Raw genomic sequence first — 46,653 nt, forward strand, 5'->3', positions numbered from 1 at the left:
CCTTGAATATCACCTCCGTGACGGGCGAAAGAATCGGAACGGTCTACCTTGTTTTCCAACATTCCCGTAACACGGTCGTTGTCGGGATTGCCATTCGCGAAGCGGTCGGGCATGATCAGATATAATACATCGAAAGCATCAAAACCTTTTGCACCGGCAGGACTGTCTTTGCGGTCTTTGATCTGATAAGGAATAACGGTCTGCTCACCGTCCTTCTTCAAAATGATATCGAATTGTTGCGGAGTCGTCTCCGTCAAATCCAAGTATACTAATAAGTAATTGGGATTTTCTAACCGGACAATTTCTTTGATACGGATATCCGAAGCCGACAGAGATATATTATCTGTGGAGATATCGTTACCGTATAATAAAATCTGCAACTCGGTATTCTGCATGCCGGACCACCAGAATGCCGGTTCTGTTTTCTGAACATTCAAAGCCGATATTCCGGGTAGATTGAAGGTCAGACATAATACAATCGTAATAATAATTTGTTTCATGGATGATTTGTTTGTTAACGGAAGCAAATGTAGAGGGTTAGTCAACCGAAAACTTTTACTAGAAAAAAAATCAAAACTCTTAAAAGCATCTTTCTGCTGATTAACAGACATATAGCTTCAAGCAAACAGGGCAAAAATCAAAACGGATTAGAAAGAATTATAGTACAATATAGGGAGTATATTCATTAATTATAGAGGTAATATCGCCCCCGATCAGCCCAAGAGCCCAAATCTCGTTTTAAACGAACGAAAACTCGCTTTAAACGAGGCTACAGTTCGTTTAAAACGAGTTTTTAGGGAATTCGGGATGGTGAGCAATAGAAATCACCTTCTCATATTCAGTCTTTTTAGATATTTATTTATCGTTATATTCTTCGTCAGTTACGGGTTCATACCATTGGGTAGCTCCCAAATGAACTTTCGTATTAACGGCTATATGAGTGAAGCCACTGTCAGGAGCCGCTCCATGCCAATGTATGACATCAGCCGGAATGGCAACGACATCACCGGGATGCAATACCTGTACAGGCTTCCCTTTTTCCTGATAGTAACCTTTACCTGCAGTGGCGATCAGAATCTGACCACCCGGATGCAAATGCCAACTGTTGCGGGCTTTCGGTTCAAATACTACGTCCGATACCACAACATCGAAAGTTTCACTGTCGGTCATCAACCGTTGAAGGTAAGCCGTACCGTTGAAATTAGTTCCTTCAATAACGTTGCCTTTAGGAAATATGGATACAGAAGTGTCCGGTTGAGTAGTTTCAACCTTATCTGACTGCTTTAGGTTGCAAGCAGCGAGTACTGCAACCGATAATAATAAAAACAGAATCTTTTTCATGTCGGATTTTTATTTGAGATATTGTTTGAAGAAACTGTCCAGTTTGGGCAGCGTGATTTTCAGATACTCCGGCTGGTCGTACAAATCCACGTGTGTAGCTCCCGGCACGACAAACAGTTCTTTCGGTTCAGCCGCTTTCTCATAAGCATCTTCAGAGAAATAGGCCGATACAGCATTCTCACCCACAATAAAAAGTATCGGGCGCGGTGAGATGGTTTCTATCTGCACAAAAGGAAAGAAGTTCATCATCGGTGCAAGACTCGTGTAGGAATAATAACCCGTGGAGTTTGGATGCTGTCCGCGCTCCGGATTGTCGTAGTAATCGAGGAAGTCGATCGCAAACTTTGGCGTCGAAGCATCGACCTTCTCGGGCAGGGCACGGATATCCTTACGTGCAGCACCACCATATTCAGCCGTGCGCTGAACGCCGATAGCATCGAGGATTGCCATACGTTGCTCATACGTTTGCGAATCTCCAACACCTCGACGGCGGGCACGCCCCATGTCGTACATGCTGATTGTGGCAAGTGCCTTGATGCGGTGATCGATCTGTGTGGCACTTACAGAATAGCAGCCACCCCCACAGATACCGATGACACCTATTTTATCGGCATCGACAGCCGAGTGGTTCGACAAGAAATCGACCGCTGCGCTGAAATCCTCAACCCGCACTTCCGGCGATTCGATATGACGCGGATAACCACCGCTCTCGCCATAGTGAGAGGCATCGAAAGCCAACGTTACATAACCGAGTTCCGCCAGCTTACGGGCATGAAGTCCCGATGTCTGCTCTTTTACACCACCAAAAGGATGACCGACGATGATGGCGGCATACTTCTTTGTTCCATCGTAACCTTCCGGCAAATAAAGGTCACCAGCAATATCTGTCAGAAAACGGTTGTGGAAAGTAACTTTCTGCACTTTCACTCCATTTCCCAATGAGCGGGACGGGGCAGCGGAATAAACAGACAGCCCCTTGCTTTGCAATAGTTCGTTCAGTACCAACCGTCCGGCATCAGCTTCACTATGACCGATGTTTTTCTCAACAATTCCAAGCAAACTACGCAACTCGTCGGAAGTGATACCGACATTCATTGCTATATTCATATGGCTGCGCAACATTGGCTCCACTCCTTTACCAAGTGAAGCGATTACAGCAACGGTAACCAGTTCACGCTCAGAATAGGTCAATACGTCCCGCTCAAAAAGGTCGGCAAAAAGATGTTCTTTGAGGAACACTTCGATTTCAGGAGCCAATACAGCATAGCCGGCTTTCGGTGCATCGGCTGGCACACCCGATATTTCGGCCAATATATCCCGTCCCCGTTCATATTTGCTACGGGTCTCGGTGATCGTTGACGCTTCACGCCCCCAATTTTCCTTGATACCTTCTGCCTTACGTTCATCGAGTACCTCGACGAGCGTTTGCAGTCCGCGCAATGCCCGCGGGAATCCGCAATAGGCGTAGGTATGTACCATTACTTCTTTGAGTTCATTGACAGTCATGCCGTCGTTCAGACCTGTAACGAGAGCCGGTTTCAATTGATTGAGGTCTCCCCTGCTCACAAGAGTGGCGATCTCTGCAATGTGTTGTCGTTTGTTGTTCATCGTTTGTTCCTCTTTAGAAGTTTGTGCGGCTGCATTTCCGTACCAAAACAGGATACAGAACAAGGCCATCATAAATTTTGATTCTATTTTCATAATCCTGAAGTTTTATTTACCTGTTTTATCTGATGCAAAATTAATTCGGTATTTCCATACCGACCGGTTATAAATTACAGATTAAAGGATAATTATTACGGATTTATCCTTGCAGCCCGATATGCAGGACAATAATCACAGCACTATACCGCCCGAGGATGTGATGCGTATAATTATTACAGATCGGAACAGACAACCCGAAGATATTTCTTACATTTGTAAAGGAACAATGAAACAAGCTATCATGGAGAAGATTATAAAACTAAATACAGTCAAAGACTACAATGACTTTTTGGGTATAGAAACTCCCCATCCCTTAGTAAGTGTGATCGATGCGTCGAAAATCAAACCGTTGCACCATACCCGTAAAAATATCGGATTCTATGTCATTTATCTAAAAGACATTAAGTGCGCCGACCTGATTAAATACGGTCGGAATTTTTACGATTTTCAAGAAGAGACACTGGTATTCGCCGCACCGGGACAAGTGATCGGAAACGATGATACGGGCGAAGAGTTCCAACCCAAAGGATGGTGGCTGACTTTTCAACCCGAATTATTACATAGTACGCCACTGGGACGCCACATACAGGACTATACATTCTTTTCCTATGCCGTCAATGAAGCACTGCACCTTTCAAAGCAGGAGCGACAGACCATTATTGATTGCATGATGAAGATCGACGAGGAAATCCAGGGAGCGACGGACAAGCACAGTAACCAGATTATCGCCTCAGCCATTGAGTTGTTGCTTAACTATTGCAGCCGGTTTTATGACCGCCAGTTCATGACCCGTAAAAAGGAAAACAAGGATACGCTCATTATTTTCGAAGCGTTACTGAACAACTATTTCACATCGGATAAGCCTCAATTATTGGGAACGCCGACAGTAGCTTACTGCGCAGATCAACTGCACTTATCAGCTAATTATTTCGGAGACCTGATCAAAAAAGAAACAGGTTCTTCCGCACAAGAATATATTTTGTCGAAAACAATGAATACAGCGAAAGAACTACTCACCGACCCGACTAAATCAATCAGTGACGTCGCTTATGCTTTGGGATATCAATATCCGCAATATTTCAGCAAGGCATTTAAGCGTGTTGTTGGATATTCACCGAATGAATACAGAACATTGTAAATGAAAAACACTCCTATGACTAAAACGATATCAGCCATTCTTCTGTTTCTGTTTTGTTTTCAGCTGTCTTATGCTTCTGAAAAAGACAAGACGAATCTAGCCCTGTTAAAAGAACTGGATCGCACGATTGCACAGAAACCGGTCTTCCAGCAGCAACGGGAACAGGAAGCCGATAGCATTAAAAGTCTGTTGAAGGCGACCTCTTCGCTGGAAAATAAATATGAGCTTTACGGAACTTTGTTCGGTATCTATCTGCATTTTCAGGCAGACTCGGCTCTGCATTGTCTGGAAAGAAGGGAGACTTTGATCGACTCACTCCGCAATTCGTCCTATAAGAACGATCTGCGGATAGCCCGGGCAGAGGTTCTCGGTATCATGGGTCTTTATAACGAAGTACCCGAACAACTGGAACAAATACAAAGAGAAGATTTAAGCGAAAGGTCATTACTTTATTATTACTATACCTGCCGCACCTTTTATGGCTGGATAGCCGACTACACCCGTACAAACGACCGTCATAAATATATCGCCCAGACAAACGCTTACCGCGACTCGATCCTGGCGGTTACCCCGGACGAAACCGACCATAATATCGTACTGGCAGACCAGCTGATCGTAAACGGCAATCCCGACGAAGCCATCCGCCTGATGAACGAAGAACTCGAAAAGGCCAAAGGAACAGAATCTGCTATATACATATTATATAACCTATCCCAGGCATACGCCCAAAAAGGAGATACGGAAAAACAAATCTATTACCTGGCACAAACAGCGATCGGTGACCTGAAAGCAGCCAAACGTGAATACATATCCCTGCAAAAACTGGCGTTACTGATGTTTGAAAAGGGAGATATCGAACGGGCATACAAATACCTGAGCTGTTCGATGGAAGATGCGGTTGCCTGCAACGCCCGTCTCCGCTCGGTGGAAGTGACCGAGTTTTTCCCGATCGTGGATAAAGTATATAAACTGAAAATACAAAAAGAGAAACAGATCACCCGTACCCTGCTGATCAGCATCAGCCTGATGGCATTCCTCTTATTGATCACGATTTTCTACCTTTACCGCCAGATGAAAAAGCTGTCGCTTATGCGTAAGAAAGTCAGTGCCGCCAACGAGCAGCTGCAGGAAATCAACAAGGAACTGAGCCAAGCTAGCAAAATAAAAGAAGAATACATCGCACTCTACCTGAACCAATGCGTCATCTATCTGGACAAACTGGATACGTATCGCCGTTCGCTCGCCAAACTGGCAATGGCCTCCAAACTGGATGATCTGTTCAAGACGATCAAGTCCGAACAGTTCATACGCGATGAACGGAAAAATTTCTATAATGAGTTCGACAAGTCATTTCTTCGGCTCTTCCCCCGCTTCACCGAATCTTTCAACGGTTTGATGACGGAAGAGGGAAAACTATATCCTAAATCCGGCGAAATCCTGTCGACCGAACTGCGCATCTTCGCCCTGATCCGGCTAGGAATAAACGACAGTAGCAATATCGCCCATTTCCTGGGATATTCGCTGGCTACGGTTTACTCCTACCGAAGCAAGGTAAGAAGCAAGGCACTGAATAAAGATGAGTTTGAACAACAGGTGGCAACCTTATAATCATTTTCCAAATAAAATCACTACATTTGCCTTCCGTTATTATAAGGAAGGAAATAAATAAATGATCGATCAACCTACCATAGACCGGATACTTGACACTGCAAACATTGTGGATGTTGTTTCAGAATTCGTTACCCTGCGTAAAAGAGGGATAAACTATGTAGGATTATGTCCTTTTCATACTGATAAAACACCCTCTTTCTACGTCTCTCCGGCCAAAAATATCTGCAAATGCTTCGCCTGTGGCGAAGGCGGCACGGCTGTTCACTTCATCATGAAGCATGAACAGCTGAACTATTTCGATGCCCTGCGCTATCTTGCCAAGAAATACAACATCGAGATACAGGAGCGGGAACTGACCGATAAAGAAAAGCAAAAACGCAGCGACCGCGAAAGTATGCTGATCGTCAACGGATGGGCACAACAATACTTTTCCACCCAGCTGTACGAACATGTAGAAGGGAAAACAGTCGGACTACGCTACTTTGCCGAACGTGGATTTCGCGAAGACACCATCCGCAAATTCCAACTCGGATACAGTCTCGACCAACGGGATGCCTTGTATAAAGAGGCAACAAAAAGCGGATATAAAAAAGAATTCCTTGAAAAAACAGGGTTAGTCATTGTTTACGATAACGGAGGGGTGAACGACCGTTTCCGTGGTCGTGTGATCTTCCCCGTACATACGTTGAGCGGTAAAGTGGTGGCTTTCGGTGGCCGCGTGCTCAAAAAAGACGAAAAGACAGCCAAATATGTCAACTCGCCGGAAAGTGAGATTTACCACAAGAGTAACGAACTATACGGTATCTATTTCGCCAAGCAGGCGATGGTGAAGGAAGACCGTTGCTTCCTGGTAGAAGGTTACACCGATGTGATCTCCATGCACCAGGCGGGTATAGAGAATGTGGTCGCTTCGTCCGGTACGGCTCTTACACAGGGACAGATACGGCTTATACATCGTTTCACCAATAATATTACCGTATTATATGACGGTGATGCCGCCGGTATCAAAGCCGCCCTACGCGGTATCGACCTGCTGCTAGAAGACGGAATGAACGTCAAAGTGGTTCTGCTGCCTAACGGTGAAGACCCTGACTCGTTCGCCCGTAAACACAATGCCAGCCAGTTTGCCGAATTTATCAAACAGAGCGAAACGGACTTTATCCGTTTCAAAACCCGCTTATTACTGGATGATGCAGGCAACGACCCGATCAAACGTTCATCGTTGATCACGGATATTATCCGCACGGTAGCCATCATCCCCGACAATATAGCCCGTTCCATCTATATTCGCGAATGCAGTGCGATGATGGAGATAGACGAACAGGTGTTGCTGAACGAGGTAAACAAAATTCGTTTAAATAAGGAAGAAAGGCAAAACAACCAGACACAGTCCACACCTCCGGTATCCAATACGATGAGTATGATACCGGAATATCCGGATATTCCCGGTTACCAGCCGATCGTAGAGGATAGCTTTTTGCCGCCATCGGACGGAGCAATGCCATCATTACCGGACGATATGCCCCCTCCTCCTCCGCCCATGGAAGAATATCCGGCGGGAGAGACAGGCCCCATGAATATGCCGCCACCCGATTTTCCGCCGGTACAACCGCCGGAAGCGGTTCGCGCCGCCCAGCCGAAACGTTCGCCTTATGAGGTGTACGAACTTACGCTGCTGAAATATATCGTGCGTTATGGCGAGAAAGTCTTGTTCGACTATGTGGATGAAGAAACAAACGAACATATCGTTATGCATGTAGCCGAATATATCCGTTACGACCTGGAACGTGACGATCTGACTTTCTATACCCCGATCTTCAAAAATATGCTCGACGAAGCTGCCGAGAGATGCAAGAACGAGGGATTTATCGCCAACCGTTACTTCCTGGCCCATCCGGACCCGAACGTCAGCCGTTTGGCAGCGAACCTGATCAGCGAAAAATATCAATTGAGCAAATATCACAGCAAGTATCGTGAACTGGAACAGGAAGAGGACAAACTGGATCAGCTGGTTATTCGTGAAATATATGCCATGAAGGATGCCTATATCATACGCCAGATCAAAGAGACCCAGCTAGGCATCAAGGAAGCACATCTGAAAGGGAATGAAGATCAGGTGTTCGAGTTGATGAGAAAGCTGACTCACCTGAACGAGATAAAGAATGTATTGAGTAAAGAATTGGGAGAACGTATCGTATTAAAAATGTAACAACAACTTATAGCCTATGAACTTTTTGGAAACGGAAGATGTGGTCAAACAGTATGCCAATCATCTTGCCTTGAACAAAGTCAGCATCCAGGTACCCGAAGGAAAGATATTCGGACTACTCGGACCTAATGGTGCCGGCAAAACCACACTAATCCGTATCATCAACCGTATCACGGCTCCCGACAGTGGGATCGTTCGTTTCAACGGACGTGAATCGCAGCCGGAGGATATATACCAGATCGGATACCTGCCGGAAGAACGTGGTCTTTATAAAAAAATGAAAGTCGGCGAACAGGCTATCTACCTGGCACAATTGAAAGGCTTATCCTACCAGGAGGCCCGTAAACGCCTAACGCAATGGTTCGAAAAGTTCGACATCATGCCCTGGTGGAACAAGAAACTGGAAGAGTTGTCGAAAGGGATGCAACAAAAAGTTCAATTCATCATTACCGTTATTCACGAACCGGCACTGCTTATATTCGACGAACCGTTCAGCGGTTTTGACCCGGTGAATGCGGAACGGCTGAAGCAGGAAATACTGGAACTGAAGGAGAAAGGACATACGATCATATTCTCCACCCATAATATGGCATCAGTGGAAGAAATATGCGATAATATAGCCCTGATAAATCGTTCACAGGTTGTTCTTTCCGGAAATGTAACGGAAGTAAGGAACCGTTTCCGGAACAATACATTTACTTTATGCATCACATCGGATAGATCCCTGCAAAACGATCAGACGGATATCTTTACTATACTTTCCGAAAAGGAACAAAGCGGGATACGTGAATTTCAGATCCATAAGGCAGAAGGTATCAGCAACTCTGCTCTACTGTCCACTTTATCGGGACAGGCAGAAATTATCTCGTTTACCGAAGAGTTACCATCCATGAACGACATATTTATTAACACCGTATCAGGTACAAACACGACACAGGCATGAATAAAATAGGACTTATAATCAAAAGAGAGTATCTGCGCCGGGTAAGTAAAAAGTCGTTTATCCTGCTTACACTATTAACCCCGTTTTTGTTTGCAGCACTGGTGTTCGTCCCGTTATGGTTGTCAACTATCAAAGGAGACGAGGTTCGTAATATCGCCATTATCGATACGACAGGGAAATATGCCCAACTATTTGAAAACAACGAAAGCTACCATTTCGTCCATAGCGACAAGACGTTAGACGACTATCGCCAGAACAGTGATAAGGAAATATTCGCCTTCCTAAGTATTACAGACGATCTGTTGAACAACCCCAAGGCGGCAACTCTCTACTCGGAGAAGCAGGTCCCCGTCGAACTGAGCCGGTTGGTTAACCAGACATTAAGTAAACAACTCGAAAGCGAAAAGCTTGCTTCCTTCAACATCCCCAATCTGAAAGAGATCATCCGGGAAAGTAAAATCAATTTTAATGTACAAACCATCAAATGGAGCGAAGACGGACAGGAAAGTACGTCGTCGGCCACCGTAGCATCCGTGATCGGAATGGTATTCACGTTCATTATTTATATGTTCATTATGATGTATGGTGCGATGGTCATGCAAGGGGTGATGGAGGAAAAAACCAACCGCATTATCGAGGTGATGATTTCTTCTGTGCGGCCGTTCGATCTGATGATGGGGAAAATTATCGGTATCGGTTTTGTCGGATTGACACAGGTATTCCTGTGGGGAATTATCACGACCGTACTGGTTAGCGTAGGAGGATTCATGTTCTCGGGAGGAGCTGATATGAGTGCCCTACAAGCCGGTCCCCAGATGGGAATGGTGGATACGAATGCATTGGCTTCTTCTTCCGGTAATGAGATTATGGGAATTATTAATTCTATCAATATCGCAGAGATAGGTATTTCCTTTATCATCTATTTTATTGGCGGTTATATGTTATATGCATCCATATTCGCGGCAATCGGTTCGGCTGTAGACAGCCAGGAAGATACGCAACAGTTTATGGCACCTGTTACAATCTTTATGATCTTTGCATTGTACGCCGGTATTTACAGCATGGAGAATCCGGACGGCCCGCTGGCTTTCTGGTGTTCGATGATACCGTTCACATCACCGATTGTCATGATGGTACGTATCCCGTTTGAAATACCTTTGTGGGAGAAGTTATTATCTGTTTCTTTACTATATGCTTCGGCTATCGGCATTGTCTGGTTATCAGCCAAGATATACCGGGTCGGTATCCTGATGTATGGAAAGAAACCGAGTATAAAGGAAATGGTAAAATGGATCAAGTATAAATAATATGACTTCAACAATATCGCTTATATTAAGTCGTCACGGAGAGACGGAAGAGAATAAACTGCGCATCATGCAGGGGCAGATGCCCGGCCATCTCTCCGAATTGGGAAAACAACAGGCGGAACAACTTGCCGACCTGTTGGAAAGAGAAGAGATCGACGTGATTGTCAGCAGCGACCTGGCCCGGAGTTACGATACAGCCCTGGCTGTTGCCCGTCGTAAAGGGCTGGAACCTGTACAGACTCCCCTACTCCGTGAAATGGACTGGGGTATCTATACCGGAAAGGTTGCCAACGAAATGGATTTCAAGAACCTGCCAGAAAGTGTAGAAAGCCTGGAGGCTTTATATAAAAGAGCCGGAGAGTTTCTGGAATTCCTGCAAACCGAATTTCCGGGCAAACGTATCCTGGCTATCGGGCATGGGGGATTTAACCGTGCCATCATCGTACGGATAGAAAAAAGGCAGCAAGAGGATATCCTGAAGCTGCCGATTATGAAAAACACAGCTTGCCTGCGCTTTTCGATATAAAACGGATTTTGTCTATACCTGTGGTTGTACGACACTGAACGTGCCGGATGCTTTGCTTACGAGTTTATCATCGCAATAAATCTCGCATTCACTGAAATGTACGTGCCGTCCTGGTTTGATCACTGTTCCTTTGGCAATCAACTCTTTCCCCCAGGCTGCCCGCAGGAAGGAGACTTTCAGTTCTGCCGTCAATACATCTTTATCCAACGGAGTCATTGTATAGGCGGCAAATCCGGCGATCGTATCGGCCAGGGCTGCCAATACACCTCCATGAATAACGCCGCTATACTGGCGTTGTTCATCGTGCAAGGGCATACGTGCCTCAACGATCCCATCTTCGACAGTAGTGAATTGTACCCCCAAATGGTTTACATAGGGATTGGTTTTCACTCTGTCGAGTAATCTTTCTTTTACTTCTGTATTCATTATCTTTACTCAATTAGTTGGTTTCTTTCTAACGGATCGTGATCTTACAATCGTCGAGATTGTCGATAATAGCCAAACTTTCCACATGGATACCTGATTCTCGCAATGCTTTTCCTCCATCCTGGAAAGCCTTTTCGATAATAAAGCCCATACCAGCAATCGTCGCACCAGCCTGTTGAGCCAGGTCGATCATTCCCATAGCTGCATTACCGAAAGCCAGGAAGTCGTCGATAAACAGGATATGGTCGTCTGCCGTCAGGAAATTATTACTGATACAAACAGAATAATCACGGTCTTTGGTAAAGGAATGGACTACCGTGCTCAGCATATTCTCCATCGTCTTCGGTTGCTTTTTCTTTACAAATACCACCGGCAGTTGCAGGATATAACCGACCATGATGGCCGGAGCGATACCGCTTGCTTCGATCGTAACGATCTTATTGATATGTTCTCCTTTAAATCGATTGATAAATTCTTCGGCAACCTTATACAGAAGCATCGGGTCCATCTGGTGATTTATAAAACTGTCCACCTTCAGGATACCTCCCGGATAACATCTGCCGTCTTGCAAAATACGCTGTTTAAGTAATTCCATTTGTTTTTATTGTGTTTTATCTTCTTTATCTTCCTTTACACGAATGAAAATGTTGGCTATTATAGCGGTCAGACCGCCAGTTGTAATACCGGATGCAAAAATACCTTTTATAGCCTCCGGAGCCGTTTTCAGGATATCAGGCATTAATTCCACTCCTAATCCGAGAGAAAGGCTGACAGCCAAAACCAGTGTAGCCTTCCGGTTAATCTCCTGCGAAGCGATGATACGGATACCCGCAGCGGCCACAGTACCGAACATCAACAGGGTTGCACCTCCCAAAACAGGATCAGGCATTAATGAGAACACCACACCCACAATCGGAAATAATCCCAGCAGGATCAACATTCCGGCTATATAATAACCGACATAACGGCTGGCAACGCCGGTAAGCTGGATAATTCCGTTATTCTGTGCAAAGATAGAGTTTGGAAATGAATTAAAGACACCGGCAACAAAAGAATTTACACCGTCGGCCAATACACCACCCGAAACACGTTTCAGATATCCCTCACCCTCAATGGATTTACCAGAAATCATAGAATTAGCAGTAACATCGCCGGTAGCTTCAATCGCAGTGATCAGGTAAACCAGACCAATAGCGATAAAAGAAGATATATTAAAATCCAATCCGTATTTAAATGGCACGGGGATATTAAATCCTGCCAGATTCTGAGAAGCGGCAGCACTCATATCTACCATTCCCAACGCAAAAGAAAGTCCGTAGCCGATACATAATCCCAGAACGATCGAACTCATGCGCAAGTATTTATTCTTACAACGGTTGAAGAATAATACACTCAACAAAACGGTTGCAGCAACTCCGATATTCTTCAAACTTCCGAACGTACCGTTGTCCATAGCTGCAAAACCACCTCCACAAGAAACCACACCGACCTTAATCAGACTCAATCCGATCAGCAAGACGACTATTCCCGAAACCAGCGGAGTTATGATAGTACGCATATACTTAAAAGTACGGCTGATAACCATTTCTACCGGGGCAGCAGCCATACAAACACCAAAGATCAATGGTAGACCACCTGCCAATCCCGCCGAAATGATCGGCCCGATAAACGAAAAACTGGTACCCTGTATACAGAGCAGCCCGGCTCCTACCGGGCCTATCCGTTTACATTGTACAAAGGTTGACACTCCGGAAGCGAAAAGGGCCATCGACACTAAAAATCCGGTTGTTTCAATATCCAGCTTTAATGCTCCGGCAATAATTAGAGGCGGTGTGATGATTGCGACGAAAATGGCCAGCAAATGTTGCAAGGCTGCAAACAAAGCCTCTTTCAAAGGAGGCCGGTCATCTATACCGTAAATCAGGTCTGTTTCTTTTACCGGAATGATAGTCTCTTCTAACTCTTCAGTGTTAATCTTCATATTTACTTTATATATGTATTACAGTTTTAAATCCTCGAGGGTTTCGCCTTTAGCATTCAATACTCGCAGCGTCATTTCCTTACCTTTCTTCTGTAAGACCATAACTGTTGCACCATCCATCCGGTAACCGCCACCTACAATGACCGGAAAGTTGTTTCCATTGGCAGCCCCTTTCGGATAATAAGCATGACGGTGAGTATGCGCATTGATACATACATTGAACGGTGCCTTGGCCAGTAAACCACCCCACAATTCCAGACAAGGATTGTAACGGTCTACATCTTTGCCGTAAATAGGCACATGATGAATCAGTACGCGCTTATCAGCTTGTTTAAATGGCTTGGATACCAGCTCTTCTTTCAGGAAACCGACCTGGGCGTCACGCAGGGCTGTAAAATCGTTCAGACCGTAATAAACCCAAAAGTCATCGGGCTTATCTTCACCGCAATCCAGCATCACGATACGTGTATCGCCCCAGTTAAACGCACCGTATGTCTTATCGCCGACATAATCGAACAATTTGCGCAAACCGATCGAATAAGCATTCCTGATCTCATGGTTACCACGCAGATAAAAGACAGGTACATCGGCAGCCCCGACTGTTTCATTCAGTTCGGAAAGGAAGTGTGTTGCTTCATCATGATTGGCCGGATCGTCGATACAATCGCCGTTAAAGATGACAAAATCATAATCAACGTCTTTCACCTGGCCATACAGCGCTTGTAATGTTTCAGAATGTTTGTGCAGGTCATTAAAGATTATGGCTGTAAAATCGGAAGTAGATGATTCCGGCAAAGTGAATGTATGGAAATCGGAAACAGCCGTTTCTCCGAAGATTTTCTTATAAGCCTGGTAAAGCATGATTTCCTGTGAACAAATACGATAATAATAAGTCTTGCCCGGTTCCAGGTCATTCAGTCTGATCTTATTCTGTAAATCGTTGCAGATCACCTGACCATCCACGATAGTACGCGCTTTCTTCAACTGATTCTTATCCGTACCATATTCGACCCAACTGTAAGTAGGAACAGTAGTCTGCCACATAACCGTAATTCCGTTTCCTACAGGATTCTGTAAATAAGGCTCCGTGCGGAAAATCTTGTCAGCCGGTTGCTTGAAAACGATATCTGTTACGATCGGACGATGATCAGAGGCAGCCGGTTCATCGACAACCCAAGTGGAAAGGCGTGTAAAAGCCGTAGTATCCTTTGCATAAGCTGCTATATAATCGATCGTTTCTGTCGGTTCATCAGCCGGAAAAGTCGGTTGTTTGGTATTTGTCAGGATCACAAAGTCTTTCTGTATGCCTTCTATGACTTCCGAATCCGGGTGAGCGTTAAAATCACCGGCAATAAAGAGCGGCTTACTGGCTTTTGCTGCTTCCTTGCGAAGAATATCCAATGAAGCCAGACGATCTTCCCCTGTCAGGGAAAGGTGGGTACAACAATAGATATATTTTTCAAACTCAACGATCAGCAAAGCACGTTCTTCTTCTCTTCCAGGAAGAGACATATAACGATGGCTAAGTGGTTTCTCCTTACTCAACATACCGATACCATATTTCCCTCCGTCATAATCAATGGCCGGGGCATATACCGGATACATTAGTGTCTTGTCTGCCAATACACGTAATACATCGGTCTGTCCGCTTCTCCCCGTCACACTGTCCACTTCCTGTACGGCGACGACATTCGGACGAACTCTATTGATTACGTCAGCCGTACGTTGGAAGTTAGAAACATCATCCATCCCTCTCCCGTTACGGATGTTATAACTCATTATTCGCAAGGTGTTATTTTCCCTTGCACTCTCCTGCGAATGAATACTACATAACGGCAACAACATAAAAAGTATTGCCATCAACCAAGTTCCGTGTTTCATGATATTCAAATTTAGTGGTTAATTATCCATAGCTTCTTTCAAATCCTGTTCAAACTGTGTAATATCCTCTCCTGTCGTATCCCAGGAAGTAACCAGACGCGCTTCATTGTTTTCTTCATTCCACATATAGAAGAAATAACGTTCCAGCAGTTTCTTCAAAGGTTCGGAAGGGATAGTAAAGAATATCTGATTCGTTTCTACCTTCTGTGTAAATTGTATCTGAGGATATTGCTTTAATGCTTCTGCCAATTTCGCAGCACTGATATTGGCTTTTATGGCGTTTTCAAGCCATAAGTTATTTTCCAGATAAGGAATGAACTGGGCAGACAAATAACGGAGTTTAGATGCAAGCTGGGCAGATTGTTTTCTGTAATATTGCAAATTTTCGGTTATTTCAGGACGGAACGAAATAACAGCTTCTCCCATCATCATACCATTTTTAGTACCTCCAAAACTCAGAATATCCACACCTGCATCTACTGTAACCTGCTTCATGGAGCAGTTCAGATAAGCACAGGCATTTGCCAGGCGGGCTCCGTCCATATGAAGGTACATATTGTGAGCATGCAACAGATCAGCTATTGCTTTTACTTCTTCTATCGTGTAAACAGTACCTAATTCAGAGACCTGTGAAATATATACCGCTTTAGGTTGCGAATGATGGCAAACGCCAAAGTTATGTAAACGGGGTCTGATCAATTCCGGGGTGAGCTTGCCGTCGCTTGTTGGAATAGTTACTACCGCACATCCGGTCATACGCGCCGGCGCACCGCATTCATCTACATTAATATGTGCAGTCTCTGCACACAATATACTGTTAAAAGGACGTGTAACAGCCTGTAAGGCCACCGAATTGGCTCCGGTTCCGTTAAAAACAAAGAAAGGGGAAGCCTCTTCACCAAATATACTTTTAATCTTTGCTACTGCGGCTGCTGTCCAAGGGTCATCACCATATCCTATTGCGTGATCCTCATTTGCCTTAATCACGGCTTCCATAATTAACGGATGGACGCCGGAGTTGTTATCACTTGCAAAACTTCTCATTATATTCTTGATTTTTGCGGCAAAAGTACGGATTTATTCATTAATATGTCATTTTTATAATCCATATATTAAAAAAAGAAGGAGCACTCTTTCGAACACTCCTTCTTTTTATTAACTTGTTTGTTAGAATATTAACCATTATCCAAGGCGAAAATCCTTCAAAACTTTCTGCAATTCCTGGCGGGCAAAGAATATACGGCTCTTTACTGTTCCCAGCGGTACATTCAATTTATCTGCGATCTCATTATATTTATAACCACTCAAAAACATTGAGAAAGGAACTTTAAGTTCATCGTTCAACCCATTGATAGCCTTGGTGATCTCTTGAATCTGATAGGCTCCGTCCGGAGAGTCAAATCCCGAATCATTTACGACGTCCAAATTATACAAATCGACACCTTGGTCTACTACTGTTTGCGTACGAACTATCTTATGATAATTATTAATGAAAATGTTACGCATGACGGTCAGGACCCATCCTTTGAAATTAATATTGTCAACGAACTTTTCCTGATTGTCTAAAACCTTCAGCGTTGTGTCTTGCATCAAATCTTGGGCGTCATCCCGATTTGCAGTGAGCATCAGTGCAAAATTCATCATGTTTTCTTGCATGCTCAGTAATTTTTTCTGAAATTGCAACGCATTCATACTATTACTTATTTATAAAAGGTTAATACCGGTTAAGTATTGCCTCTCACTATCGAGAGACAATACAAATATAGGAATTTTTTCTGAAATAAATAAGGCATTGAGGAATATTAATATTAAAAACCGTAACTTAATATATTTATAGTAAATGTCACTGAGAATGAACAGCATTTGCAAGTTCAAGACTTGTGAAATTATAAAATTTACAAGTTTCAAGTTACAATTTTCAACAATGTATAAAAAAATATAGATAATTAGACAAAATGATGAAAAATTCAGGAATCTTGTGCACGCTATTAATTCTACTGGTAACAACCTTTGTTTCAGCAGCTAAAGACGCGCCACTCATTTACCAGATTGATATAAAAAAAGAGATAGATAATACGACTCGTATATATCTTAGTAACGGATTGACAGAGGCAAACTCGCTGGGCGCCGACGCAGTCCTGATCCATATGAATACATATGGCGGATTACTCGAAGCGGCAGATTCAATGCGTACGGCAATACTGTACAATCCGGTTCCCGTTTATGTTTTTATCGATAACAACGCTGCCTCAGCCGGAGCACTCATTTCGATTGCCTGTGAAAAAATCTTTATGAGGAAAGGAGCCAATATCGGTGCAGCTACGGTAGTCAATCAAACCGGAGCCGCCATGCCCGACAAATATCAGTCGTATATGCGTTCCATGATACGTTCCACAGCGGAGGCTCATGGAAAAGACACGATTATCCAGGGAAAAGACACCACTTTCAAATGGAAAAGAGACCCTCTGATTGCAGAAGCAATGGTAGACGAACGGGTTGTCATCCCCAACCTGATCGATACAGGAAAAGTACTCACCTTCACCGCTGACGAAGCGCAACAGTGGGGTTATTGTGACGGGATAGCAGAAACTCCCGACGAAGTAATCACCAAATATCTGGGATATAACACCTATGAATTGAAGACATATAAACCATCCTGGTTCGACGATCTGAAAGGTTTCCTCATGAATCCGATGTTACAATCACTGCTTATCATTATTATTATAGGTGGAATTTATTTTGAAATGCAAACACCGGGATTAGGGTTTCCGTCGGCGGCAGCAATTATTGCTGCTATCTTATATTTTGCACCTTTGTATCTGGACGGATTGGCTCAAAACTGGGAAATATTGGTATTTATCATCGGATTGTTACTTATTGTTGCAGAGATATTTGTTATTCCCGGTTTTGGGATAGCCGGGATCAGTGGTATAATTTTCCTGGTTGCGGGCCTAACCCTTAGCCTACTCAATAATACGGATTTCAACTTTGAAGGCGTTTCTACCAAAGAAATCGGAGAAGCCTGCCTGACAGTATTGGTCGGACTCGGTCTCGGATTCGTTTTAATGATCTGGCTATCCAACAAAATCGGAGCAAAAGGTCTGATGCGGAAAGTTGCACTCCATAAAGATCTGGAAGAAGCGCACTCCTCTCCTTCCCTCACACCTCTTATCGGAAAAGAAGGAACAGCCTTTACAGTGCTCCGTCCTTCCGGCAAAGTAATCATTGACGACGAATTATACGATGGTGTATCCGATTCCGGCTTTATAGAAAAGGGTACAAGGGTCAAAGTCGTCCGTTTCGAGAATGCCCAGATATACGTAGAAACATTACATTTATAAAGGCAGATCTGCCCCCGGTATGCGTTGATACAGGATACGCTTGTCTATAACCACATACTGGAGGGCATCGATTGCCAGCAGATCACTCAGGATATTCTTGGCCGTGTAATAATTTACGCGGCCAATCCGGCAAAGCTGGCTTACATTAATATATGGGTGCTCGTCGAGGTAGACAAACAAACGTTCCACGGGCTTACTTATCTTCAGTAAAGTTCCATCCGGCTTATGCTTCTTTTCCCAGGACAGCATAAGGACTTCATTCGCCAGGATGTTTTCATCTGCTACACGGATATAGGCTTTATATTTATCTTCTTTATCAGGTGCCAGATGAGGTTTCTCTTCACTGGGTGCTATATAAACCTCCAGCACTGTTTTTCCGTTTATCTCCCAACGGGTAGCTTCAAAAGGAACTTCCGGACGGGTGTACATTTTCGAAGCGGCTTCTATCATATAATACTCTTCCTCACTACGGACACCGGAAATATTTCCGTTATCTTTCACTCCTATCAGCAACCGACCGCCATCGGTATTGGCAAAAGCAGACAAGGTACGGGCAATCTTTTTACTGTCGCTCACCTCGAACTTAAAGTCGAGTTGTTGATGCTCGCCCTGTTCTATCAATGCTTCTATCGGATGTTTCTTCTTCATTTTGGCATATTATTTGACCGACAAAATTAAAATAAATGTCTAACTTTGCCAACGGAAAAAGAATGAAAGCATGTCTCAGATTCCTTCATTAATTTCAGACCTGGCAGTAATATTGATTTCTGCGGGACTTGTTACTTTGCTTTTCAAGAGATTGAAGCAACCAGTCGTACTTGGCTACATTGTTGCCGGAATCCTGGCCGGACCAGCCATAAAAGAAATTCCCACCGTTACAGACATAGAAAGTATCCGTATTTGGGCAGATATAGGTGTTGTGTTCCTGCTTTTTGCGTTAGGACTCGACTTCAGTTTCAAAAAACTGATGAAAGTCGGGGGGACTGCTGTCATCGGAGCAATAACGGTCGTGATCGGAATGATGACATTCGGATATATCACAGGTCTTTCGTTGGGTTGGGGGCATATGAACAGCCTTTTTCTCGGTGGGATGCTTTCCATGTCGTCTACAACAATTATATTTAAGGCTTTCGATGATATGGGACTCCGCAACCAGCGGTTTGCAGGTGTAGTATTCGGAATTTTGGTAGTAGAAGATTTATTTGCCGTCCTGTTGATGGTACTGCTTTCCACTCTGGCCGTCAGCAAGCATGTCGAAGGTATGGAATTACTGGACAGCGTGATCAAACTCGGCGTTTTCCTGCTTTTCTGTTTCGTTGTGGGTATTTACCTGATTCCTTCTTTCCTGAGAAGGGCCAGAACATTCCTCAATGACGAAACATTACTGATCGTCAGCCTCGGTCTCTGCCTCGGAATGGTGATGATTGCTACTAAAGCCGGATTCTCTTCTGCATTAGGAGCCTTTGTAATGGGATCGATTCTGGCCGAAACGATCGATGCCGAACATATCGAACATATAGTGAAACCTGTAAAGGATCTTTTCGGAGCCATCTTCTTTGTTTCAGTGGGTATGCTGATAGATCCGGTATTACTTTGGGAATATAAAATACCGATCCTGATATTAACGATCGTTGTAATGGTTGGACAAATATTATTCGGCAGTTTCGGTGTCCTATTATCAGGGCAGACAATAAAAGTCGCTATCCAATCCGGTTTTTCACTGGCACAGATAGGTGAATTTGCTTTCATTATCGCCTCTCTGGGTCTGACTCTTGGAGTGACGGACAATTTCCTTTATCCGATCGTTGTTGCCGTTTCTGTTATAACGACCTTTTTCACTCCATATATGATACGAATGGCTGAACCTGCTTACAAAATAGCAGAACGTACCATTCCTGCCAGTTGGAAAAGTTTTCTGGAACGCTATTCCTCCGGTTCGAATACGATCCGGCAAAAAAGTACCTGGAATAAGCTATTAAAAGCGTTGATACGTATTGTCGGAACTTATACAGCCGTCACACTGGTTCTGATATTTATCTGGTTACAATTCATCGCCCCATTCATTATCAGCAAATTACCCGGCATACGAGGAGAAGTCATCTCATTGATCCTGATCCTCATACTGATCTCACCAATGTTACGGGCGATCATGATGAAAAAGAACCACTCCGTCGAATACGAGCAATTATGGCACGACAGCAAATACAACCGTGGCCCGCTGGTTTCCCTGATCGTATTACGCATCATATTATGCATAGGCCTTGTAATGCTTCCTGTTGCGCGCCTGCTGAATGCTGCTGCCGGAATAGCCTTTGCTATCGCCGCGACCGTAATAACCCTTGTTATTCTCTCCAAATGGCTTAAAAAGCAATCGATCCTGATGGAACGTCACTTTTTCACGAATCTGACAGCACGGGAAATGGAAAATGAACGCAACGCTCCCATCAAACAAAGGTTTGCAAGTCACTTGCTGGAACGTGATCTCCATCTGGCCGACTTCGAAGTCAAACAAAATTCACCCAGTATGGGAAAGACACTTAAAGAATTGAATTTCCGGCAAAAATGTAACGTAAACATCGTTACTATCATCCGGGGAGACCGACGTATCAATATCCCGGGTGGAAACGAACGGCTTTACCCTTTCGACAAATTGATCGTAGTCGGTGCAGACGACGAACTGAACCATTTCCGGCAATACATAGAAGAGCGTTATAAAGAATCTTTGAGTAACCGACAGGAAACAAAAGAGGTAAACATGGAGCAGTTCTTTATCAGCGAAGGTTCCGGACTGATCGGACGAACCATTCTCGAATCAGGAATACGTGACAATTCCGGCTGTCTGGTCATCGGTATCGAACGGGATGCCCATTCGATCAAAAATCCGCCTCCTACTACTGTATTTGAACAAAACGATATAGTATGGATTGTAGGTGAACACGAAAAAGTGGTACGTCTCAGCGAAGGAAAAACAGTAAAATAACGATTTAATAAACAAATAAATAACCGGAGTATGAAATTTATCGGAATAATACCGGCAAGATATGCCTCAACCCGCTTTCCTGGAAAGCCTTTGGCTGACATGGCCGGAAAGCCTATGATACAACGCGTCTATGAACAAGTAAAAGATGTTCTGGATGCAGTATGCGTTGCAACTGACGATGACCGCATTGAAGCGGCTGTAAAATCTTTCGGCGGAGAAGTTGTTATGACTTCCGATCAACACCGAAGCGGGACAGACCGTTGTTACGAAGCTTATACAAAAGTAGGTGAAGGTTACGACGTAATCGTTAATATCCAGGGAGATGAGCCTTTCATCCATCCGGAACAAATAGAAACATTGAAAGCTTGTTTTTCGGACACCAACACACAAATCGCCACCCTGGTGAAACCATTCCGGCCGGACGATGACTTCGAAACGACGCTATTCAATGCCAATTCACCGAAAGTCGTCCTGAATAAAAACAGTGAAGCCATGTACTTCAGCCGTTCGATTATCCCCTATATGAGAGGCAAGAACTACCAGGAATGGCTACCCAATCACACCTATTATAAACATATCGGATTATACGCCTACCGCGCCGATACATTAAAAGAAATTACCCGCCTGCCACAATCACCGCTCGAACTGGCCGAAAGCCTGGAACAGCTCCGGTGGCTTGAAAACGGATATAGAATAAAAGTCGGCATTACTTCACAGGAAACGATCGGTATCGACACACCGGAAGACATGGTGAAAGCCCTGGCTTTCCTTAGGGAACAGCATGGCTAAAAACAGAAGCTATCACAAATAACACCAGCAGTCCGGACATGATAGACACCGACCATACGTTGGCAGGCAAATGCCGGATTGCCTTGAACTGTGTAATAACCAATACGGAAGCAATTGCTATGGCCGGAAAGAAGGCCGGAAGCCATGGATTGGGATATTGATATGCATCAGCCTCCGAAAGGCCATATACACTTTTAAGAAATTCAGGTAAAACAATTCCTGTTATCAATAGTAAAGCCCAATACACCCATCTTTTTCCCCCTATCTCCGCTTCATACAGTAAAACCAGGATGACATAAATAAACAGCCTGCTACCAACCAGCGCATACACTATAAACAATAAGGCAAACCCAACCAGCATCGACAGCAATTTATTCTTAATAGCCATATAGCCACAAAACAATAATAAAACAATTACCAGCGATAAGATAGAAGCCAGGTGATACCTCTGACTGCAATAAGTTCCCCACTCCAGCACGACAGGCAGCAAAGCATATAAAAAAGCCATCTCCCCTACATGAAAACGCTTCAATATATAAGTGAAAGCCCACCACTCCAACAACAAGATAAGAGTAATCAACAAGGCGCCCCCACCGATAGGAACCATTAAAGATGAGAGTATTTTAGCCAAAGAACAAGCAAGCAATGCCGGTTTACCTTGACATTCGGACACAGCACCGAATAGCGATGATAAATCAACGACCTGCTCCTTTTCAAACAAATAATCCGAACCGAAAAACTGGAAAAAAATGATACATGATAATACAAAGACCCCAGTTACAACTCCTTGTAAAAGCTTTTCTTTCTTACTCATCTTATATGTTTTTTAGAAACGACAAAACAAGATTTTGCCGTCGATCCTCAAAAGTCGTCAACAATAACCTAACAACCACACGTTGACCAATAACCCAATATTGCAAATATATGAATATAAAACAACAAACCTCACGTCCAAGCATTCAAATTCAATAACCTGATCAAAATATGCAATCTTTTTATTAACATCTTCAACTTATAAGAAAAAAGGTGTGTCTGACCTCTCCGGGTCGACACACCTTTTCTTTTATACTAACAAAAAAGATTTTATCTCTTTTTCTGCTGTTGTTGTTTCTTTAATTGCTCCTGCTGAGCACGTTGCGCTTCTTCCAAACGTTTCATGAAACCTGATTTTTTCTGCGGTTTCTTCTTGTTTGCTTCCAGTTTAGCCAGCAACTTATCTTCATTGATCGTATAACGGAACACTAATGTCTGAACGATCGTGATCAATGTAGAGATGAAGTAATAATAAGTCAAACCCGACGCATATTGGTTAAAGAATACCAGGAACATCAGTGGCATCATATACATCATAGCCTTCATACCCGGCATTTGTTGCTGCCCGGTATTAGTCATTTCCATATTATACTTGGTATAGATAACGTTGGTGATCGTCATCAGTAAACAGAATAAACTGATATGGTTACCGAAATACGGAGTAATAATAGGAATGTATTTGTTCCAACTGAAGATCGCATCATAAGTCGACAGGTCATGCGCCCAAAGGAAACTCTGATGACGCAACTCGATAGCAGACGGGAAGAACATGAACAATGCAATCAATACCGGCATTTGCAATAACATCGGGATACAGCCTGCCATCGGACTTGCCCCGGCACGACTATATAATTCCATTGTTGCACGCTGGCGTTCCACCGCTTTATCCTGTCCCGGATATTTAGCATTCAGCTCTTCCACCTGCGGACGCAATACACGCATCTTTGCAGATGACATATAAGACTTATAGGTCAATGGGAATAAGATCAATTTCACGATTACCGTCATCAGGAAGATGATCAAGCCATAACTACTGATATATTTACCCAGGAAATCGAACATCGGAATAACGAAATACTGGTTCACCCAACGGAACACGCTTGCACCCAGCGGAACTAAACGCTCCAGATCCAACTGATCGTCCGTAGGAACACCTTTATCGAATGATTTCAACAAGGTATAACTGTTCGGTCCGAAGAAATAACGGAATGTCGTTGCTTCATTTCCTCTCAGGTCGAAAGGAACAGCTGTCGTTGTCTTAAATTCTTTTACGATACCGTCTGCCTCAACCATCTTCGAATCGAAAGTCGCACTTTCGAAACCTTCTCCAGAGATCATCACAGACGAAAAGAACTTATCCTTATAACCGATCCATTTCAGACGGCCCGATACCTTCTTGTCTTCACTTTTACTTTCGCTCAACTGCTCTACGCCATCGGCCAAGAATTTATAATACAAAGCAGTATATCTGTTTTCGTATTTGATTCCTTGTTCCTGCTGACGGATCTTCTGTTTCCAGACCATATCCAAAGCTGTTGTGCTTGGAGCCAATACGCCGTTCAGGCCAGAACCTTTAATGTCGAACTGAACCATATAGTCGTCCGGCTTAATCGTATAGATAAAGTCTAACGAACTACCCTCACCGGTATTCAGACGCATGATCAACTGATTCGGATCTTGTGTCTTAACCGGAGTGAAATACATTTCACCGGTATTCAATACACGGTTAGTAGCCGTCACCAACGTAAAATCGAGCGATGCATCTTTTCCTTCGAAAAGAACCAACGGCTTATCATCGTACGTTGTATAATCCTTCAGACGAGCATAAGAGATACGTCCCCCTTTATTGCTGACATGAAGTTCAATGAGGCTATTTTCCAAAACAGTAACATCGTCGGAACCTGTCATTGCGTCGGCAAATACTCCGAAATTACTTTTCAGCCGGGCCTCTCTCACAGAGTCCGGTAAATTATCGAAAGAGTTATCAGCTATGCTTTTGCTATCCTCTTTTTGCATATCAAGCTGTTTGCTCAGTTCAATCTGGGCGATTGAATCCTGATAACGGCGCTGCGCTTCCAACTGCTCAGGCGTCGGTTTGTTTAACCAGCTAAATGCAAATAAAACAATACCAATAAGCAGAAAACCTAATAATGTGTTTTTATCCATCTATAACGTTCTTATTTATTATCAATAGCGGCTTTTACAAAGCTGACAAAGAGCGGGTTCGGATTAACTACCGTACTGTTATATTCCGGGTGGAACTGAACACCTACGAACCATTTAAGTGCAGGTATCTCAACCACTTCAACCAATCCTGTTTCCGGATTTTCACCCGTGCACATCATACCGGCAGCTTCAAACTGTTCACGATACTGGCCGTTGAACTCGAAACGGTGACGATGACGTTCCTGGATATGTTCTTTGCCATAAGCTTTATAAGCTCTGGAATCTTTTTGCAAAATACAATCGTATGCCCCCAGACGCATAGAACCACCCATATTGGTAACGTTCTTCTGCTCTTCCATCAGGTCGATCACTTTATATTCTGTATTCGGCTCCATCTCGGTAGAGTTCGCATCTGCCAAGCCTAACACGTCACGTGCAAATTCAATAACCATACATTGCATACCCAGACAGATACCCAGGCAAGGCACATCGTGTTCGCGTGCATATTTCAATGCGGCAAACTTACCTTCAATACCCCGTTGCCCGAATCCCGGAGCGATCAGGATACCGTCCATATCCTTCAATTGTTCGGCAGCATTCGCTTCGTTCAGTTTTTCAGAATGGAACAAATGCAGATCCAGTTTGCGGTCATTATAAATTGCAGCTTGCAACAACGATTCATCGATCGACTTATAAGCATCCTGCAATTCTACATACTTACCCACCAAACCGATCTTTACTGTTTCGGTAGCATTGGTTTTCTTCTGTAAAAACTCGTGCCAGGGTTTCATTTCCGGAGTCGGACCTACTTCCAATCCCATTTTTTTCAGGATAGTTACATCCATATTCTGACGCTGGAGAACCAGAGGCACTTCATAGATTGTCGGTACATCGACAGACTGAACGACTGCATCTGCATCCACATTACAGAACAAAGCTACCTTACGTGTGATGTCATTACTCAATAAATGTTCGGTTCGCAATACCAGGACATCCGGCTGAATACCTAATTCCTGCAATTGCTTCACGGAATGTTGTGTCGGTTTTGTCTTAAACTCTTTTGCAGCTGCGATGTAAGGTACATAAGTAAGATGTACACACATACAGTTCTTACCCAACTCCCATTTCAACTGGCGTACACTTTCAATGAAAGGCAGTGATTCAATATCACCTACCGTACCACCGATTTCAGTAATGACAAAGTCAAATTTATATTTCGATCCCAACAGTTTTACATTGCGCTTGATCTCATCGGTAATATGAGGAACCACCTGTACTGTTTTACCCAGGTAATCTCCTTTACGCTCTTTATTTATTACACTCTGATAAATACGTCCGGTAGTAATGTTGTTCGACCGCGTGGTCGGCACATTCAGGAAACGTTCGTAGTGTCCCAAGTCCAGGTCCGCCTCATGTCCGTCTACGGTTACATAACATTCACCGTGCTCATAGGGATTCAATGTTCCCGGGTCGATATTAATGTAGGGGTCAAACTTTTGGATAGTAACCTTATAGCCTCTTGCCTGAAGGAGTTTACCCAATGATGCAGCAATAATTCCCTTACCTAATGAAGAGACTACGCCGCCCGTAACGAAGATGTACTTTGTATCTGCCACGATAGTAATATTTTAATTATCTTTAATTGCTCACTTGCATTTCGAAACCGCAAAGTTAGTCATTTTCGTTCAGACGACAAGGGTCTGGAAGTTTTTTCGACCTTAATTTAATACAAACCACCGCATAGGCATCCGGTAAATACTACATGCCTGAAAACAATTTCTCGCTTCCCATAAAACTAACAACCGGATTACAACTCAGTATTTATAAGTAGTAGGATATACATATAATAATCTGTACACCTTATAATATATATGTAGTACAGCTAATAGATAATAAGTAGTACATCTTATACTTAGTTGTATGCATAGAAAATAATAGTTTTAGGTGACAAAACATTTAGTTGAAAGGTATATAAAACTTAGTTGAAAGGCACTGGCATATAAAGTTCTGACTTACATAACATTTTGTTTAACTACCCGTTATAAAAACAGATGAGTTAAGATTGTTATATCATGTAAAAGATTAGCACATCTCATACTTTTTATCTAATTTCGCACTCTAGATACTTAAAGAGTGTAAATTATAAGGTATTATGGTTATCAAGAGGTACTTCATTCTGTTTTCTATATTTACATCACTGATAAGCCTGGCAGAAGCGCAGGAAAAGGTTGTTATTACCGGAACTAACGTCAATAATAATGTAACACAACGTGATGTACCGGATACTATCCCCATGATTGAAATAGAAGATCCGGACCTGGATAATATCATAAGTCTGCGAGGACAGTTCGAAAAGCAGAACCGGTCGTATTCCGCTCCGGTCGTACCCAATGAAAATCTACTTCGTTTCCTTAAAAAGGACGAAGTGGAAATATCCGATGAAGCGATGTACTGGGCCCGCCTGGTACGTGACGCCTCTACTATATTCGATAATAATATGACCTTTCGCGATACAGTGATCGTCAACCCTTTGTTCTTACCGATTGTGTTTAAAGGCGAACTATTACCGAAGGATCTTACATTCTATAAAGAAAACTTCTGGGTAAAGAATGAACAGTTACCTTTGCCGTTCACTCCCGATACTTTATTCAAGCAGGAAGAGTTGAAAAAAGAGATAGAAGACAAAGCATATAAATATGTACAATCGAACTATCCGGATTACTTCCGTTATTCGATGAGAGACCTGCCTCAGGATAAGGTTGTAGCCAAAGTAATCAAGAAAACGAATTACGAACCGGAACTAATCAAAATAGAAAGCGAAGCCAATTTTAGCGACGTGGATGCTCCGGTAAAATTCATTCCGGAAAGACGTTACTGGACATCGAATTTTGAAAGTACTATGCAATTTTCACAGAATTATATTTCTCCCAACTGGAACGCAGGAGGTGATCCGAATTTCAACATGAATACCCGTCAGTACTTCAAATACGACTATAATAAAGACAAAGTACAGGTAACAAATGAATTGGAATTCAAGCTTAATATGAACACATTGCCAGATAAAACAGATTCCATACATTCATATAAAATTAATGACCAGATACTCCGTCTTCACTCTTTGTTCGGTTACAAGGCTTTTAACAAATGGTATTATACAGTTGACATTAGCTTTAATACGCAAGTCGTGACTAATTATGCCCAAAACAGCAATACAAAGTTATCGGCATTTCTCGCCCCTATGACTTTCAATACCGGTATTGGTATGAAGTACGAGTTAGAAAAAACCATAACAAAAGCCAGACATCGTAATGTTAAACTGAATGTCAATGTTGCACCTTTCTCTTACAACTATATGTATAGTAGAGAAAAGGGGATAGATATGGATTTGAAACGACACGGTTTCAAAGAAAAGGATAATGCCAGCGAACTGCCTGATGATGTAAACAAATACAGAAACTCTCAAAGTCAGATCGGTTCGAAAATTGAATCTAATATGACATTCAATATCAATCGAAATGTAAGTTGGACTTCCCGTTTTTACTACTTCACGGACTACCATCGTATTACCGGTGAATTTGAAAACACATTCAATTTACAAATCAGTCGATTCTTTTCAACACGGATCAACTTGCATATACGCTATGATGACGGTGTTGCGAAAAACGAAGACTTCAACAGCTATTTACAGATCAACGAACTCTTGAGCTTTGGTTTTAATTACAAATGGTAAGTAAAGCTCAATTATTTCTGTAATAAACTTTGTTAATCGTGACATATTATCTAAATAATCCTTACTTTTGCCCTGGTTTTGCAATGTCGAGATTACAAACATGAGCGAAAGTATCAATCACAACGGTAGAATCGAAAAGATCGAAGGCGATACGATCTTTGTCAGGATCATTCAACAATCGGCCTGTTCCGGTTGCCACGCAAAGGGTATGTGCAGTGCATCCGATCAGAAAGAGAAGATCATTGAAGTGAATGATCCCAACTCCGGCAGATTCCACATAAACGAAGAAGTTACGCTATGCGGTCAGAGCTCACTCGGACTACAAGCGGTATTACTGGCCTTCATTCTTCCGTTGATCATTGTAGTCGCGGCCATTGTAGCAGGAAATTATTTGCAATGGGACGAAACAACCAGCGGGTTAACCGGTCTATTACTATTAGTTCCCTACTACTGCATACTATACTTTTTACGCGAAAAACTAAAAAGAAAATTCATATTTACCTTGAAAAAACTTAATTGATCAAATATCATGATTTTAATTGCCGTTATTTCATTAGGAGCCATTGGAGCCATCGGTGCAGTATTCCTCTACGCCGCCTCCAAGAAGTTCGAAGTATACGAAGATCCTCGTATCGCACAAGTTCAGGAAGCACTTCCCGGAGCCAACTGCGGAGGTTGCGGATATCCTGGTTGCGGTGGTTTTGCTACTGCCTGCGTAAAAGCTGATTCATTGGAAGGACTTTTGTGTCCGGTCGGTGGAGCCGAAACAATGGGTAAAGTAGCCTCCATCCTTGGTATGGAAGCTACAGCAGCCGAACCGATGGTAGCCGTTGTCCGTTGCAACGGAACCTGCGAAGCCCGTCCGCGTACCAACCGTTATGATGGCGTACAAAGTTGTACCATTGCATCTTCCCTGTATGGTGGCGAAACAAACTGTACATTTGGTTGCCTGGGCTTTGGTGATTGTGTGACAGTTTGTGCTTTCGATGCGATCCACATCAATCCGACTACCGGACTACCGGAAGTGGTAGAGGACAAATGTACTTCCTGCGGTGCCTGTGTCAAGGCTTGTCCGAAAAACATCATCGAACTGCGCAAGAAAGGTCCGAAATCACGCCGTATTTTCGTAAGCTGTGTGAATAAAGACAAGGGAGGCGTTGCCAAGAAAGCTTGTGCCAATGCATGTATCGGTTGTGGTAAATGTGTGAAAGAATGTCCGTTCGAGGCAATCACACTAGAAAACAATGTGGCTTACATCGACTACCGTAAATGCCGCCTGTGCCGCAAATGTGTAGCCGTATGTCCTACCGGAGCCATTCATGAACTGAACTTCCCGCCCCGTAAAGAAGCTACCCCAGTTGTGGACGCCGACAAAGTAAAGCCTGTAACGCCCAAAGCAGCACCGGCTCCGAAAGCCGAAGCTATGCCAGCAACAGCGCCCGAAACAAAAACAACAGAAGAAACAACTCAAAAATAAAAATCTAATAGTATGCTAAGGACATTTCGAATCGGCGGTATACATCCACCCGAAAATAAATTGTCTGCCGGAAAGAAAATCACCGGACTGGCTATACCCAAGCAGGTCATTATACCATTGAGCCAGCATATCGGAGCTCCAGCCCAGGCTGTGGTAAAGAAAGGTGATCAGGTCAAGGTAGGTACGCTCCTGGCGAAAGCCGGAGGTTTTGTATCGGCAAATATCCACTCGTCGGTATCCGGTAAAGTAAACAAAATAGACAATGCTCTCGACGCTAGCGGATACAAACGTCCCGCTATCTATATTGATGTGGAAGGTGACGAATGGGAAGAATCCATCGATCGCAGCGAGACACTCGTAAAAGAATGCCCGCTACCATCCAAAGAGATTGTTGACAAAATTGCTGCCGCCGGCATCGTTGGTCTGGGAGGTGCAACTTTCCCGACACAGGTAAAACTGATGCCTCCTCCCGGAAGCAAAGCAGAAATCATTATCATCAATGCCGTCGAATGCGAGCCTTATCTAACTTCCGACCATTCATTGATGATGGAAAAAGCAGAGCAGATCCTGGTTGGTGTTACACTGCTTATGAAAGCCGTAAACGTTACAAAGGCCGTGATCGGTATCGAAAACAACAAACCCGATGCCATTGCTCATTTAGGAAAACTCGCTGCCGCCTATAAAGGTATCGAGATCATGCCGCTGAAAGTACAATATCCGCAGGGAGGTGAAAAGCAATTGATCGATGCAGTGATCCGCCGACAGGTAAAGAGCGGGGCACTTCCCATCTCCGCCGGGGCAGTTGTACAGAACGTCGGTACGGCTTATGCAGTATATGAAGCGGTGATGAAAAACAAACCATTGTTCGAACGTGTCGTAACCGTCACAGGTAAAGCGGTTGCCAATCCATCCAACTTCCTGGTTCGTATGGGCACACCGATCAGTGCACTGATTGAAGCGGCCGGCGGTATCCCCGAAAACACAGGTAAAGTGATCGGCGGCGGTCCGATGATGGGTAAAGCGCTGATCAGTCCGGAAGTACCGGTAACCAAAGGTAGTTCAGGCGTACTGCTGCTGACTAAGGAAGAATCCGTACGCAAACCGGTGTATGATTGCATCCGCTGTGCCAAATGCGTAAATGTTTGTCCGATGGGCCTCAACCCAACCCTGCTGATGAATGCAACAGAATTCACCGAATGGGATCTGGCAGAAAAGAATTATATAACCGACTGTATCGAGTGCGGTTCTTGTAGTTATACTTGTCCGGCTAACCGTCCGTTACTGGATTATATCCGTTCAGGTAAAGGAAAAGTAATGGGTATTATACGGGCACGAAAGTCATAATAAAGAGCAATATGGAAAATAATTTAATAGTATCTCCTTCGCCCCATATCCACGGTGGCGACAGCATAAGTAAAAATATGTATGGTGTACTGATTGCCCTTGTTCCGGCTTTCCTGGTATCCCTCTACTATTTCGGACTGGGTGCATTGATCGTTACTGCAACATCAGTTATAGCCTGTGTCCTTTTTGAATATCTGATCCAGAAGTTCCTGATGAAAAAGGAACCGACCGTATGCGACGGTTCAGCCATCCTGACCGGTGTCTTGCTCGCATTCAACTTACCCTCCAACCTACCCGTATGGATCATCCTGATTGGTGCGCTGGCTGCGATCGGTATCGGTAAGATGTCGTTCGGCGGATTAGGAAACAACATCTTCAACCCGGCATTGGTCGGTCGTGTATTTCTGTTGATCTCTTTCCCGGCACAGATGACAACCTGGCCGGAAGTTGGTCAGTTGACAGCTTATACAGACGCAACAACGGGTGCAACCGTCTTGTCATTAATGAACGAAGGTGCTTTAGACAAGTTACCGACACTCGTTGATATGCTACTCGGGAAAATGGGTGGTAGCCTCGGTGAAGTAAGTGCGTTGGCATTGCTTCTGGGACTATGCTATATGTTATGGAAAAAGATCATTACCTGGCAGATTCCTGTTTCCATCCTGGTTACGGTATTTGTATTTACAGGTATTATGCATCTGGTCAATCCGGTTCAATACGCAAGCCCGTTCGTTCACCTGCTGTCGGGAGGTTTGATGTTGGGAGCTATCTTTATGGCAACCGACTATGTGACTTCCCCGATGAGCAAGAACGGAATGTTAGTGTACGGTGTCGGTATCGGTATCCTGACCACAGTAATCCGTTTGTTCGGCTCTTATCCGGAAGGTATGTCGTTTGCTATTCTTATTATGAATGCATTTACCCCGCTGATCAACAGTTATATCAAACCTAAACATTTTGGAGGGAAATAAGCATGGCAAAACTAAAATCAACATTACCCAATATGCTTTTGTCGCTTACCATCATTTGTGTGGCGGCCGGAGCGATATTAGCCGGAGTGAACATGTACACCACCGGTCCGATTGCCGCCTCCAAAGCGGCTGCGCTGGAAGCAGCGATCAAAGCTGTTACCCCTGAGTTCGACAACAAACCGTCGGAAGATGCCTATATGGCCGTTACTGGTGATGGCGATTCACTAAAGATCTACCCGGCTACCAAAGGCGGTGAATTCGTAGGTGCTGCCGTTGAAAGTAACACCAAGAAAGGATTCAGCGGCGAGATTAAAGTAATCGTCGGATTCGATAAAACTGGAAAACTGTTAAACTATTCAGTATTGCAGCATGCGGAAACTCCGGGTCTCGGTGCCAAGATGCAGGAATGGTTTAGTGCAGATAAGAACAAACAAAGTGTGCTGGGACGCGACCTGACAAGCGGACCGCTAAAAGTAACTAAAGACGGTGGAGACGTGGACGCTATCACAGCAGCAACCATCACCAGCCGCGCATTCCTGGACGCAGTGAACCGCGCTTACAGCGCATTCTCTGGTACTGACGGAGTAACCGGTGCAACTGCTAACACTAAAGAGGGAGGAAACGACAATGAGTAATCTGAAAATATTGATGAACGGTATCATCAAAGAGAACCCGACATTTGTTTTACTGCTGGGTATGTGTCCAACTCTTGGTACAACCTCTTCAGCACTGAACGGTATGAGTATGGGACTTGCAACCATGTTTGTATTGATCTGTTCCAACATGGCGATCTCCGCAATGAAGAATCTTATTCCGGATATGGTACGTATCCCCGGATATATCGTTATTATCGCGACATTCGTTACGGTAGTACAAATGTGTATGGAAGCTTTCGTTCCCGCATTGTATGCCAGCCTGGGACTATTCATTCCGTTGATTGTAGTAAACTGTATCGTATTAGGACGTGCAGAAGCTTTCGCCGCTAAAAATGGCGTCGTTTCTTCCGCATTCGACGGACTGGGTATCGGACTCGGTTTCACCCTGGCACTTACACTGCTAGGTGCCATACGTGAATTATTGGGTACAGGAAAATTATTCGGCCTGACTCTTATGCCTGAACAATTCGGTTCGCTGATCTTCGTACTGGCGCCGGGTGCTTTCATCGCACTGGGCTACCTGATTGCTATTGTAAACAAATTGCGTAAAGCCTGATATTAAAAAACGAAAGATATGGAATATATACTAATATTTATCGCAGCCGTATTCGTTAATAACGTTGTATTAGCGCAGTTCCTCGGAATCTGTCCTTTCTTGGGCGTTTCCAAGAAGGTGGAAACAGCGGCAGGTATGGGTGCAGCAGTAACATTCGTGCTTACAATTGCAACCATCGTTACCTTCCTGGTCCAGAAATATGTATTAGATAAATTCGGGCTTGGGTTCATGCAGACAATCAGTTTTATCCTGATCATTGCAGCCTTGGTACAGATGGTGGAAATTATTCTCAAAAAAGTTTCACCGGCCCTCTACCAGGCACTCGGCGTGTTCCTCCCGTTGATTACCACCAACTGTTGTATTTTAGGTGTGGCTATACTTGTCATACAAAAAGAATATAATTTATTGGAATCTGTTGTATATGCGATCTCCACAGCTATTGGATTTGCGCTAGCTTTAGTTATCTTTGCAGGGATTAGAGAACAGTTGGCATTGACCCACGTTCCCGAAGGTATGAAAGGTACCCCTATTGCGCTTATTACTGCCGGTTTACTGGCTATGGCGTTTATGGGATTCTCTGGAATCGTATAATTAATCTAAATAGAGACTAGCATGAAAAAGAAAATCTTAGTAGCAGGTGGAACCGGATATATTGGCTCTCACACTACAGTTGAGTTGCAGAATGCAGGCTACGATGTAGTGATCATCGACGACCTGTCAAATTCCAACATCGAAGTACTGGACGGTATTGAAAAGATCACCGGTATCCGCCCTGAATTCATCAAGCTGGATTTAAAAGATAAAGAAGGAACCCGCGAAGCATTGAAGGCTCACCCGGGTATCAACGGTATCATCCTGTTCGCTGCCAGCAAAGCAGTCGGCGAATCTGTTCAACAACCGTTGAAGTACTACCGCAACAACGTCGTTACGCTGGTCAACCTGTTGGAACTGATGCCTGAATTCAATATCGAAGGTATCGTGTTCTCTTCTTCCTGTACCGTTTACGGACAGCCGGATCCTGAAAACTTGCCTGTAACAGAAGATGCACCGATCAAACCGGCTACTTCTCCTTACGGTAATACAAAACAGATCAACGAAGAAATCATCCGCGATACAATTCACGCAAACGCTCCGTTCAAGAGCATTATCCTGCGTTACTTCAACCCGATCGGTGCTCACCCGAGTGCAGAAATCGGCGAATTACCTAACGGTGTTCCTCAGAACCTGATCCCGTATCTGACTCAGACTGCTATGGGTATCCGTAAGGAACTAAGTGTATTCGGTGACGATTACGATACTCCTGACGGTTCTTGTATCCGCGATTATATCAATGTTGTCGATCTGGCCAAAGCACACGTGATCGCTATGGATCGCATGCTGGGCGGCAAGACAGATGCAAATGTTGAATATTTCAACCTGGGAACCGGAAACGGTGTAACCGTACTGGAACTGATCAACACATTCGAAAAAGCTACCGGCGTAAAAGTTCCTCACAAGATCGTAGGCCGTCGCGAAGGTGATATCGAAAAGGTTTGGGCTAATCCGGAACGTGCTAACAAAGTATTGGGTTGGACTGCAAAAGAAACATTGGCTGATACATTGGCTTCTGCCTGGAAATGGCAAGAAAGACTGCGCGAACGCGGTATCCAATAAATAGCCGTTTAAATATATAAAAAGCCGGAAGAAGCATTACTGTTTCTTCCGGCTTTTTTGTATTCCTTATATTCTCCAGGAAATTACTGATTCAATATCTTATCGACTGCCTCACGCCAGTCCTCTCCATTCGCAGGTTGATAGGCTTGAAAGCCAAGATTACGGCCTACCTCCACGTTACTCTTCGCATCATCGACGAAAAGAGTTTCAGATGGGATAAGACCGCTATCCGCAATCATATAATCAAAGATTTTTCGATCAGGCTTAGTCACGCCCACCTCATAGGAAGTATACATCTTATCAAAATAATCCCCGATGGGACGTCCGGCAGCACTGAACTGATCGGTCCGGGCCCAACCTTCCTGAATGATCGGATTCGTATTACTTAAAAGATAAACATTGTAATGTTCGCGGAGTTTCAACAGATGGCCGAGCTTGTATTGAGGAACATCGACAATAAAACCTAGCCAGGCATGTTTTATCTCTTCATAAGATAAATCTTTTCCTGTGTGTTCACGCAATTTCTGGCAATACTCGTCGGCTGTGATCGTTCCGTTCTCTACTTCCAGGAAAATACCTTTTTGCTCGTAGGGATCAAGCAGTTGTGCTGCATCCACTACACCGATCTCTTCAAAACGACGGACTGCCTGATCATGGCTCAGATCGATCAGGACTCCTCCCAGATCGAATACAATGTTTTTAATCTTTGTCATAATTATGCATTTTTACTTCTATCTTGTCTTTACTGCCTAGCAAAGATAAGAATAATAAGTGTAAAACAACTACCATCAAAACACTAACCTTAATACCCAAGAGTAAACCGTTCTTTATGATGTTTCTCCTGTTCGAGTTCGTCGATCATAGCTACGGCATAATCTTCGACGGAGATAGCACTCTCGCCGCTTTCGTCGACGATCAATTCATCCTTGCCCAAACGAAATTTCCCAGTACGCTGACCGGGCGCCATATTCGCCGCAGAACTCAAGAAATGGCAGAACCTACATAGCCGGTTGCACCTCTGATTACTATTTTCTTCATGACTATATGTATGTTTGATTACTTTATATAGAACAACATACAATAGGCTTCTTGTTTTGTGAAATACCCTATTTCTGGAATACCTTGGTCGATTTGATCATGACGTCATGCACGGGACGGTCATTCTTATCGGTTTTCACCAGCGACATTTTCTCTACAATATCAAAACCATCAACCACTTCTCCGAAGATCGTCACCGAACTATCCAGATGGGGAACACCTCCTACCGTTTTATACACCTCTCGTTGTTCGGCCGGAATAACGTACGGTCCCAGTTCTGCTAAAGTATCTTCCACCATGATCAAAGCGCGATTGGTCAGTTCCGTTTCCATCGACTCGACAGCCAATGAGGGATCTTCTTTCTTCAGTTGATCCATAAATTTATAGTATAGCCAATTGCGGCGGATTTCATTAATACGTGCTTCTTTCTGATCCAGTTCGGCATCACTCAGCACTTTTCCCTGTACAAAGCAGAATTGAGTGCCAGCTGAAGCGCGTTCGGGATTCACATCATCTCCTTCTTTAGCGTCGATCAAGGCACCACGTTTATTGAAATGGTTCGGGAGTATCTCGGCAGGAACGGTATAACCTCCGTCGCCATCGCCATATAATACGCCAGGTTCATGAGCTTTACTTGTAGGATCGCCGCCCTGCACAACAAAATCTTTGATAATGCGATGGAACAACATTCCTTCATATTCGCCGGACTGGCACAGTTTGATAAAGTTATCCCGATGCAGCGGCGTATCGTCATACAACATAACGGTTACATCTCCCATCGTCGTTTTTACTGTCACATAGACGGGTTTAGAGGGATCGAGCGGTTTATCCGTACAGGATATAAGAGTAAACAAGATAAGTACAAAGGCTAATAGATGTTGTTTCATAATTAGTAGATGTTATATTATAGTTTAAAGTGAATCATTGTTTATAGCAAGAAGTAGCATCTTTTCCTTATTCTTCCGCTTTATACACCAACATCTGGCACCGCTTGCAATCGAACTGCAGGCGGAGCCGGGTGTCTTTATATAACAGATAGTACGGTTCCTTATACGGAGATTTCTGTTTTTGATAAGTCGGACACCATCCCATACTATACCGCAGGCAATGTTTGGTAAACATCAATGGAACATCCTTTTCAGGCTTCAATTCGAATGCTTCGGCAACACTCTCTACTCCATGTACCTTGTAAAAAGCGGTTGCCCGGCTGTTCGACACATTTCCCAGATAAGTTAATTGCCTTTCAGGGAACGGAATCTCTTTTGTTGGCTCTACCTTACGTGCCAGTTCCCGCTGATAACGGATAGCACGGTCAGCCTGTAACTTCTCCACTGCTTTACGACGCATATCCGCCAGTAAAGAGGAAGGGACAAACCAGTTCTCACTCATCTGTACGACAATCTCCGAGGCTTCGAACGGTGTATTACCTAATTTGGAAAGCTGGGTACGGATATTGTCTGCCTGGTCACGACGAGCTAATTCTTTAGTAAATGACTCAGTAAGCATGACGCGGGCACCTGTTTCATCTTCCATCACTAAGGTAAAGCCGAAAGAGTTATCCAAAAACTCTATCTTTACAGAAAGCTTACGCTCAGCAGACGGTTTTGCCAACTGCTTTTCAAATACCTGATCGAAATTACGATAAAGAGGTGTCTTCGGCTTTATGTCCGGCATATCCAGCGGAAAGACACGGTTGGCTTCTACCTTGTTCACACGGAAACCCTCCAGCTCACCCCTGCCATTAAAAAAGACCAGACCATCGCCATTATTCAACTGCTTCAGACCAGCCACTGTAAACGAGTTTCCTTTCAGCTCTTTTACTGTTCCAACCGGTTCCCCCAGCGACTTAGGCGTATTGAATGCTGTAATATCTTTGCTTCGTTCATGCAGGAAAAACGGAGTGAATCCCCTGTTAAAACTCTTCTCTGCCACCGGCTCAAACGTATACCTACTCGTTCCTGCCGATGCACGACAATATTCCGGACGACGCGCCAGAATCGCATCCAGCTTCTTCCGGTAATAAGCTGTTATATTCTTTACATAGGTGACATCTTTCAACCGCCCTTCTATCTTCAACGACGAAACACCCGCATCGAGCAATGCTTCCAGCTGATCGGAACGGTTCATATCTTTAAGAGACAACAAATGCTTATCATGCACGATCTCCGTTCCATTCGCATCTACCATTGAGTAGGGTAAACGGCAATATTGAGCACATTCCCCCCTATTGGCACTTCGACCGCTAAGCGCAGCGCTCAAATAACACTGACCGCTGTAACTGACACATAAAGCACCATGCACAAAGACCTCCAACGGCACAGTCGTCTGTTCGGATATCTGACGAATCTCGTTCAGTGACAATTCACGTGCCAGAACGACCTGTGTAAATCCGGCAGCCTCCAGGAACTTGACCTTCTCCGGCGTGCGGTTATCCGTCTGGGTACTGGCATGCAAAGGAATAGGCGGCAGGTTCAAACGGGTAATCCCCATATCCTGTACGATCAGAGCATCGGCTCCGGCCTGGTAAAGTTGCCGGATCAACTGTTCTGCTTCCGATAATTCATCTTCACGAAGTATAGTGTTTAATGCCACATAGATACGGGCATTATACAGATGTGCATAATCACAAAGGGCACGGATATCGTCCAAAGAATTTCCGGCAGCAGCACGCGCACCAAATTTGGGAGCACCGATATACACGGCATCGGCACCATGGTTGATAGCTTCGATGCCACATGTTAAATCCTTTGCCGGAGCCAGGAGTTCTATACGACGGGGTTTGATTGACATACTTTATTTCAGTTGACAGTTGACAAGTGACAACTATTTACAGACTTCCTAAGTTTTTGATATCTTCGATATTGAATGGGGTTTCCTGATAAACATAATAATTCAGCCAGTTCGTAAAGAGCAGGTTGGCATGACCACGCCAACGGACAACCGGGCCCTGAGCCGGATCATTATTACGATAATAGTTGTGAGGGACCGAAATAGGAAGCCCCTTATTCAAGTCGCGGATATATTCATCGCTCAATGTATAAGGCGAATATTCCGAATGTCCGGTAATATAGAATTCACGTCCTCCACGCGACATCGCCATATAAACGCCAGACTCTTCACTTTCGGAAAGTAATGTCAGTTCCGGTACCTTACGGATATCTTCACGGCGGATCTCCGTATGACGACTGTGAGGTACATAAAACTCATCATCGAATCCACGGAATATCTGTAAAGAAGGCTCCCGCAACGTATGACGGAAAACACCGAACATCTTCGCCGGCAAATCATATTTAGGAACACCATAGAAATGATACAACCCAGCCTGTGCCGCCCAGCATATATATAATGTAGAAGTCACATGCGTGCGTGCCCAGTCAAAGATCGTAGTCACTTCCTCCCAGTAACTCACATCTTCAAAAGGCATCTGCTCTACCGGCGCACCGGTAATGATCATTCCATCATAATAATCTTTCTCTATTTCGTCGAAGTCTTTATAAAACTCCTGCATATGTTCGATCGGGGTATTCTTTGGAGTATGGCCCTTTATCTTCATAAAGTCAAGCTCAACCTGTAAAGGTGTATTACTCAGCAAACGGATCAGATCGGTCTCCGTTGTTATCTTCAACGGCATCAGGTTTAATACCACCACACGTAGAGGGCGGATATCCTGTTCCGAAGCTCGTAAGGAATCCATCACAAAGATGTGTTCCTTTTTAAGAAGCTCAATAGCGGGTAAATTCTTTTGTAAATTTAATGGCATCGCGATTCCTGTCTTTATTGTTTTTAGAAATACAAAGATAGGAATAAGTTAGCAGTTGGCGATTCTCCAAATAAAAAAAGTAGTAACAGGTACTTTCCACAGAAAAACCTGTTACTACTTTATAAAGATAATATCTTCAAGAACTAATCTGTCACCTCATGAGAAAGAGTATATCCTCCCCCTAATGCTTTATAAAGATAGACTACCGCCAGTAGTTCATTCAGTACGGCATTATTCAAGCTGATCTGGGCATCCAGATATCCACGCTGTGCATCCAATACGTCGATATAATTGGTTACTCCATTGATATATTGCAGTTCTGCCAGCTTAACATATTTAGCAGACGCAGACTCCAATCTCTCCTGAGAGAAGCGAATCTCTTTTGCTTTGCGGATCGTGATAATAGCATCGTTTACCTCTTTAAAGGCACCGATCACACTCTTCTGATAACTGTAAACTTCCTGTTCGTAACGGGCTTTCGAGGCTTTTAGCTTTGCCTTGTTTTTTCCCATTGCGAAAAGCGGTTGAAGCAGGTCGCCCGCCAGGAACCAGGCCGGACTCTTCAACAGGTCGCCTAATTCTTCACTTTCAATACCGAAGTTTCCTGTCAGACTGATCTTCGGGAATAGGTCGGTATAGGCAACTCCTACCTTGGCATTGGCTTCACGCAGTTTCAATTCCGCTTGCCGCATATCGGGACGACGCTCCAATAAAGCAGATGGTAACCCTACCGGCAATGCATCGGGTAAACGTTGTTGGCCAAGAGATAATCCACGGGGAATATAGCCGGGATATTCTCCCAACAAAAGGGATATATCATTTTCCTTTATCCTGACCTGACGTTCCAACGAGGGAACAAGCGTTTCTGTACGGGCCAACTCTACCAATGCCTGGTTGTAAGATGTCTCAGATGTCAAACCACCTTCAAAGCGAAGTTTAGCCAAACGAACACCTTCACGGCGAGCCTCCAACGTCTGACGAACAATATTCAACTGCCGGTCGAGAGCACACAATTCATAATAAGCAGCGGCCACTTCTGCCACTAAAGTCAGTTGAAGGCTACGTTGGGCCTCTACCGATTGCAGGTAGGCAGCAATACCGGCTTCATTCGCCCAACGCAGGTTTCCCCATAAGTCGAGTTCCCATGAGAGGGTCAGCTTTGCCCCATATTCAGGATCGGGTTTCGGATTATCACCGCCATAGTTCAAACGCTCCTTCTGTCCGTAAATACGTGCTCCGATTTCAGGGAATTGTTCGGCAAAAGTGATACGTTTGGCAGCCATCATCTCTTTGATCTTGGCAGCTGCGATCTTCATATCTTTATTATTCTCCAAGGCCGTTGTGATCAACCGTTGCAAAGTTGTATCGGCATACAGACTTTCCCAAGGAATGTTCTCTACGGAAAGAGTATCCGATTCTCCTTCAAACCGGACCGGAAGATTCAAGTCCGGACGGGCATACTTTTCCCCTAACTTACAAGAAGAAAGCGAAACCAACGCAACCGTCACAACTGCAATAAAAAGAAACAGCTTTCTCTTCCGGAGAATTTTCTCCTTCGGAATAATCTGGCTAACCTTCTCCAGTTTCAATACCTTCTTTACTTTATAAATAAAGACAAAGAAGAACGGAACCAGCACAATTCCCACAGTAATAACCACCAGCATACCAAAGAATACTCCGGTTCCGAGACTATGACGAGAAGCCGAACCCGGCCCACTAGCCAACACCATTGGAAGCATTCCCAATACAAAAGCCAGGGAAGTCATCAAAATGGGACGGAAACGCATCTGAGCAGCATGAATGGCCGCTTTGATGACATCGACACCTGCATCCACCTGTACCTTGGCAAACTCTACGATCAGGATCGCATTCTTTGCCGCCAGACCAATCAAGGTAACAAGCCCAATCTGGAAATAGATATCGTTATGCAATCCGGTAGCCCAAATCCCCAGATAAGCTCCCAAGGCAGCAACCGGCAACGACAACAATACAGCAATTGGTACAATCCAACTTTCATACTGTGCTGCCAGGAAAAGGAAAACGAACAGGAAAACAAGTGCAAGTACCATACCAGTCTGTCCTCCGGCTTTCTTTTCCTGATAAGACAATCCACTCCATTCCACACCGATATTATCCGGCAGATGTTCGCGGGCGATCTGTTGCATAGCAGCCATCGCCTCTCCGGAACTGTATCCTGGTGCGGCCACGGCACTGATTGCAGCCGTAGAGAACATATTGAACTTCTTGATCGTACCAGGTCCGGTTGTATAGCTTGTCGTACCTAACGCAGTCAAAGGAACCATCGAACCATTCTGTGCTCTTACAAAGAATAATCCCAGACTTTCCGGAGTCGCACGGTAAGGCGCTTCTGCCTGAATATAGACCTTATATATACGATTAAACATATTGAAGTCATTCACATACACCGATCCCAGATAAGCTTTCATTGTCGAAAAGATATCGGTCAGCGGAATACCTAGGAATTTAGCTCGGTCGCGATCCACATCAAAATATAATTGGGGGATCTGCGGTTGCAGAGCAGAAGACACACCGGTCAGTTCCGGTGCCTTCGATGCATACAGCATAAAAGTATCGGTTGCACTTACCAGATTTTCCCAACTGGCTTCTCCACGGGCTTCCAGCTGCATTTCCAAGCCTCCGCTTTCTCCCAGTCCGGGAATAACAGGCGGACGGTTCAGATAAGCTAATATCTCTGGATAATATTCAAATTCCTTACGGGCTACTTCCATAACATCTTCAACCCCCATACCGGAAGACTTACGTTCTTCCCAGGGTTTCAGGATAACGGTAAGGGTAGAACGACTTTGTGACGTTCCCACACGAGTACTGCTACCTGTTACGTTTTGCACATAAGCCACAGCCGGTTGTTTCTCCAAAAACTCGATAGCACGGTCGGTCACCTTACGGGTACGCTCAAGGGTTGCTCCTTCGGGCATTACCAATTCCACTGTAAAAAAGCCCTGGTCTTCTTCTGGGATAAAACTGGTCGGAATGAAACGGTTCAGTACAAATATGAAAACAAGTACCATACCGAAACCTGCCAATATCCGTTTGGGATTCCCGATAGCCTTTGACAACAAATGGATATATTTATTATTTCCTTTATGTAACCAAATATTGATTTTACGGAACACGAAGTTCTTCTTTCCGGTTGTCGGACGCAAGATCAAGGCACACATTGCAGGGCTCAATGTCAAAGCTACTACCGTTGAAAGTAATACTGAAACGACAATCGTTATAGAGAACTGACGATATAACGCACCGGTAATTCCGCTCAGGAAACTTACAGGGACAAATACGGCAGCCAGTACCATTGAAGTTGCAATCAAAGCGCCGGTCAACTCATGCATTGCCTTATGGGTAGCTTCGCGGGGTGTCAGTTTTTCCTCATGCATTACACGCTCCACATTTTCCACTACTACAATAGCATCATCCACCACAATACCGATAGCCAGGATCAATCCCAACAAGGTCAGCATATTCAATGAAAATCCCATGATCAACATGAATCCGAAAGTACCGATCAAAGAAATAGGTACAGCAATAGTCGGAATCAAAGCGGCACGCCAGTTCTGCAACGACAGGAATACCACCAATACAACCAAGAACAAGGCTTCAAACAATGTCTTATAAACTTCATGGATAGATTGTGAAATATATTCCGTCATATCAAACGGGAATTTATATTCCAGCCCTTCCGGGAAGTTCTGGCTGATCTCTTTCATAGCTTCCTTCACGTTGGTAGCAACTTCCAGCGCATTAGCCCCCGGTAACATATAAATACCGAGGATAGCAGCATTCTCCCCATTTATTCCACTTTCAGTAGAATAGGAAGAGGCTTCCAATGAGATACGGGCAACATCACGCAAACGGACGATAGAACCGTCCTGGTTAGCACGAACGACAATATCCTCAAACTCCTTCACTGTCGAAAGACGGCCACGGGCCGTAATAGGTATAGTGACATCGACATCGATAACGGGTTGTTTTCCTAACTCACCGGCTGCCGATTCGCTGTTTTGTTCTTTCAAGGCATTCTGGATATCTTTTACCGTCAATCCCATATTGGCAAGACGATCGGGATATACCCATATCTGCATACCATAATAACGGCTACCGATATTCGATACACGTCCCACTCCCGGAATACGGCGAAGAACATCGAGCACATTGATCGTAGCAAAGTTACTCAGGTAAATTTCGTCAAAGCGAGGATCATCCGAACTCAAACTCAATGTCATCAACTGGCTGGCGGATTGCTTCTCCACCGTGATACCGTTTTGTACGACATCGGACGGAAGACGCGACTCTGCCAGTTTCACACGATTCTGTATTTCTACAGCAGCCAGGTCGGCATCTGCCGACACATCAAAAGTGACCGTAATAGTCAAACCTCCGGAATTACTACTGCTACTCTGCATATAGATCATACCCGGAGTACCGTTCAATTCCTGTTCGATCGGTGTAGCTACAGCCTGCGACACCGTTAAGGCACTGGCACCTGGATAAGAGGCACTAATCTTCACAACCGGTGGCGTGATTTGCGGATACTGATCCACCGGCAACAACATCAATCCGATAATCCCGACAATAACAATTAATAAAGAAAGTACAGTCGAGAATACGGGACGATCTATAAAGAATCCCGGTTTCATTCTCCTGCCTCCTCTCTATATGCTTCGACTGCTTTATCATCACCAGCCTGAACCGGACGAACCAACATACCGGGAACTAACTTATGATAACCTTCTACAACGACGGATTCATTTTCACCAAGACCACGCTCGATAACAATATTATTACCTATTTCCGGTCCTGTCTGTACAAAACGTTTCTCCGCAACATTATCACGACGAATAATGTAAATGAAAACACCACCTTGTTCAATAGAGATAGCTTTCCGGGGAACAACGATTGCACGTTCACGTACATCTAATAATAGTTTCACACGGGTAAACTGTCCTGGAAGTAATTTCTGATTCGGATTAGCTAATTCTGCACGTACACCGAAAGTTCCTGTTTGTGGATCAACGATCGGATCGGCGAAATCAACAATTCCTTTTACCGGATATTCTGAATTATCGGCAAGGGTTACAGTGACGGTCGGTTGCCAGGAACGGGTTGTATCCTGCTCACCAAATTTAATATTACGACGCTCAGCACGCAAATAATCCAGTGCTGTCATTTTAAAATCAACCAATACCGTATCGCTTTTTACAACAGCAGCCAGTTTTGAATTAACACCGGGACCAACTAAGGCACCGACATCGACAAAACGTTCACTGATATATCCGGCAATCGGGGAAGTTACAGTTGTATAACCGAGTTCCAGCTGTGCCTGGTCGAGGTCAGCTTTACTCATAGCTATATTAGCTTCTGAATCATCCAGAGAAGCCAATGCGTTATCGAGATCCAACTGACTGGCAGCATGTTGTTCATACAAGGGCTGCAAACGTTCCACATCTCTTTTGGCTTTTGCCGCCTGCGCTTCATTCTTCTTCAACTGTGCTCTTGCTTTTTCTACACGGGCCTTATAGAGTGCTGAATTGATTATAAACAAAGGCTCGTTCTGCTTTACCTGTTTACCTTCTACGAATAACATCTTTTCGAGGTAACCTTCTACACGGGCATGTATCTCTACATAACTCGCTGCACGGATACGTCCTACGTATTCACCAAATATTTGCACATCTTCTTTCTGAGGCTTGTCTACAATGACAAGGGGACGCAACGGTTCTTCTTTTTTACGACAACCTGTTGCCAGCATTAAAAGGGCGACTAATACGATACTTCCTTTTACTAATCTTTCTCCTACCATTACTAATATCTATAAATGACATTTAAATATTCTATTGTTCTATCTCTCTATTGTAAGAATGAAATAATCGTACCATTGTTCAATACAATCTGTTAAAAAACGCTATACTATTAAATATTAACGACATAAACCTATAACAAGATAGAGCTGCTTCTTTAATAAAAAATACTTTCGTGGAATTATTCCACAAGTAGTTGTTACTTAGTCCACAAAATTAATATAAATCAAAAACAAATAATGTATTTATGGATAGTCATAAAACAAAAAAAGGAACCAACCTTTCGATTGATTCCTTTCTACCTTTTCAGTCTTTCGACCTGACTAAAACGGCGGCTATCTACTCTCCCACTTTTACGCAGTACCATCGACGTGGTTGGGCTTAACTTCTCTGTTCGGAATGGGAAGAGGTGGATCCCCAACGCTATAACCACCTTAATTTCTTTTTAAGATGTTTGACCTTGGACAACGCTACT

Annotated in this window: 37 protein-coding genes, 1 rRNA gene and 1 pseudogene (1 of these 39 cut by a window edge); 18 read left to right on the forward strand and 21 right to left on the reverse strand. The window is 44.0% G+C overall.

The features are described from left to right. The 3 genes from BQ7394_RS16365 to BQ7394_RS16375 all read right to left on the reverse strand — a co-directional run. Positions 1–500: the start of a glycoside hydrolase family 13 protein gene (locus BQ7394_RS16365; protein ID WP_075558405.1), read on the reverse strand. It extends 1,345 nt beyond the left edge of the window; the window shows 500 of its 1,845 coding nt (coding positions 1–500); it begins with the start codon at positions 498–500; the stop codon falls past the left edge of the window. Between the two features lie 355 nt (positions 501–855). Continuing rightward, a complete protein-coding gene (locus BQ7394_RS16370) occupies positions 856–1,341 on the reverse strand; it encodes a cupin domain-containing protein (protein WP_075558406.1) in 486 nt (161 codons plus the stop codon). 9 nt (positions 1,342–1,350) lie between these two features. After that, positions 1,351–3,042 carry a carboxymuconolactone decarboxylase family protein gene (locus BQ7394_RS16375; protein WP_075558407.1) on the reverse strand — a complete coding sequence of 564 codons (1,692 nt, stop codon included), beginning with the start codon at positions 3,040–3,042 and terminating at the stop codon, positions 1,351–1,353. Between the two features lie 244 nt (positions 3,043–3,286). Here BQ7394_RS16375 and BQ7394_RS16380 point away from each other — a divergent pair, with 244 nt between their 5' ends. The 6 genes from BQ7394_RS16380 to BQ7394_RS16405 all read left to right on the forward strand — a co-directional run bounded on the left by BQ7394_RS16380 (position 3,287) and on the right by BQ7394_RS16405 (position 10,779). Further along, positions 3,287–4,183 carry a helix-turn-helix domain-containing protein gene (locus tag BQ7394_RS16380; RefSeq protein ID WP_075560079.1) on the forward strand — a complete coding sequence of 299 codons (897 nt, stop codon included), beginning with the start codon at positions 3,287–3,289 and terminating at the stop codon, positions 4,181–4,183. Between the two features lie 15 nt (positions 4,184–4,198). Further along, on the forward strand, positions 4,199–5,791 hold the full coding sequence (locus tag BQ7394_RS16385) for a DUF6377 domain-containing protein (protein ID WP_075560080.1): 1,593 nt from the start codon (positions 4,199–4,201) through the stop codon (positions 5,789–5,791). A gap of 61 nt (positions 5,792–5,852) precedes the next feature. Next, positions 5,853–8,003: a DNA primase gene (gene dnaG, locus BQ7394_RS16390; RefSeq protein WP_075558408.1), complete on the forward strand. Its 2,151-nt coding sequence runs from the start codon at positions 5,853–5,855 to the stop codon at positions 8,001–8,003. Positions 8,004–8,019: 16 nt separating this feature from the next. Continuing rightward, positions 8,020–8,946, forward strand: a complete 927-nt coding sequence (locus BQ7394_RS16395; protein WP_075558409.1) for an ABC transporter ATP-binding protein — start codon at positions 8,020–8,022, stop codon at positions 8,944–8,946. Next, the gene (locus BQ7394_RS16400; protein ID WP_075558410.1) at positions 8,943–10,253 is read left to right on the forward strand and encodes an ABC transporter permease; all 1,311 of its coding nucleotides are present in this window, start codon (positions 8,943–8,945) and stop codon (positions 10,251–10,253) included. Before BQ7394_RS16395 ends, BQ7394_RS16400 begins: the two co-directional genes overlap by 4 nt. A gap of 1 nt (position 10,254) precedes the next feature. After that, on the forward strand, positions 10,255–10,779 hold the full coding sequence (locus tag BQ7394_RS16405; protein WP_075558411.1) for a histidine phosphatase family protein: 525 nt from the start codon (positions 10,255–10,257) through the stop codon (positions 10,777–10,779). A 12-nt stretch (positions 10,780–10,791) separates the two neighbouring features. Here the strand turns inward: BQ7394_RS16405 and BQ7394_RS16410 are convergent, their stop codons facing one another. The 6 genes from BQ7394_RS16410 to BQ7394_RS16435 form a co-directional block, all read right to left on the reverse strand. Then, positions 10,792–11,205: a PaaI family thioesterase gene (locus BQ7394_RS16410; protein WP_075558412.1), complete on the reverse strand. Its 414-nt coding sequence runs from the start codon at positions 11,203–11,205 to the stop codon at positions 10,792–10,794. 28 nt (positions 11,206–11,233) lie between these two features. Next, entirely contained in the window at positions 11,234–11,800 is a 567-nt protein-coding gene (xpt, locus tag BQ7394_RS16415) for a xanthine phosphoribosyltransferase (protein ID WP_075558413.1), read from the reverse strand. A gap of 6 nt (positions 11,801–11,806) precedes the next feature. Then, complete coding sequence (locus BQ7394_RS16420) at positions 11,807–13,186, reverse strand: nucleobase:cation symporter-2 family protein (protein WP_075558414.1); 1,380 nt, start codon at positions 13,184–13,186, stop codon at positions 11,807–11,809. Between the two features lie 18 nt (positions 13,187–13,204). After that, the gene (locus BQ7394_RS16425; RefSeq protein WP_075558415.1) at positions 13,205–15,067 is read right to left on the reverse strand and encodes an endonuclease/exonuclease/phosphatase family protein; all 1,863 of its coding nucleotides are present in this window, start codon (positions 15,065–15,067) and stop codon (positions 13,205–13,207) included. An 18-nt stretch (positions 15,068–15,085) separates the two neighbouring features. Continuing rightward, the gene (locus tag BQ7394_RS16430) at positions 15,086–16,111 is read right to left on the reverse strand and encodes a threonine aldolase family protein (protein WP_075558416.1); all 1,026 of its coding nucleotides are present in this window, start codon (positions 16,109–16,111) and stop codon (positions 15,086–15,088) included. Between the two features lie 138 nt (positions 16,112–16,249). After that, positions 16,250–16,759, reverse strand: a complete 510-nt coding sequence (locus tag BQ7394_RS16435) for an RNA polymerase sigma factor (protein ID WP_028728578.1) — start codon at positions 16,757–16,759, stop codon at positions 16,250–16,252. A gap of 263 nt (positions 16,760–17,022) precedes the next feature. On the opposite strand from BQ7394_RS16435, the gene BQ7394_RS16440 reads away from it, so the two are divergent. Beyond that, positions 17,023–18,408 (forward strand): NfeD family protein, encoded by a 1,386-nt coding sequence (locus BQ7394_RS16440; RefSeq protein WP_075558417.1) that lies wholly within the window; start codon positions 17,023–17,025, stop codon positions 18,406–18,408. Here BQ7394_RS16440 and BQ7394_RS16445 read toward each other — a convergent pair. Next, the gene (locus BQ7394_RS16445) at positions 18,403–19,056 is read right to left on the reverse strand and encodes an AlbA family DNA-binding domain-containing protein (protein WP_075558418.1); all 654 of its coding nucleotides are present in this window, start codon (positions 19,054–19,056) and stop codon (positions 18,403–18,405) included. The genes BQ7394_RS16440 and BQ7394_RS16445 overlap by 6 nt on opposite strands. 70 nt (positions 19,057–19,126) lie before the next feature. Between BQ7394_RS16445 and BQ7394_RS16450 the strand changes: the two genes are divergently transcribed. Then, positions 19,127–21,388 carry a monovalent cation:proton antiporter family protein gene (locus BQ7394_RS16450; protein ID WP_075558419.1) on the forward strand — a complete coding sequence of 754 codons (2,262 nt, stop codon included), beginning with the start codon at positions 19,127–19,129 and terminating at the stop codon, positions 21,386–21,388. A 30-nt stretch (positions 21,389–21,418) separates the two neighbouring features. Beyond that, positions 21,419–22,177: a 3-deoxy-manno-octulosonate cytidylyltransferase gene (gene kdsB, locus BQ7394_RS16455; RefSeq protein WP_075558420.1), complete on the forward strand. Its 759-nt coding sequence runs from the start codon at positions 21,419–21,421 to the stop codon at positions 22,175–22,177. Here kdsB and BQ7394_RS16460 read toward each other — a convergent pair. The 3 genes from BQ7394_RS16460 to BQ7394_RS16470 all read right to left on the reverse strand — a co-directional run bounded on the left by BQ7394_RS16460 (position 22,158) and on the right by BQ7394_RS16470 (position 26,772). Then, positions 22,158–22,991 carry a DUF6057 family protein gene (locus tag BQ7394_RS16460; RefSeq protein WP_075558421.1) on the reverse strand — a complete coding sequence of 278 codons (834 nt, stop codon included), beginning with the start codon at positions 22,989–22,991 and terminating at the stop codon, positions 22,158–22,160. The two genes, kdsB and BQ7394_RS16460, sit on opposite strands and share 20 nt — an antisense overlap. A gap of 269 nt (positions 22,992–23,260) precedes the next feature. After that, entirely contained in the window at positions 23,261–25,156 is a 1,896-nt protein-coding gene (yidC, locus tag BQ7394_RS16465) for a membrane protein insertase YidC (protein ID WP_075558422.1), read from the reverse strand. An 11-nt stretch (positions 25,157–25,167) separates the two neighbouring features. Beyond that, the gene (locus BQ7394_RS16470) at positions 25,168–26,772 is read right to left on the reverse strand and encodes a CTP synthase (protein ID WP_075558423.1); all 1,605 of its coding nucleotides are present in this window, start codon (positions 26,770–26,772) and stop codon (positions 25,168–25,170) included. A gap of 536 nt (positions 26,773–27,308) precedes the next feature. Here BQ7394_RS16470 and BQ7394_RS16475 point away from each other — a divergent pair. From BQ7394_RS16475 to galE, 9 genes are all read left to right on the forward strand, one after another. After that, positions 27,309–28,886 (forward strand): DUF3078 domain-containing protein, encoded by a 1,578-nt coding sequence (locus tag BQ7394_RS16475; protein WP_075558424.1) that lies wholly within the window; start codon positions 27,309–27,311, stop codon positions 28,884–28,886. A gap of 100 nt (positions 28,887–28,986) precedes the next feature. Next, positions 28,987–29,406 (forward strand): SoxR reducing system RseC family protein, encoded by a 420-nt coding sequence (locus tag BQ7394_RS16480; RefSeq protein ID WP_075560081.1) that lies wholly within the window; start codon positions 28,987–28,989, stop codon positions 29,404–29,406. 9 nt (positions 29,407–29,415) lie between these two features. After that, a complete protein-coding gene (locus BQ7394_RS16485; RefSeq protein WP_075558425.1) occupies positions 29,416–30,363 on the forward strand; it encodes a Fe-S cluster domain-containing protein in 948 nt (315 codons plus the stop codon). Between the two features lie 12 nt (positions 30,364–30,375). Next, positions 30,376–31,707 (forward strand): electron transport complex subunit RsxC, encoded by a 1,332-nt coding sequence (gene rsxC, locus BQ7394_RS16490; RefSeq protein ID WP_075558426.1) that lies wholly within the window; start codon positions 30,376–30,378, stop codon positions 31,705–31,707. 11 nt (positions 31,708–31,718) lie between these two features. Further along, entirely contained in the window at positions 31,719–32,678 is a 960-nt protein-coding gene (locus tag BQ7394_RS16495; RefSeq protein WP_075558427.1) for an RnfABCDGE type electron transport complex subunit D, read from the forward strand. A gap of 2 nt (positions 32,679–32,680) precedes the next feature. Beyond that, positions 32,681–33,313, forward strand: coding sequence for an RnfABCDGE type electron transport complex subunit G (locus tag BQ7394_RS16500; protein ID WP_075558428.1), 633 nt, complete (start codon positions 32,681–32,683; stop codon positions 33,311–33,313). Continuing rightward, positions 33,306–33,890 carry an RnfABCDGE type electron transport complex subunit E gene (locus BQ7394_RS16505; protein ID WP_075558429.1) on the forward strand — a complete coding sequence of 195 codons (585 nt, stop codon included), beginning with the start codon at positions 33,306–33,308 and terminating at the stop codon, positions 33,888–33,890. Before BQ7394_RS16500 ends, BQ7394_RS16505 begins: the two co-directional genes overlap by 8 nt. Before the next feature lie 18 nt (positions 33,891–33,908). Beyond that, complete coding sequence (rsxA, locus tag BQ7394_RS16510) at positions 33,909–34,481, forward strand: electron transport complex subunit RsxA (RefSeq protein ID WP_075558430.1); 573 nt, start codon at positions 33,909–33,911, stop codon at positions 34,479–34,481. Positions 34,482–34,502: 21 nt separating this feature from the next. After that, positions 34,503–35,543 carry a UDP-glucose 4-epimerase GalE gene (galE, locus tag BQ7394_RS16515; RefSeq protein WP_075558431.1) on the forward strand — a complete coding sequence of 347 codons (1,041 nt, stop codon included), beginning with the start codon at positions 34,503–34,505 and terminating at the stop codon, positions 35,541–35,543. Between the two features lie 83 nt (positions 35,544–35,626). Here galE and BQ7394_RS16520 read toward each other — a convergent pair whose 3' ends face one another. The 8 genes and pseudogenes from BQ7394_RS16520 to rrf all read right to left on the reverse strand — a co-directional run bounded on the left by BQ7394_RS16520 (position 35,627) and on the right by rrf (position 46,615). Further along, a complete protein-coding gene (locus BQ7394_RS16520) occupies positions 35,627–36,256 on the reverse strand; it encodes an HAD family hydrolase (RefSeq protein ID WP_075558432.1) in 630 nt (209 codons plus the stop codon). An 89-nt stretch (positions 36,257–36,345) separates the two neighbouring features. After that, positions 36,346–36,531 (reverse strand): annotated as a pseudogene (locus tag BQ7394_RS16525) (NAD(P)-dependent oxidoreductase); the annotation flags it as partial. 118 nt (positions 36,532–36,649) lie between these two features. Beyond that, the gene (locus tag BQ7394_RS16530) at positions 36,650–37,468 is read right to left on the reverse strand and encodes a peptidylprolyl isomerase (protein WP_075558433.1); all 819 of its coding nucleotides are present in this window, start codon (positions 37,466–37,468) and stop codon (positions 36,650–36,652) included. Between the two features lie 67 nt (positions 37,469–37,535). After that, a complete protein-coding gene (locus BQ7394_RS16535; RefSeq protein WP_075558434.1) occupies positions 37,536–39,371 on the reverse strand; it encodes a peptidase U32 family protein in 1,836 nt (611 codons plus the stop codon). Between the two features lie 37 nt (positions 39,372–39,408). Beyond that, positions 39,409–40,341 (reverse strand): homoserine O-acetyltransferase MetA, encoded by a 933-nt coding sequence (gene metA, locus BQ7394_RS16540; RefSeq protein WP_075558435.1) that lies wholly within the window; start codon positions 40,339–40,341, stop codon positions 39,409–39,411. Between the two features lie 143 nt (positions 40,342–40,484). Then, positions 40,485–45,017, reverse strand: a complete 4,533-nt coding sequence (locus BQ7394_RS16545) for a multidrug efflux RND transporter permease subunit (protein WP_075558436.1) — start codon at positions 45,015–45,017, stop codon at positions 40,485–40,487. After that, on the reverse strand, positions 45,014–46,180 hold the full coding sequence (locus BQ7394_RS16550) for an efflux RND transporter periplasmic adaptor subunit (protein ID WP_075558437.1): 1,167 nt from the start codon (positions 46,178–46,180) through the stop codon (positions 45,014–45,016). Before BQ7394_RS16550 ends, BQ7394_RS16545 begins: the two co-directional genes overlap by 4 nt. A 324-nt stretch (positions 46,181–46,504) precedes the next feature. Then, positions 46,505–46,615: ribosomal RNA gene (gene rrf, locus BQ7394_RS16555) — 5S ribosomal RNA — on the reverse strand. Positions 46,616–46,653 lie beyond the last annotated feature (38 nt).

It is taken from the genome of Parabacteroides timonensis (genome assembly GCF_900128505.1).
GTDB lineage: Bacteria > Bacteroidota > Bacteroidia > Bacteroidales > Tannerellaceae > Parabacteroides > Parabacteroides timonensis.

Coding starts and splice junctions, on each gene's coding strand:
- BQ7394_RS16420 (WP_075558414.1), bottom strand. CDS start 13,186: ATGAAGATTAACACTGAAGAGTTAGAAGAGACTATCATTCCGGTAAAA.
- galE (WP_075558431.1), top strand. CDS start 34,503: ATGAAAAAGAAAATCTTAGTAGCAGGTGGAACCGGATATATTGGCTCT.
- BQ7394_RS16480 (WP_075560081.1), top strand. CDS start 28,987: ATGAGCGAAAGTATCAATCACAACGGTAGAATCGAAAAGATCGAAGGC.
- BQ7394_RS16445 (WP_075558418.1), bottom strand. CDS start 19,056: ATGAAGAAGAAACATCCGATAGAAGCATTGATAGAACAGGGCGAGCAT.
- kdsB (WP_075558420.1), top strand. CDS start 21,419: ATGAAATTTATCGGAATAATACCGGCAAGATATGCCTCAACCCGCTTT.
- BQ7394_RS16505 (WP_075558429.1), top strand. CDS start 33,306: ATGAGTAATCTGAAAATATTGATGAACGGTATCATCAAAGAGAACCCG.
- BQ7394_RS16520 (WP_075558432.1), bottom strand. CDS start 36,256: ATGACAAAGATTAAAAACATTGTATTCGATCTGGGAGGAGTCCTGATC.
- BQ7394_RS16460 (WP_075558421.1), bottom strand. CDS start 22,991: ATGAGTAAGAAAGAAAAGCTTTTACAAGGAGTTGTAACTGGGGTCTTT.
- yidC (WP_075558422.1), bottom strand. CDS start 25,156: ATGGATAAAAACACATTATTAGGTTTTCTGCTTATTGGTATTGTTTTA.
- BQ7394_RS16475 (WP_075558424.1), top strand. CDS start 27,309: ATGGTTATCAAGAGGTACTTCATTCTGTTTTCTATATTTACATCACTG.
- BQ7394_RS16395 (WP_075558409.1), top strand. CDS start 8,020: ATGAACTTTTTGGAAACGGAAGATGTGGTCAAACAGTATGCCAATCAT.
- metA (WP_075558435.1), bottom strand. CDS start 40,341: ATGCCATTAAATTTACAAAAGAATTTACCCGCTATTGAGCTTCTTAAA.
- BQ7394_RS16405 (WP_075558411.1), top strand. CDS start 10,255: ATGACTTCAACAATATCGCTTATATTAAGTCGTCACGGAGAGACGGAA.
- BQ7394_RS16435 (WP_028728578.1), bottom strand. CDS start 16,759: ATGAATGCGTTGCAATTTCAGAAAAAATTACTGAGCATGCAAGAAAAC.
- BQ7394_RS16550 (WP_075558437.1), bottom strand. CDS start 46,180: ATGGTAGGAGAAAGATTAGTAAAAGGAAGTATCGTATTAGTCGCCCTT.
- BQ7394_RS16500 (WP_075558428.1), top strand. CDS start 32,681: ATGGCAAAACTAAAATCAACATTACCCAATATGCTTTTGTCGCTTACC.
- xpt (WP_075558413.1), bottom strand. CDS start 11,800: ATGGAATTACTTAAACAGCGTATTTTGCAAGACGGCAGATGTTATCCG.
- BQ7394_RS16485 (WP_075558425.1), top strand. CDS start 29,416: ATGATTTTAATTGCCGTTATTTCATTAGGAGCCATTGGAGCCATCGGT.
- dnaG (WP_075558408.1), top strand. CDS start 5,853: ATGATCGATCAACCTACCATAGACCGGATACTTGACACTGCAAACATT.
- BQ7394_RS16535 (WP_075558434.1), bottom strand. CDS start 39,371: ATGTCAATCAAACCCCGTCGTATAGAACTCCTGGCTCCGGCAAAGGAT.
- BQ7394_RS16450 (WP_075558419.1), top strand. CDS start 19,127: ATGTCTCAGATTCCTTCATTAATTTCAGACCTGGCAGTAATATTGATT.
- rsxC (WP_075558426.1), top strand. CDS start 30,376: ATGCTAAGGACATTTCGAATCGGCGGTATACATCCACCCGAAAATAAA.
- BQ7394_RS16440 (WP_075558417.1), top strand. CDS start 17,023: ATGATGAAAAATTCAGGAATCTTGTGCACGCTATTAATTCTACTGGTA.
- BQ7394_RS16385 (WP_075560080.1), top strand. CDS start 4,199: ATGACTAAAACGATATCAGCCATTCTTCTGTTTCTGTTTTGTTTTCAG.
- BQ7394_RS16545 (WP_075558436.1), bottom strand. CDS start 45,017: ATGAAACCGGGATTCTTTATAGATCGTCCCGTATTCTCGACTGTACTT.
- BQ7394_RS16430 (WP_075558416.1), bottom strand. CDS start 16,111: ATGAGAAGTTTTGCAAGTGATAACAACTCCGGCGTCCATCCGTTAATT.
- rsxA (WP_075558430.1), top strand. CDS start 33,909: ATGGAATATATACTAATATTTATCGCAGCCGTATTCGTTAATAACGTT.
- BQ7394_RS16400 (WP_075558410.1), top strand. CDS start 8,943: ATGAATAAAATAGGACTTATAATCAAAAGAGAGTATCTGCGCCGGGTA.
- BQ7394_RS16425 (WP_075558415.1), bottom strand. CDS start 15,067: ATGAAACACGGAACTTGGTTGATGGCAATACTTTTTATGTTGTTGCCG.
- BQ7394_RS16410 (WP_075558412.1), bottom strand. CDS start 11,205: ATGAATACAGAAGTAAAAGAAAGATTACTCGACAGAGTGAAAACCAAT.
- BQ7394_RS16495 (WP_075558427.1), top strand. CDS start 31,719: ATGGAAAATAATTTAATAGTATCTCCTTCGCCCCATATCCACGGTGGC.
- BQ7394_RS16370 (WP_075558406.1), bottom strand. CDS start 1,341: ATGAAAAAGATTCTGTTTTTATTATTATCGGTTGCAGTACTCGCTGCT.
- BQ7394_RS16380 (WP_075560079.1), top strand. CDS start 3,287: ATGGAGAAGATTATAAAACTAAATACAGTCAAAGACTACAATGACTTT.
- BQ7394_RS16530 (WP_075558433.1), bottom strand. CDS start 37,468: ATGAAACAACATCTATTAGCCTTTGTACTTATCTTGTTTACTCTTATA.
- BQ7394_RS16375 (WP_075558407.1), bottom strand. CDS start 3,042: ATGAAAATAGAATCAAAATTTATGATGGCCTTGTTCTGTATCCTGTTT.